This window comes from Bacillus sp. DX3.1, assembly GCF_030292155.1.
Lineage (GTDB): Bacteria > Bacillota > Bacilli > Bacillales > Bacillaceae_G > Bacillus_A.
In genome coordinates, this window is the sequence record NZ_CP128153.1 from 3,882,149 (window position 1) to 3,938,285 (window position 56,137).

71 protein-coding genes and 2 pseudogenes (1 of these 73 only partly in view) are annotated in these 56,137 nt (G+C 36.5%); 22 read left to right on the plus strand and 51 right to left on the minus strand.

The features are described 5' to 3' along the window. The 6 genes from bfmBAA to QRE67_RS19395 all read right to left on the minus strand — a co-directional run. On the minus strand, positions 1 to 336 hold the start of the coding sequence (bfmBAA, locus tag QRE67_RS19370) for a 3-methyl-2-oxobutanoate dehydrogenase subunit alpha (RefSeq protein WP_286121843.1). The gene continues 666 nt to the left of window position 1, outside the view; 336 of the gene's 1,002 nt are visible here — the first part of the coding sequence; the start codon lies at positions 334 to 336; its stop codon lies beyond the left edge, outside the window. A 25-nt stretch (positions 337 to 361) separates the two neighbouring features. Continuing rightward, positions 362 to 1,783, minus strand: coding sequence for a dihydrolipoyl dehydrogenase (lpdA, locus tag QRE67_RS19375; RefSeq protein WP_286121844.1), 1,422 nt, complete (start codon positions 1,781 to 1,783; stop codon positions 362 to 364). Between the two features lie 4 nt (positions 1,784 to 1,787). Then, positions 1,788 to 2,891: a butyrate kinase gene (buk, locus tag QRE67_RS19380; protein ID WP_286121845.1), complete on the minus strand. Its 1,104-nt coding sequence runs from the start codon at positions 2,889 to 2,891 to the stop codon at positions 1,788 to 1,790. A gap of 87 nt (positions 2,892 to 2,978) precedes the next feature. After that, positions 2,979 to 4,079 (minus strand): leucine dehydrogenase, encoded by a 1,101-nt coding sequence (locus tag QRE67_RS19385; protein ID WP_286121846.1) that lies wholly within the window; start codon positions 4,077 to 4,079, stop codon positions 2,979 to 2,981. A 35-nt stretch (positions 4,080 to 4,114) separates the two neighbouring features. After that, a complete protein-coding gene (gene yqiS / locus QRE67_RS19390) occupies positions 4,115 to 5,014 on the minus strand; it encodes a phosphate butyryltransferase (RefSeq protein ID WP_286121847.1) in 900 nt (299 codons plus the stop codon). 195 nt (positions 5,015 to 5,209) lie between these two features. Then, positions 5,210 to 7,282: a sigma 54-interacting transcriptional regulator gene (locus tag QRE67_RS19395; RefSeq protein WP_286121848.1), complete on the minus strand. Its 2,073-nt coding sequence runs from the start codon at positions 7,280 to 7,282 to the stop codon at positions 5,210 to 5,212. 136 nt (positions 7,283 to 7,418) lie between these two features. Between QRE67_RS19395 and QRE67_RS19400 the strand changes: the two genes are divergently transcribed. Beyond that, positions 7,419 to 7,652: a DUF2627 family protein gene (locus tag QRE67_RS19400; protein WP_286121849.1), complete on the plus strand. Its 234-nt coding sequence runs from the start codon at positions 7,419 to 7,421 to the stop codon at positions 7,650 to 7,652. A gap of 272 nt (positions 7,653 to 7,924) precedes the next feature. On the opposite strand, the gene QRE67_RS19405 is transcribed toward QRE67_RS19400, so the two are convergent. The 4 genes from QRE67_RS19405 to QRE67_RS19420 form a co-directional block, all read right to left on the minus strand. Continuing rightward, complete coding sequence (locus QRE67_RS19405) at positions 7,925 to 8,326, minus strand: VOC family protein (protein WP_286121850.1); 402 nt, start codon at positions 8,324 to 8,326, stop codon at positions 7,925 to 7,927. A 58-nt stretch (positions 8,327 to 8,384) separates the two neighbouring features. Further along, complete coding sequence (locus QRE67_RS19410) at positions 8,385 to 8,855, minus strand: DinB family protein (RefSeq protein ID WP_286121851.1); 471 nt, start codon at positions 8,853 to 8,855, stop codon at positions 8,385 to 8,387. Between the two features lie 567 nt (positions 8,856 to 9,422). Continuing rightward, on the minus strand, positions 9,423 to 9,902 hold the full coding sequence (locus QRE67_RS19415; RefSeq protein WP_286121852.1) for an SRPBCC family protein: 480 nt from the start codon (positions 9,900 to 9,902) through the stop codon (positions 9,423 to 9,425). A 211-nt stretch (positions 9,903 to 10,113) separates the two neighbouring features. Then, entirely contained in the window at positions 10,114 to 10,842 is a 729-nt protein-coding gene (locus QRE67_RS19420) for a glycerophosphodiester phosphodiesterase (protein ID WP_286121853.1), read from the minus strand. A 50-nt stretch (positions 10,843 to 10,892) separates the two neighbouring features. Between QRE67_RS19420 and QRE67_RS19425 the strand changes: the two genes are divergently transcribed. After that, the gene (locus tag QRE67_RS19425; protein WP_286121854.1) at positions 10,893 to 11,039 is read left to right on the plus strand and encodes a YycC family protein; all 147 of its coding nucleotides are present in this window, start codon (positions 10,893 to 10,895) and stop codon (positions 11,037 to 11,039) included. Positions 11,040 to 11,370: 331 nt separating this feature from the next. Here QRE67_RS19425 and QRE67_RS19430 read toward each other — a convergent pair whose 3' ends face one another. Further along, positions 11,371 to 12,012, minus strand: a complete 642-nt coding sequence (locus tag QRE67_RS19430; protein WP_286121855.1) for a DUF6241 domain-containing protein — start codon at positions 12,010 to 12,012, stop codon at positions 11,371 to 11,373. Between the two features lie 282 nt (positions 12,013 to 12,294). Then, positions 12,295 to 12,852, minus strand: coding sequence for a hypothetical protein (locus QRE67_RS19435; RefSeq protein WP_286121856.1), 558 nt, complete (start codon positions 12,850 to 12,852; stop codon positions 12,295 to 12,297). A gap of 278 nt (positions 12,853 to 13,130) precedes the next feature. On the opposite strand from QRE67_RS19435, the gene QRE67_RS19440 reads away from it, so the two are divergent. The 5 genes and pseudogenes from QRE67_RS19440 to QRE67_RS19460 all read left to right on the plus strand — a co-directional run bounded on the left by QRE67_RS19440 (position 13,131) and on the right by QRE67_RS19460 (position 15,561). Then, positions 13,131 to 14,243, plus strand: a complete 1,113-nt coding sequence (locus tag QRE67_RS19440; RefSeq protein ID WP_286121857.1) for a response regulator aspartate phosphatase — start codon at positions 13,131 to 13,133, stop codon at positions 14,241 to 14,243. Further along, positions 14,240 to 14,374, plus strand: coding sequence for a hypothetical protein (locus tag QRE67_RS19445; RefSeq protein WP_286121858.1), 135 nt, complete (start codon positions 14,240 to 14,242; stop codon positions 14,372 to 14,374). The genes QRE67_RS19440 and QRE67_RS19445 overlap by 4 nt, the downstream gene beginning before the upstream one ends. Positions 14,375 to 14,560: 186 nt before the next feature. Continuing rightward, a complete protein-coding gene (locus tag QRE67_RS19450) occupies positions 14,561 to 14,746 on the plus strand; it encodes a hypothetical protein (RefSeq protein ID WP_286121859.1) in 186 nt (61 codons plus the stop codon). Further along, positions 14,742 to 15,046 (plus strand): annotated as a pseudogene (locus QRE67_RS19455) (tyrosine-type recombinase/integrase); the annotation flags it as partial. The gene QRE67_RS19450 and the pseudogene QRE67_RS19455, both read left to right, overlap by 5 nt. Positions 15,047 to 15,360: 314 nt before the next feature. Further along, complete coding sequence (locus QRE67_RS19460; protein WP_286121860.1) at positions 15,361 to 15,561, plus strand: hypothetical protein; 201 nt, start codon at positions 15,361 to 15,363, stop codon at positions 15,559 to 15,561. 60 nt (positions 15,562 to 15,621) lie between these two features. On the opposite strand, the gene QRE67_RS19465 is transcribed toward QRE67_RS19460, so the two are convergent. From QRE67_RS19465 to accB, 15 genes are all read right to left on the minus strand, one after another. Then, entirely contained in the window at positions 15,622 to 15,759 is a 138-nt protein-coding gene (locus QRE67_RS19465) for a hypothetical protein (RefSeq protein ID WP_286121861.1), read from the minus strand. Between the two features lie 243 nt (positions 15,760 to 16,002). After that, positions 16,003 to 16,797, minus strand: coding sequence for a sporulation transcription factor Spo0A (gene spo0A, locus QRE67_RS19470; protein ID WP_286121862.1), 795 nt, complete (start codon positions 16,795 to 16,797; stop codon positions 16,003 to 16,005). Positions 16,798 to 17,083: 286 nt separating this feature from the next. Beyond that, positions 17,084 to 18,385, minus strand: a complete 1,302-nt coding sequence (gene spoIVB / locus QRE67_RS19475; protein ID WP_286121863.1) for a SpoIVB peptidase — start codon at positions 18,383 to 18,385, stop codon at positions 17,084 to 17,086. Between the two features lie 118 nt (positions 18,386 to 18,503). After that, positions 18,504 to 20,243 carry a DNA repair protein RecN gene (gene recN / locus QRE67_RS19480; protein WP_286121864.1) on the minus strand — a complete coding sequence of 580 codons (1,740 nt, stop codon included), beginning with the start codon at positions 20,241 to 20,243 and terminating at the stop codon, positions 18,504 to 18,506. 277 nt (positions 20,244 to 20,520) lie between these two features. Beyond that, a complete protein-coding gene (gene argR / locus QRE67_RS19485; RefSeq protein WP_286121865.1) occupies positions 20,521 to 20,970 on the minus strand; it encodes an arginine repressor ArgR in 450 nt (149 codons plus the stop codon). Between the two features lie 142 nt (positions 20,971 to 21,112). Further along, positions 21,113 to 21,952: a TlyA family RNA methyltransferase gene (locus QRE67_RS19490; protein WP_286121866.1), complete on the minus strand. Its 840-nt coding sequence runs from the start codon at positions 21,950 to 21,952 to the stop codon at positions 21,113 to 21,115. A gap of 3 nt (positions 21,953 to 21,955) precedes the next feature. Continuing rightward, a complete protein-coding gene (gene dxs, locus QRE67_RS19495; protein ID WP_286121867.1) occupies positions 21,956 to 23,848 on the minus strand; it encodes a 1-deoxy-D-xylulose-5-phosphate synthase in 1,893 nt (630 codons plus the stop codon). 386 nt (positions 23,849 to 24,234) lie between these two features. After that, positions 24,235 to 25,128 carry a polyprenyl synthetase family protein gene (locus QRE67_RS19500; RefSeq protein ID WP_286121868.1) on the minus strand — a complete coding sequence of 298 codons (894 nt, stop codon included), beginning with the start codon at positions 25,126 to 25,128 and terminating at the stop codon, positions 24,235 to 24,237. Continuing rightward, the gene (xseB, locus tag QRE67_RS19505; RefSeq protein ID WP_033672459.1) at positions 25,128 to 25,358 is read right to left on the minus strand and encodes an exodeoxyribonuclease VII small subunit; all 231 of its coding nucleotides are present in this window, start codon (positions 25,356 to 25,358) and stop codon (positions 25,128 to 25,130) included. The genes QRE67_RS19500 and xseB overlap by 1 nt, the downstream gene beginning before the upstream one ends. Further along, a complete protein-coding gene (gene xseA, locus QRE67_RS19510) occupies positions 25,348 to 26,706 on the minus strand; it encodes an exodeoxyribonuclease VII large subunit (protein ID WP_286121869.1) in 1,359 nt (452 codons plus the stop codon). The genes xseB and xseA overlap by 11 nt, the downstream gene beginning before the upstream one ends. Before the next feature lie 26 nt (positions 26,707 to 26,732). After that, positions 26,733 to 27,593, minus strand: a complete 861-nt coding sequence (gene folD / locus QRE67_RS19515; protein ID WP_286121870.1) for a bifunctional methylenetetrahydrofolate dehydrogenase/methenyltetrahydrofolate cyclohydrolase FolD — start codon at positions 27,591 to 27,593, stop codon at positions 26,733 to 26,735. Positions 27,594 to 27,616: 23 nt separating this feature from the next. Beyond that, positions 27,617 to 28,009, minus strand: coding sequence for a transcription antitermination factor NusB (gene nusB / locus QRE67_RS19520; RefSeq protein WP_286121871.1), 393 nt, complete (start codon positions 28,007 to 28,009; stop codon positions 27,617 to 27,619). Positions 28,010 to 28,353: 344 nt separating this feature from the next. Then, a complete protein-coding gene (locus QRE67_RS19525; protein WP_286121872.1) occupies positions 28,354 to 28,746 on the minus strand; it encodes an Asp23/Gls24 family envelope stress response protein in 393 nt (130 codons plus the stop codon). 23 nt (positions 28,747 to 28,769) lie between these two features. Further along, positions 28,770 to 30,122 (minus strand): acetyl-CoA carboxylase biotin carboxylase subunit, encoded by a 1,353-nt coding sequence (gene accC / locus QRE67_RS19530; RefSeq protein WP_286121873.1) that lies wholly within the window; start codon positions 30,120 to 30,122, stop codon positions 28,770 to 28,772. A gap of 16 nt (positions 30,123 to 30,138) precedes the next feature. Further along, entirely contained in the window at positions 30,139 to 30,627 is a 489-nt protein-coding gene (accB, locus tag QRE67_RS19535) for an acetyl-CoA carboxylase biotin carboxyl carrier protein (protein WP_286121874.1), read from the minus strand. Positions 30,628 to 31,104: 477 nt separating this feature from the next. On the opposite strand from accB, the gene QRE67_RS19540 reads away from it, so the two are divergent. Next, positions 31,105 to 31,302 (plus strand): DNA recombination protein RecO, encoded by a 198-nt coding sequence (locus tag QRE67_RS19540; RefSeq protein WP_286121875.1) that lies wholly within the window; start codon positions 31,105 to 31,107, stop codon positions 31,300 to 31,302. A 33-nt stretch (positions 31,303 to 31,335) separates the two neighbouring features. On the opposite strand, the gene QRE67_RS19545 is transcribed toward QRE67_RS19540, so the two are convergent. The 9 genes and pseudogenes from QRE67_RS19545 to QRE67_RS19585 all read right to left on the minus strand — a co-directional run bounded on the left by QRE67_RS19545 (position 31,336) and on the right by QRE67_RS19585 (position 36,817). After that, a complete protein-coding gene (locus tag QRE67_RS19545) occupies positions 31,336 to 31,947 on the minus strand; it encodes a SpoIIIAH-like family protein (protein WP_286121876.1) in 612 nt (203 codons plus the stop codon). A gap of 12 nt (positions 31,948 to 31,959) precedes the next feature. Further along, positions 31,960 to 32,631, minus strand: coding sequence for a stage III sporulation protein AG (spoIIIAG, locus tag QRE67_RS19550; protein ID WP_286121877.1), 672 nt, complete (start codon positions 32,629 to 32,631; stop codon positions 31,960 to 31,962). Further along, a pseudogene (gene spoIIIAF / locus QRE67_RS19555) lies at positions 32,621 to 33,252 on the minus strand (stage III sporulation protein AF). The gene spoIIIAG and the pseudogene spoIIIAF overlap by 11 nt, the downstream one beginning before the upstream one ends. A gap of 12 nt (positions 33,253 to 33,264) precedes the next feature. Next, on the minus strand, positions 33,265 to 34,437 hold the full coding sequence (gene spoIIIAE, locus QRE67_RS19560; protein ID WP_286121878.1) for a stage III sporulation protein AE: 1,173 nt from the start codon (positions 34,435 to 34,437) through the stop codon (positions 33,265 to 33,267). A gap of 10 nt (positions 34,438 to 34,447) precedes the next feature. Then, positions 34,448 to 34,834: a stage III sporulation protein AD gene (gene spoIIIAD, locus QRE67_RS19565; protein WP_286125330.1), complete on the minus strand. Its 387-nt coding sequence runs from the start codon at positions 34,832 to 34,834 to the stop codon at positions 34,448 to 34,450. A gap of 20 nt (positions 34,835 to 34,854) precedes the next feature. Continuing rightward, on the minus strand, positions 34,855 to 35,058 hold the full coding sequence (gene spoIIIAC, locus QRE67_RS19570; protein ID WP_000020914.1) for a stage III sporulation protein AC: 204 nt from the start codon (positions 35,056 to 35,058) through the stop codon (positions 34,855 to 34,857). A gap of 14 nt (positions 35,059 to 35,072) precedes the next feature. After that, positions 35,073 to 35,588, minus strand: coding sequence for a stage III sporulation protein SpoIIIAB (spoIIIAB, locus tag QRE67_RS19575; RefSeq protein ID WP_286121880.1), 516 nt, complete (start codon positions 35,586 to 35,588; stop codon positions 35,073 to 35,075). Further along, positions 35,585 to 36,508 (minus strand): stage III sporulation protein AA, encoded by a 924-nt coding sequence (gene spoIIIAA, locus QRE67_RS19580; protein ID WP_286121881.1) that lies wholly within the window; start codon positions 36,506 to 36,508, stop codon positions 35,585 to 35,587. Before spoIIIAA ends, spoIIIAB begins: the two co-directional genes overlap by 4 nt. 27 nt (positions 36,509 to 36,535) lie before the next feature. Continuing rightward, positions 36,536 to 36,817, minus strand: coding sequence for a YqhV family protein (locus QRE67_RS19585; RefSeq protein ID WP_286121882.1), 282 nt, complete (start codon positions 36,815 to 36,817; stop codon positions 36,536 to 36,538). Between the two features lie 172 nt (positions 36,818 to 36,989). Between QRE67_RS19585 and QRE67_RS19590 the strand changes: the two genes are divergently transcribed. Then, a complete protein-coding gene (locus QRE67_RS19590) occupies positions 36,990 to 37,553 on the plus strand; it encodes a GNAT family N-acetyltransferase (protein WP_286121883.1) in 564 nt (187 codons plus the stop codon). A 2-nt stretch (positions 37,554 to 37,555) separates the two neighbouring features. Then, positions 37,556 to 37,876 carry a hypothetical protein gene (locus QRE67_RS19595; protein ID WP_286121884.1) on the plus strand — a complete coding sequence of 107 codons (321 nt, stop codon included), beginning with the start codon at positions 37,556 to 37,558 and terminating at the stop codon, positions 37,874 to 37,876. Between the two features lie 36 nt (positions 37,877 to 37,912). On the opposite strand, the gene efp is transcribed toward QRE67_RS19595, so the two are convergent. The 4 genes from efp to QRE67_RS19615 are packed head-to-tail and all read right to left on the minus strand — an operon-like array spanning position 37,913 to position 40,535. Continuing rightward, on the minus strand, positions 37,913 to 38,470 hold the full coding sequence (gene efp / locus QRE67_RS19600; protein WP_286121885.1) for an elongation factor P: 558 nt from the start codon (positions 38,468 to 38,470) through the stop codon (positions 37,913 to 37,915). Between the two features lie 20 nt (positions 38,471 to 38,490). Continuing rightward, positions 38,491 to 39,552 (minus strand): Xaa-Pro dipeptidase, encoded by a 1,062-nt coding sequence (gene pepQ / locus QRE67_RS19605; protein WP_286121886.1) that lies wholly within the window; start codon positions 39,550 to 39,552, stop codon positions 38,491 to 38,493. Positions 39,553 to 39,555: 3 nt separating this feature from the next. Beyond that, the gene (aroQ, locus tag QRE67_RS19610) at positions 39,556 to 39,996 is read right to left on the minus strand and encodes a type II 3-dehydroquinate dehydratase (RefSeq protein WP_286121887.1); all 441 of its coding nucleotides are present in this window, start codon (positions 39,994 to 39,996) and stop codon (positions 39,556 to 39,558) included. A gap of 53 nt (positions 39,997 to 40,049) precedes the next feature. Continuing rightward, a complete protein-coding gene (locus tag QRE67_RS19615; RefSeq protein WP_286121888.1) occupies positions 40,050 to 40,535 on the minus strand; it encodes a YqhR family membrane protein in 486 nt (161 codons plus the stop codon). Between the two features lie 243 nt (positions 40,536 to 40,778). Here QRE67_RS19615 and QRE67_RS19620 point away from each other — a divergent pair, with 243 nt between their 5' ends. Together QRE67_RS19620 and QRE67_RS19625 are read left to right on the plus strand one after the other, a co-directional pair. Next, positions 40,779 to 41,702 (plus strand): DUF1385 domain-containing protein, encoded by a 924-nt coding sequence (locus QRE67_RS19620; RefSeq protein ID WP_286121889.1) that lies wholly within the window; start codon positions 40,779 to 40,781, stop codon positions 41,700 to 41,702. Between the two features lie 80 nt (positions 41,703 to 41,782). Next, complete coding sequence (locus tag QRE67_RS19625) at positions 41,783 to 42,184, plus strand: SA1362 family protein (RefSeq protein ID WP_286121890.1); 402 nt, start codon at positions 41,783 to 41,785, stop codon at positions 42,182 to 42,184. 21 nt (positions 42,185 to 42,205) lie between these two features. On the opposite strand, the gene QRE67_RS19630 is transcribed toward QRE67_RS19625, so the two are convergent. The 3 genes from QRE67_RS19630 to splB form a co-directional block, all read right to left on the minus strand. Further along, a complete protein-coding gene (locus QRE67_RS19630) occupies positions 42,206 to 42,859 on the minus strand; it encodes an HAD family hydrolase (protein ID WP_286121891.1) in 654 nt (217 codons plus the stop codon). Between the two features lie 101 nt (positions 42,860 to 42,960). Beyond that, on the minus strand, positions 42,961 to 43,389 hold the full coding sequence (gene mntR, locus QRE67_RS19635; protein WP_286121892.1) for a transcriptional regulator MntR: 429 nt from the start codon (positions 43,387 to 43,389) through the stop codon (positions 42,961 to 42,963). 144 nt (positions 43,390 to 43,533) lie between these two features. Next, entirely contained in the window at positions 43,534 to 44,559 is a 1,026-nt protein-coding gene (gene splB / locus QRE67_RS19640; RefSeq protein WP_286121893.1) for a spore photoproduct lyase, read from the minus strand. A 153-nt stretch (positions 44,560 to 44,712) separates the two neighbouring features. Here splB and QRE67_RS19645 point away from each other — a divergent pair, with 153 nt between their 5' ends. The 4 genes from QRE67_RS19645 (at position 44,713) to QRE67_RS19660 (ending at position 47,440) form a co-directional block, all read left to right on the plus strand. Further along, a complete protein-coding gene (locus QRE67_RS19645; RefSeq protein WP_286121894.1) occupies positions 44,713 to 45,030 on the plus strand; it encodes a PadR family transcriptional regulator in 318 nt (105 codons plus the stop codon). A gap of 5 nt (positions 45,031 to 45,035) precedes the next feature. Beyond that, entirely contained in the window at positions 45,036 to 45,707 is a 672-nt protein-coding gene (locus QRE67_RS19650) for a DUF1129 family protein (RefSeq protein WP_286125331.1), read from the plus strand. 20 nt (positions 45,708 to 45,727) lie between these two features. Continuing rightward, entirely contained in the window at positions 45,728 to 46,387 is a 660-nt protein-coding gene (locus tag QRE67_RS19655) for a DUF1048 domain-containing protein (RefSeq protein WP_286121895.1), read from the plus strand. Positions 46,388 to 46,588: 201 nt separating this feature from the next. Then, positions 46,589 to 47,440: a hypothetical protein gene (locus tag QRE67_RS19660; RefSeq protein WP_286121896.1), complete on the plus strand. Its 852-nt coding sequence runs from the start codon at positions 46,589 to 46,591 to the stop codon at positions 47,438 to 47,440. Between the two features lie 112 nt (positions 47,441 to 47,552). On the opposite strand, the gene lipM is transcribed toward QRE67_RS19660, so the two are convergent. After that, positions 47,553 to 48,389 (minus strand): octanoyltransferase LipM, encoded by an 837-nt coding sequence (lipM, locus tag QRE67_RS19665; protein WP_286121897.1) that lies wholly within the window; start codon positions 48,387 to 48,389, stop codon positions 47,553 to 47,555. Positions 48,390 to 48,559: 170 nt separating this feature from the next. Between lipM and QRE67_RS19670 the strand changes: the two genes are divergently transcribed. Continuing rightward, on the plus strand, positions 48,560 to 48,946 hold the full coding sequence (locus QRE67_RS19670) for a rhodanese-like domain-containing protein (protein ID WP_286121898.1): 387 nt from the start codon (positions 48,560 to 48,562) through the stop codon (positions 48,944 to 48,946). Between the two features lie 28 nt (positions 48,947 to 48,974). Here QRE67_RS19670 and QRE67_RS19675 read toward each other — a convergent pair whose 3' ends face one another. After that, positions 48,975 to 49,520 (minus strand): DNA polymerase III subunit delta, encoded by a 546-nt coding sequence (locus tag QRE67_RS19675; RefSeq protein ID WP_286125332.1) that lies wholly within the window; start codon positions 49,518 to 49,520, stop codon positions 48,975 to 48,977. 324 nt (positions 49,521 to 49,844) lie between these two features. On the opposite strand from QRE67_RS19675, the gene QRE67_RS19680 reads away from it, so the two are divergent. The 5 genes from QRE67_RS19680 to QRE67_RS19700 all read left to right on the plus strand — a co-directional run bounded on the left by QRE67_RS19680 (position 49,845) and on the right by QRE67_RS19700 (position 52,496). After that, positions 49,845 to 50,822, plus strand: a complete 978-nt coding sequence (locus tag QRE67_RS19680) for a LacI family DNA-binding transcriptional regulator (RefSeq protein WP_286121899.1) — start codon at positions 49,845 to 49,847, stop codon at positions 50,820 to 50,822. Between the two features lie 100 nt (positions 50,823 to 50,922). Next, positions 50,923 to 51,504 (plus strand): TetR/AcrR family transcriptional regulator, encoded by a 582-nt coding sequence (locus QRE67_RS19685; RefSeq protein WP_286121900.1) that lies wholly within the window; start codon positions 50,923 to 50,925, stop codon positions 51,502 to 51,504. Positions 51,505 to 51,576: 72 nt separating this feature from the next. Next, complete coding sequence (locus tag QRE67_RS19690) at positions 51,577 to 51,909, plus strand: DMT family transporter (RefSeq protein ID WP_286121901.1); 333 nt, start codon at positions 51,577 to 51,579, stop codon at positions 51,907 to 51,909. A 1-nt stretch (position 51,910) separates the two neighbouring features. Next, positions 51,911 to 52,225 carry a DMT family transporter gene (locus tag QRE67_RS19695; protein ID WP_286121902.1) on the plus strand — a complete coding sequence of 105 codons (315 nt, stop codon included), beginning with the start codon at positions 51,911 to 51,913 and terminating at the stop codon, positions 52,223 to 52,225. A gap of 13 nt (positions 52,226 to 52,238) precedes the next feature. Further along, positions 52,239 to 52,496 carry a DUF3975 family protein gene (locus QRE67_RS19700; RefSeq protein ID WP_286121903.1) on the plus strand — a complete coding sequence of 86 codons (258 nt, stop codon included), beginning with the start codon at positions 52,239 to 52,241 and terminating at the stop codon, positions 52,494 to 52,496. A gap of 16 nt (positions 52,497 to 52,512) precedes the next feature. Here the strand turns inward: QRE67_RS19700 and QRE67_RS19705 are convergent, their stop codons facing one another. The 6 genes from QRE67_RS19705 to QRE67_RS19730 form a co-directional block, all read right to left on the minus strand. Continuing rightward, entirely contained in the window at positions 52,513 to 52,722 is a 210-nt protein-coding gene (locus tag QRE67_RS19705; protein WP_286121904.1) for a hypothetical protein, read from the minus strand. A gap of 538 nt (positions 52,723 to 53,260) precedes the next feature. Further along, entirely contained in the window at positions 53,261 to 53,893 is a 633-nt protein-coding gene (locus QRE67_RS19710; RefSeq protein ID WP_286121905.1) for an ABC-2 transporter permease, read from the minus strand. A gap of 15 nt (positions 53,894 to 53,908) precedes the next feature. After that, entirely contained in the window at positions 53,909 to 54,577 is a 669-nt protein-coding gene (locus tag QRE67_RS19715) for an ABC-2 transporter permease (protein WP_286121906.1), read from the minus strand. Next, entirely contained in the window at positions 54,558 to 55,430 is an 873-nt protein-coding gene (locus QRE67_RS19720) for an ABC transporter ATP-binding protein (protein WP_286121907.1), read from the minus strand. Before QRE67_RS19720 ends, QRE67_RS19715 begins: the two co-directional genes overlap by 20 nt. A 5-nt stretch (positions 55,431 to 55,435) precedes the next feature. Then, positions 55,436 to 55,810 carry a GntR family transcriptional regulator gene (locus QRE67_RS19725; protein WP_286121908.1) on the minus strand — a complete coding sequence of 125 codons (375 nt, stop codon included), beginning with the start codon at positions 55,808 to 55,810 and terminating at the stop codon, positions 55,436 to 55,438. A 116-nt stretch (positions 55,811 to 55,926) separates the two neighbouring features. Continuing rightward, positions 55,927 to 56,118: a hypothetical protein gene (locus QRE67_RS19730; protein WP_286121909.1), complete on the minus strand. Its 192-nt coding sequence runs from the start codon at positions 56,116 to 56,118 to the stop codon at positions 55,927 to 55,929. Positions 56,119 to 56,137 lie beyond the last annotated feature (19 nt).

The following is a 56,137-nucleotide window of genomic DNA, read 5'->3' on the forward strand; positions in this document are numbered from 1 at the left end:
GCCAGGCATTTGACGACCACCAGAGTTTGGATCTCCTGCTTTTGCAAAGCCAGACAACATAAGCTCTTTTGCTGTCATACCAAACGCTAGTACAACACCCATATCACGGTAATATGGCAATGCATAATCTTTTTCACGATCAAGTGCAAATGCTGCGCCTACTTGCGCTGCTTCTTGCCCTTGACACGAAATTACGAATGGAATTTTCCCTGCACGGTTTAATAACCACATACGTTCGTCAATTTTACGTGCAAGCAACATCGTACGATACATTTCTAATACTCGCTCATCGCTTAAGCCAAGCTCTTCATGGCGCTTTTCTTTTACTTCTGCCATTTTAACACCCTCCTAAATCCACATTTTATGCATGTATTGCTTTTCCATCTACTGCTAATGCAGCCTCACCAATTGCTTCTGATAATGATGGATGCGGATGAATTGTATGTGCAACTTCCCAAGGTGTTGCATCAAGTACTCTTGCAAGACCTGCTTCAGAAATCATGTCCGTTACATGTGGACCGATCATATGAACACCAAGAATGTCATTTGTTTCTTCATCAACAACAAGTTTGACAAATCCATCTGATTCTCCATATACAAGTGCTTTCCCGATTGCACGGAATGAGAATTTACCTATTTTTAATTGATATCCTTTGTCTTTGGCTTCTTGTTCTGTCAAACCGACAGAAGCAACTTCTGGACTACTGTATACACATTTCGATACCATAGAATAATCAATTGGCGTTACTTCTTTACCAGCAATATGTTCTACAGCGACAATGCCTTCATGAGAAGCAACGTGCGCAAGCTGTAAGCCACCAATTACATCGCCAATGGCATAAATATGTGATTCTTTCGTTTGATAAAATTCATTTGTTTGAATGTATCCTTTTTCTACAACGATATCTGTATTTTCTAAGCCAATATTTTGTGTGTTTGCTTGTCTTCCTACAGATACAAGCATTTTTTCAGCTGAAAATTCTTTATTTTCACCATTCAACTCTGCTTGGATTCGTACACCATTATCTTTTACCAACGTTTCTGGCAATACTTTTGCACCAGTCACAACTTTAATTCCTTTTTTCTTCAGAAGACGTTGCATTTCTTTTGAAACATCTTGGTCTTCAAGTGGCAGGACATGTTTTGCATATTCTAATATGGTAACTTCTACGCCAAAATCAGCAAGCATAGATGCCCATTCAATACCAATTACGCCACCACCAACAATAATGATAGAATCAGGAAGCGCTTCCATTTTTAGGGCGTGATCAGATGACATTACATATTCACCATCAAGTTCTAAACCTGGTAAAGAATTTGGGCGTGATCCCGTTGCAACGAGAACATTTTTCGGAATCAACATTTCATTCTCTTCTCCGCTCGCTAATTCAACAGAAATTGTTCCCGGCATTGGAGAGAAAATAGAAGGTCCAAGGATTCGGCCAATACCTTCAAACACATCAATTTTACCTTGCTTCATTAAATGTTGAACACCTTTATGAAGCTGCGTTACAATTTTTTCTTTACGCTCTTGCACTTTCGCAAAGTTCAATTCTACATTGCTCGTTACAACGCCAAACTCTTCCCCTTTTTTTGCAGTCGCAAAAACTTCGGCACTGCGCAGTAACGCTTTACTAGGAATACACCCTTTGTGTAAGCAAGTACCACCTAGATTATCTTTTTCAACAAGTGCTGTTTTCAGTCCTAGTTGTGATGCACGAATAGCAGCAACATATCCACCAGTACCGCCGCCAACGATGACTAAATCATATTCTTTTGCCATATCCTCAACCCCTAGCTACCGTTTCTTTTTCTCGTACAACATACTCTTTTGGAGCTTCTTCTTCACGTAACACACGAAGTGCGCCCTCTGCTAATGCTTGTAGTTCGTCTTCTCCAGGATGTACAATTACATCTGCAATCCAATGAACACGGTCTTTTATTTCATCAACAAGAATCTTACTATATGCGAGTCCTCCCGTTAAAACGATTGCATCTACTTTTCCATGAAGAACGCTACTAGCCCCGCCAATTTCTTTTGCAACTTGGTATGCCATTGCCTTGTAAATCAGCGTCGCTTCCGGATCACCTTGCTCAACCATATTCTCGACTTTAATTGCATCGTTTGTACCGATTAGACTAACCAATCCACCTTGTCCAACAATCTTTTTCATCATTTCATCACGATAATACTCGCCAGAGAAACACATTTCTACTAATTGTCCAACTGGCACTGTACCCGCACGTTCTGGACTAAATGGACCTTCTCCGTTTAAACCATTATTTACATCGATTACTTTTCCATTTTTATGAGCACCCACTGTTATACCGCCGCCCATATGAGCAATTAACAGGTTCAAATCTTCATACTTACGGTCTAGCTCTTCCGCAATTTTACGCGCGACTGCTTTTTGATTCAGTGCATGAAAAATACTTTTGCGCTCCATACCAGCAATCCCGCTAATGCGAGCAATCGGGTTCATTTCATCAACAACTACCGGATCGACAATAAATGCTGGAATGTTTAATCCAGAAGCAATTTCATACGCTAAAATGCCCCCAAGGTTTGAAGCATGATGCCCACTATACCCATTCTTTAAATCTTCTAACATCGCTGTATTTACAGTATACGTACCGCCTTCGATCGGACGAAGTAATCCTCCGCGACCACAAACAGCATTCAATTTCGAAATATTAATGCCATGAGAATGCAGAACTTCTAAAATTGTTTCTTTTCGAAATTCATATTGATCAATAATACGTTTATATTTTCCAATTTTCTCTACATCATGACGAATTGTTTCTTCTAAAACGGGTCTCTCATTATCAAAAACACCTATTTTTGTGGATGTACTACCCGGATTAATAACAAGGATTCGATTTAAAGACAATGTTAATACCTCCACCTTTAAATTCAAAAGACAGTGGAAACCTCACGAGAGGTAACCACAGCTTTTGTATAAGTTGTACAGATAAGATTAGCGACGGCTAATAATATCATGACCGTTGCGTAAGTATGTGCTACGTGTATTTTTTAAGCTTGCAATACGTTCTTCAGCTAGACGATCTGCTGCCACATAAGTTGGCACACCGTCACGTTTAGAAATTTCAATTACTTTTGCAATTGTATCGTAAATAGATTCAACGCGTTTAAGTGCACGCTCTCTATTGTATCCATATAATTCATCCGCTACGTTAATTACACCACCTGCATTAATTACGTAGTCTGGTGCGTATACGATTCCCATTTCATGAATTGTATTGCCGTGACGATCTTCTTTTAATTGGTTATTTGCAGAACCTGCAATTACTTTTGCTTTTAATTGTGGAATTGTTTCGTCATTTACTGTTGCACCTAGTGCACATGGTGCGTAGATGTCACATTCTACACCGTAAATTTCATTTGGTTCAACAGAAGTCGCACCGAACTCTTCTACTGCACGTTGTACCGCTTCTTTATTAATATCTGTAACAACTAATTGCGCACCTTCAGCATGTAAATGTTTGCATAGGTGGTACGCTACGTTACCTACACCTTGAACAGCAATTACTTTACCTTCTAGGCTATCTGTACCAAATGCTTCTTTTGCAGCTGCTTTCATACCACGATAAACACCGTAAGCAGTTACTGGAGATGGGTTACCAGAAGAACCGAATGAAGGTGAAATACCTGTTACAAAATCAGTTTCTTCATGAATAATATCCATATCATCAACTGTTGTACCAACATCTTCTGCAGTAATGTAACGTCCGTTTAAACCTTGAATGTAACGTCCTAATGCACGGAACATTGCTTCACTTTTATCTTTACGTGGATCACCGATAATAACTGTTTTTGCACCACCTAGATTTAAACCAGCTGCTGCATTTTTATATGTCATCCCTTTTGCAAGACGCAATGCATCTTCAATCGCCGCTTCTTCAGAATCATATGTCCACATTCTTGTTCCACCAAGAGCTGGTCCAAGTGTTGTGTCATGAATTGCAATGATTGCTTTTAAGCCAGACTCTTTATCTTGACAAAATACTACTTGCTCATAATCATATTTTTCTAAGTATTCGAATATTTCTAAAGCCATTGTCATTTCCCCCTAATTGTTTTACTCTTTTTGGTTTATTTAGAAGCAGTCGCAACTGCCAATGCTAATGAGTATACTTTTGTTTCCGCTGAATCAGCACGAGATGTTAAAACAATCGGTGCCTTTGCGCCTGCAATCATCGCGCCTACATTTGCATTTGCAAAATAGACGAGTGATTTATATAGCACGTTTCCAGCTTCAATCGTTGGGACGAGTAAAATGTCTGCCTTACCTGCTACATCACTTACTATGCCTTTATGCTCTGCTGCAATTTGTGACACAGCATTATCTAAAGCAAGTGGTCCATCAACAACACAATCTTTAATTTGGCCACGGCGATTCATTTGTGTTAACATCGCTGCATCAATTGTTGCCTGCATTGCTGGATTAATAACTTCTACCGCTGCAATCGGAGCCACTTTCGGCAATTCAATTCCGATTGCCCGAGCAACTTCTACAGTATTTTGTATAATAGCAGCTTTTTGTTGTACATCAGGTGCAATGTTCATGGCTGCATCTGTAACAAAAATAAAGCGATCGTAATTCGGAACTTCAAACGCTGCAACATGTGAAAGCACACTGCCCTTACGAAGTCCCCACTCTTTATTTAATACTGCCTTCAAAATACTTGCTGTCGGGATGTTTCCCTTCATAAGTACATCTGCTTCGCCATTTCTTACAGCTTTTACAGAGAGTTCCGCAGCTTCAGCATTTGATGAAGCTGAAATCACTTCAATATGTTCTGAAGGCTGTAATCCATGGTCTTGTAACATACTTATAATTGTTTCTTGATTCCCATATAGACGAAATTGAGCTAACTGTAATTGTATTGCCTTAGCTACTGCTTCAATCACTTCATGATCTTCAGCTACTGCTACAGCAACCGTTTTTTTTGGCTGCTCAGCTGTTTGATCGATTAGGTTTTGTAACTTCATATTTTGTAATCAACCCTTTCCATCGTCCCTCGTCTATTTAATAAGCAAATACCGTGCCAACTTTTTATATTGGTCATACCAATTATGAAAACGCATACAAAACACAGTGAAATCAATACTTTGAAAATTTATACAATATTCTGTCTTTAATTGTCGTTTTATTTTAACCATGCAATAAATTGCACGGTACGCAATTTATTGCATGCTATTTTTTGCACGGTCATATTTTTCTAGCTTATAATATAAGTTTCGAACGGAAATTCCTAAAGCTTGTGCTGTTTTCGTTTTATTTCCGTCGAACCTCTCTAAATATTCACAAATTATATTCCCCTCAAATTCAGCCACTAAATCATCCAGAGGTTTTTCCTCTAGCATCGGAAGGAGGTTACTTCCTTTCGATTCTGCTTGATCTTCTTTGTGCAATGACGGCAAATGATGTACATCAATATACATTTCGTTATAATTCATAAAAATAATAGCTCGCCCTAAAATATTCTCCAGTTCACGTACATTTCCCGGCCAATCATACGATTGTAAATATTGAATTGCTGATTCTGTTAACCCTTCTACATTACGGCCGTAGTCTTGGTTAATTTTTTGAATCAACCTTTCCGAGATAATAGGAATATCTTCTTTCCGCTGCCGAAGAGACGGGATTTGAATTGGAATTTTATTCAAACGATAATATAAATCTTCTCGAAACCCACCTTCTATGATCGCTTTTTCCAAATTCACATGCGTTGCGGCAATGATCCGAACATTAATGGGAATTGCCTTCGTTCCTCCAACTTTTACAATTTCCTTTTCTTGCAAAACACGCAGTAGCTTCGCCTGTGTACTTGCAGACAATTCACCAATTTCATCTAAAAATATACTACCGTTATTTGCTTCTTCAAAAAAACCTCGTTTACCGCCTCGTCTCGCACCGGAAAATGCCCCTTCTTCATAACCAAATAATTCACTTTCTAATAAAGATTCCGAAATAGCCGCACAGTTCACGCGAACAAATTTATTATATTTCCGATTGCTCCCATTATGAATCGCATGTGCAAATAACTCTTTTCCAGTTCCTGACTCTCCACGCAGCAGCACAGTTGCCGGTGTATTTGCCCCGAGCTTCGCTTGTTCAATTGCAGCCATCGTCTCATCGGATGTTCCAACAATATCATCAAATGCATATTTTGCTTCTAAAGTCCGAATAATTTGTCTCGCTCGATTTAATTCGTGTGTTAACTTTTGAATTTCGGATACATCGCGAATCACACCGACGCTCCCCTTCAATATCCCATCAACAATAACTGGTGCAACATTCACAATTACATCGCGCTTTTTCTGTCCGATTTTCATATGTATACCTCGCACCGCTCTTCGCGTCCGAAGCACTTTCATATGCATACTTTCGCCCTCTACAATATCAGTAGTTGCTGGTTCCCCGATAATATCTTCCTCAGAAAGACCTGTTAACTTCGTATAAGCAGGGTTTATGACGAGCCCTCTTCCTTGTTCATCCACAACTGAAATTGCTTCCTCAGACGAATGAATAATCGCTTCTAACAATGTTTGAATTTCTTTTAAATCAGTGACTTCTTCTGCTAAATCAACAATTTCTGTAATATCTTTAAAAATAGCAAATGCCCCTTGTACTTCTCCATCTTCTTTTAAAATTGGGATGCGCGTTGAAATGATTTTCTTTCCATTATCTAGTGTTAACTCGTGATTCACTTCTGTTTGTTTCGTTCGCATAATACGAAGTAATTTACTTGTTGGAATCACTTCTAAAATATATTTCCCTATCACTTCTTCATTTTTATAACCTGTCATTCGTTCTGCACTTTTATTAAATAATCGCACATGCCCTCCTTGATCAATGACAATCATCCCGTCATGTGTAGAATTTAAAATCAAATTTTCTTGCTGCGTTTGTTCTTTCAGCTTTTCAATTAACTTTTCTTTCTCATGGGCCAACTTCGTAACAATTTTTGCGACATTTCCTGGTATAAGAAGCATATGCTCTTGTTTCTTTGCTAACAGAACCTTATATAAATGATAATCTCCACTCATATCAAAAATCACATCAATATCTTCTGTAAGAAACGCTCCCCAGTCGCTCCCAATTGCAATATTCTGCTGTTTAGCAAGCTGCAGTCCTCTCGCATCTGGATTTATATCAACAATTCCAACAACCTCAAATATATTTGAATTTTGCAGCAGGCCAAGAATCAAGCTGCCCCCTTCACCCGCTCCAATAATTAATACTTTTTGTTTCATATGATCCTTCCCCTCGAAGCATCTCTGCAAAATTTTTCACACCTTTATCTTACTCGTTCAGCAATCACTTGACAAATGCCCTTTACATATAACATCATTTGATATATACGAAATTATCTGAAAAGGAGAGTTTTCTATGCAGCGTTACCTCGCTCTTCTATTAGCACTCATTCCAATTTCACTAGCAGTGCTAGGTATTAAATTAATGCGGGATACTTTATTTGGCATTCTATTATCTCCAATCCCTGTATTATGGTTACAATTTTTAATTGGTGTTTTCTCTTTCTCAATTGGTTTCTTCTTCTTTGGAGGTTTTATTTTACATCGCGATCGGAAACGGAATAAAGTACAAGCGCGTTTTCGGAGGTAATGTAGAGCGTCAATTTAAAGAAAATAAAAAAATAAAACCCAAAATTTATCAAGACTTAAATTTTAAAAATCCTAATAAATAAAGATATTTACATTTTAGATATGATTAATATGTAAATACCTTTATTGTTTTTCTTTTTTCAATTAAAGCACCCGTTAGTTGAAGATCACGAGTTGCCACAGAATAAGCGTGGAATCAATAAGAACAGCAAAAGGGTGAACACAACCATTAGATGCTCACCCTTTTTAAAATTATTTTTTGGACTTTTGCAATTATTCAACTCCATTTTCTTTTTGTTCTTCAAATGTGATTATCATTCCGTTAATATCTTGAATGGTGTATAAACGAGTTCCCCAATCACTTGTAATTGGTTCATGAATAATTTTCTTACCATATCCAGCAGTCGCTTGTTCTTGAACAGTAGCCCAAGCTTGGTCGAAATTCTTTGGCCATACCCAGAACACAACCCCTTGCACGTTACCTTCAGATGCAGAAGGATACATTTTGTTGAATACATTTTCTTCTAAAACCATAAATTCATTTCCTTTTCCATTTGTAAGCCATGCCCAAATAGGATCTTGTTCAGGCATTGAACCTTTCACTTCAAATTTTGCAGTTTTTGCCCAATGCTCTATTAAATCTTTAATTGATTTTGTTCTAATTAGTGCAATCATCTTATTTTCACCTTTAACAAAGTATAGTATTTTCAATAGTTTATTAAATAGAAGGCAATTATTTAGTAGTAACAACTCGTGTTAGCCCATTAATTACACCTTGATGTAACCCTTCATGCCATATACAGAATACTAATGCTTCTCGTACTGTTTCGAGTTTATGCGCTCCAGAAACCTCAAATGGTTGCACCAACTTTTCATCAAGTGAATTTTGGAAAGTCTCAACAATTAATTTCCCTTGTTTTTCAAGCTCCGTAGCAATTTCCTCTAGCGAGGGAGCTTCAATCGTCCACTCACTTGGTCTGGTACCTTGACTAAACAATTCCATGAACTTCGGGTCGAGCTTACTTCCTTTTCCAGTAAGCTGAAATACTAATCCTTCATATGCAGTTAAAATATGGCCATAGTTCCAACGAAGCGTGTTGCTAAAACCTGTTGGTTGTACGTCAGCATGATTTTTTTCTAGCTTTTGTAAATTATTTAAAGTAAACCCACAAAAAAATTGAAGTTGTTCAAAGATTTTTTCCATTTTTATTCCTCCATTTATATATTGACTACTTTGATATATGCTGGACAGTCTATGCTACCAGGTTAAATGGTTTGAGCAGATTGATGTGCATTTGAAAGATTGATCCATTATTTGATGTTAAATGTTAATCATTATTAATTCTCCTTTCTTCATTAGCCCATTCTATTGTTAGTATTTCGGTTGTTCAATATTCAAGTATACAAACGCTTCAATAACATTTTCTTATTGTACTAACCTATCCCTTTAGCTGAATAAGAAAATGCGATCCTTATTACTAAAGAATCGCACCCGTTAGTTGAACAGACAGTATAAATGGAGATAAAACGAATTGAACTGAAAATTTAAGGAAAATAAAAAAACGTTAATGTGAATAAATCACTTTACTATTTAAAATTAGATTTAATTAACATTTTGAAGGATTTCTTAAGACTTACATTTCTCATTAATTTTTTATCCCGCATTAATGAGCAGTAATCCCCCACTGATTAAAGTTTCACTTTATATGTTAAAATTCATTTCATTCATCGTAATAAGAGTAACTTGTATCGGACCAAGTACATTACACTTTCATTTTATGTTATTTTCTGAATCATCCGCATATGGGTTTCCTTTCCCACTTACAAGTAGTTGTCTCAAACTTGATAGATATGAGGTCCAACCTCTTTCACAAACATGATAACATTCTAGTTCTTCTGACAACCCTATATGAGTAAAGTTTAATACAGAATCTTCTACTGAAACTTTTTCCATTTCAAATCGAATGATTGTCCCTTCCCAGTCTCTTAAATTGCTAAATCCACTTGCCTCTGGATGCATTGAATCAATCACATTCCATTCAACCACTTGATTAGATTGTAGAGTTTGAATCTCCGCCCTAACATAAAAGCCTGCCTTTGGAAAACCAAATTCGGCAATACTTCCGATTTTATTACCTACAGTAGCAAATTGTGTCCACCATTTGCGGACACCTTCCTGTGTTGAAACGGCTTCATAAATTTTTTCAACTGGCACAGGAAGGGATAACTTCATTTGAAAATCTTTTGTCACAAAACTCATCCTTTCATATTCATTAAGAGAAGCAGGAAACCGAAAGTTAATTCCTGCTTTTTAAATTTTTCACAAAAATCTACTATTAACATTATAGACTGTTTTTTCAATGTCTAATTATGTAGCCTAAAATATAAAGAAAAAGAGGACCTATACCCTCATATTGGACATAATATCCCCTTCTAATTATAGTATGTTTACTATTAGCGTCTCATTTTTTTGTCTGCAATAACGTTCTCGCTGTTTCTGGATAATCCGTAATAATCGCTGAAATATTCATATCAAAATATTTACGCATAACTGTTTCATCATTAATTGTATACGGCCTAACATCCACACCACTATCCATTGTCAGTTCCGCAATTCCATCAGGAAGATAACGATAATTAGGATGAATACCACTAGCCCCCATTTTTTGTGCATATGCCCATGGGCTATGTAAACCTTCTCGATATAAAATCGCTGTTTGGATATCTGGAGCCATCATATGACATTTTTTCATACTGTAATGATTAAAAGAAGAGAAAATCGTCCTCTCTTCTAACCCATGCTTTCGTACAAGTGTAATGACTTCTTCTTCTAAACCACGATATGGTATTTTATTATTTTTCAATTCAATATTCAGGCACAATTGATTTGATCCGAGCCACTCTAGCACTTCCTCTAATAAAGGAATGTGGCAAAAACCTACCTTCTCAAAAAACGTGTGACTTGCATCTAACTTCCGTAAATCTTCATATAAATAATTTCGAACAGCACCTTTTCCATTCGTTGTACGATTGACCGTTTCATCATGGATAACAACAACTTTCCCATCTTTCGTAAATTGTACGTCTAATTCAATACCATCTGCTCGAAACGATTCCGCTGCTTCAAATGAAATCATCGTATTCTCTGGATACGTTCCCGCAGCCCCGCGGTGTGCAAATATAAGAGTCATCCTCTCTCCCCCAATCTTATGCTATACTATACGAAAAAGGAGGTACTTCTATGAAACCATTACAAATTTCTCCAGATACGGCAGTTCGATTATCAAAAGCTCTTGGTGTTCCTCTTGAACAACTTATGCATATGCCTCAACATATTTTAATTCAAAAATTAGTTGAGTTAGAAAAACAATCGAAAGACGAAGAATAATATAGTCCTGTTTTACAGGGCTTTTTATTATGACACACTGTATTTTTCCTCATTTTATTATATCACGCGAGAATTCTTCAACAAAATATGAAAAATCACTCAAATACAAAAACTCCTTTACTCATCACGTACATTTTATATCGGGATAAAGCCCATTTAATAAAGTTTCACCAATCGGGCTTTTACGGGCAGTTTATCCCTTCTTTGCTCCCTATCGAACTTTGAGGTGGGGGTATTACTGCCCGTTAATGCAAGATAAACATAGTACATAAAAAAATCAAAAAAATAAGCCGCGAAAGGCTCATAGCTTACTACTATGACTCAACTCTAGTTAATCTTTTGTATTCCATTGCGTATCTTGAAGTTTTAAACCCTCATCACCGAAGAAATGTAAGATATATTCTTGTTCCTCGGTTTTATTTTTCTTAGTTATCTCATCACCAGTATACTTGCCATTAGAAAGAAAACTTAGAAGGACCTCAGCTTCTTTTGTTATATCTTTAAAGTTTCCTTCCATCCACCTGTTTAAAATGCTTTCATAGTCATAGCCATCAGTGTTATTATTAGAAATTCGAATGGAATCAAGGTTTTGCTTTAAATAATCTATATTCCCTTTAGTCATTTGAATACGATGCATGCTGCTAGATTGGATTCCTCTCGGAGTGAATTTTTCGTCCCCAAATTTAACTTTTTGAAGGGATATCTCTACCATTCTACTAATTAGAATCACTTCATCATTTACTACTCCAATTTCTTTGACAGCTTTGGCATGCTCTTCATTGCTAGCTACATATTTAGTTTGAGCATCTGATATTTTTGGACTTGCTACTTTTTCTGCTTTTGTTTCTGTTTTTGCTTTTGTTTCTGTTTTTGCTTTTGCCTCTGTTTTATCGCCGTTGTATGATAGAGTAGTGTAAATTCCTAATGCTACCATTGTTAATATAAGTACACCGTAAGTAATTTTCTTTTTCATAATAAATCCCCCTAGTTGAAGCTGAATAATTCATGCTGCACCTTAGTTGCTTTTTTTATGGATATATATAAATCCATTTTGATTTTTCGACATATAAGCCGCGGCTATAGATAACAAAAGGTGACCTGCACTCGTTTTCTCTCTTTGCTTATCTTTGTAATTAAATTACGCTCTGATTTTAATTTACTCTCAACTAAGACTTGCTTTTAATGCTTCTTTAAGCATTGTATTGAAGCCTCTTATACGTCCTCTACATCTTTCACAATTAACTCTATCCTAGTTTTAATCATATGGATTAAAATACGAGAACTCACTGTTTATATCGTTTTTTAACCCCTCAATCACAAAAAATATAAACTCCTCATCCCTTGTATAAATCCTTATTTCATCTCCATCGTAAGTTGATATGAATGCTGGAACAATATCTAATACTTGATTAATAAATTCTTCAAAAAAGACAAATTCCGTTTTTAATTTAGGTTGTAAATTTTTTTGCTGCATAGCTTTTAGTTCTTTCTGTATTTCCTGCGAAACAAGAAAAAAACCATCATAAAACTCTGCATATACATCAGTTAATTCATCAAAATATATTCTTACCTTCGCAGGAAGAAACCACTTACGAGTATGAAACACTACCTTATCCTCAACTGTACTCCAAAACCTTTTAAGTACAGAGGCTTCTTTACTCATCTTGTACATTTTATATCGAGATAAAATCCGTTCAGTAAACACTTCTTCTACGATGACAGGAATACCATTTACTTCATATTCTTTTGCTAAATTATTTTCAACGATAATTCTTATATACTCCCCTTTTCTTTGGACAATCACTTTAGGCATTGCATTCCCTCTACCTTTCCATTATTATCCTAACAACATTCACATATATTTTACTTTATCTACGACATTTTTTCTGAATATCCTTTTTCTTCAATTTTAAAAATTTTAGTATAAACAAAAACGATCGAAAGTATAGTGGTCATCCTAAATTGCACAGAAACAGATGAATATTCTGTCAATTGTAGAGAAAGTTCATTGATGGATTAGGCGAAGTGTTTAATATTGTAATTTTCTGTTATTATTAAAATAATATATAAAGGATGATGAGGAGGGGTTTCATGTTTACATCCACTAAAAGCGAGAAGATCACACAACTATTGAATGAGTGGTACATAGAAATCAGATCAAGGCGTATAGGTAATGCAAATCGTTTAAAAGAACAAATAGATGTTAAAATTAATAAATTGAGAGACGAAAGCGGAGAAACAGTACAGGATCAAAACCTGCTACTCTATTATTCTTTACTAAATTTCCGATATAACTATTTAATTGATAATCTAGGTGTATCTAAAGAGAGTTTTGATAAAATTGAATCATTCGAGATACCGACAGATAATTTTTTATCATACTATTATCATTTCTTTAAAGCGATCCATTCTGATACAATCGGAAACTACATTCTAGCAAAAGACCATTATTATAAAGCTGAATCTTTACTTCAATATATTCCTGATGAACTTGAAAAGGCTGAATTTCATTATAAGTTAGGGTATTCTTATTATGATAATCAGCAAGCACTTCAAGCTATCAAAGAAGTAACTAAAGCCAAAGATATGTTTTCTAAGCACTCAGGATATGAAGTGAATGTGGCTTTTTGTAATAATATTTTAGGATTAGCCTGTATAAACTTAAAAGAATGGGAACTAGCTGAAGAACATTTCACAGCTGCAATGGATCAGTTCCAGAAAATCAGGGAAGAGAAATTCATTTTAATGGTTCGACATAACTTAGGATGGATGTATTCCAATCAAAACCTTTCTCCATTGGCAATTCGTTATCTTTCTGAAGTTGTTGAGAAGTCCCCAAATCATTATAAAGCTATCTTTGCTAAGGCTTTAGAACACTACAAGTTAAAAGAAACTGACATTGCAGGTGAATTGATCGAAAGAGGGTTAAAGATTAGTAATGAACTAAAACAGGAAGAATTCCAACATCGCTACATGATTTTACGAGAAATGAACAACAATTCACCTGCTAAAACACTTGCAAAAGTAGTGTTAGCAGGAATTGAGTATTTTGAAAGAGAAGAACTATATGAGAATGTTCAGGAACATTATGAATCATTAGCGATTAAATTCTATGAAGAGGATCAACATTCTGAAGCAAGTAAATATTTTTATTTAGGTTTACAGGCAAAAAAGAAAGCAATTGATAAAGGGGGATTAAAATGAGAAAGGTACTTTTAAGTTTGATGGGGATCGTTACGGTTTTAGCATTAACGGTTGGTGTAACAAATTCAACAAAATCTCAGCAACCTAGCGGTATTATTCAAGGACTTTCAGTAGGTGACGGTGGAGGTTGATTTTTATACGCAAAAGCGTAAATAATGCTCTTGAATTACAAGATTAAAATGCAAAAGTCATACAATACCAATGTGTATGACTTTTTTTGTTTATTGAGGATGTAGTTCTGTTTCTTCAACCTCTGCAGATCATTTACACTTGATTTCAGCTAACTAGCGGAATAATGATAAGATACTCAAATAGCGATGGATTATGATGGTCCTAAATTCGAAGGTGATGACTTTTACGCATATTACATTGAGTTATGGTATTACTTTGGTGGGTACTTTAAAAGTGCAGGGACATTATATGATTTATCAAAAAGTAATTTAGAAACAGATATTAAGGAAGCGTTAAAAGAAAGATTACTATTCAAGAAGGAAAGACGATGAAGTACAAGAATACGCTAATACAGTAACTTCTGAATGGCTGTTACCTTCTCGTAAAGGGGATAAGCCTATTACAACGACACAAGCTTATAGACAGCTAAATAAGGCGGCTAAAATGGCTGATATTACAGAAGGTATTGGCACTCATACAATGCGTAAGACTTTCGGTTACTGGTTCTATAAACAAAGGACGTTGCAAAACTGCAAGCGATCTTAAACCATTCCCACCCCGAAATCACACTAAGATACATCGACATTACAGAAGAGGAAATTGAAGATAGTTTAAATCAATTCGTTTTATAAGGACGTAGGGCGGCGACAATGCCCCGCGTTCTTTTTTTTATACTTTCCCATCGGTCATTAATCACTATCCTTTACGATTGCTTACAAATCCAGTAAGGACACATATTCTTGCTTGTTTCCTACTCAAATATGAAAATGAAATCTGCTACACGTTTGGGCGATTCCTTTGGAATTGCACCGTCACTTTAAACGCCCATATCATCCTCATAACGACGCTAAATAATACTAATTAATGTGGAAGGTATAAGTTTACATAAAACAGAAATAATATCGGGGTGCGTAGTAATTATTTAATTAAACAGGAGAGATGTTGTATGACTACTAATAAATCCAATGATTCAGAAAAGAAATTACAGCCTCAAACAAATAACACAATTGATGAAAAAGATGTAATTGAAGGGATTAAAGTTGAAATACCTGCTTATGAAAATATGCAAGCGGGAGATACAATTGAAATTTATTGGGGCGATGAATGGAATATAGAAGAAGAAGAGAAGAAGAAAAATAAGGAATAAAATAATCTTGATTCTATAAAAAGAAAAGCAAGCACGAAGCTTGCTTTTTCTATGATTTCATTATTTTTGTTCTGCATATTGTTGAGATTCGAAATCTAATTCCCCGTAATAATCCGCACGAACATTCTCAACGGTAATGTGAAGCCCTTTATAATAGTTTTGCGCTGAGTTGTAATCCACCAAACGACGGCTACGCATATCAATTGGTTTCATGCCTAAACGCGATTCAACGTCAATGAAGTAAAAAATTTTCAACATTCATCTGAAAGTTATTCATACAACAAAAAAACCTCCTAGCTATTGGAATAAAAATTTCAATCCAATAAATAGAAGGTTTTAAAATTAACCGCCAATTACCTATGTACTTTATTGCTTACATATGTAATTTGTTGGCTATTAAATTTTGTTACGAAACACTTAAAAAACTTATGATATCAATGCTTATGAAGCCTTATGTTCCAGTCTCAACTTATCAGCAACCATCGCAATGAATTCTGAATTCGTAGGTTTCGCTTTTGACATGGATACTGTATAACCAAATAAGGACGAAATGGAGTCAATATTCCCGCGACTCCAAGCTACTTCAATTGCATGGCGGATCGCGCGTTCAACACGGCTTGCTGTTGTATTGTACTTTTTCGCGATATCTGGATATAGGACTTTCGTAATAGATCCAAGTAGTTCGATGTCGTTATATACCATAGAAATTGCCTCTCGCAGATACATGTATCCTTTAATATGAGCCGGCACACCAATTTCGTGAATAATGCTCGTAATACTTGCATCTAAGTTCTTCGGTTTTCCATCTATTGTTGTTGCAGATCGGAAAGATGGCAGTGGGCGTTTAATTGTAGTACTCGTTTTACCACTTACTTGACGAATATGACTCGTTAAATTCTCCATATCAAATGGCTTTAATATGAAATAAGAAGCACCTAAATCAACTGCTTTTTTCGTTACATCTTCTTGCCCAAACGCCGTTAGCATAATGACATTGGGTTGTTTCAGTCGTTCAATGTTTCGCATTTTTTCCAATACCGCTAGGCCATCTAAATGTGGCATAATAATATCTAAAACAAGCACATCTGGTTGTTTTTCTTTTAGTAAGTTTAAACACTCTTGACCATTATAGGCAATTCCGACTACTTCCATATCATCTTGAGCAGCAACATAACTTTCTAACATTGATACAAGTTCTTTATTATCATCCACAAGACATACTTTGATTTTTTCCACTGCTTTTCCTCCCTTACCGAATTGATTCTCCCGACATGTGTAAGCTTCTAGGCTACATGAATTGTTCGACAATTGTGTGAAAATTCCCTTTAAAGTTTCTTAACTTCCAATAAAATCACAAAAAAATATGTTTATCGCTCATTTATTTTCTTTCTTTACACATTCCTTCATAGGATTACAATAAAATGTTTATTCTTTCCTTTCATTTTACAACAAAAAACAGCTCTTGCGGAGCTTTTACAACATTTCAACGAATTTCTCAAGAAAAAAGCAAGCTGATGTTTTATCAGCTTGCTTTTTTCTCTTGTTCATAAATATTAATTCCCGCTTCATGTAACATCCATTCGATATGAACACCATACCCTGAAGTTGGGTCATTTACAAATACATGTGTTACTGCACCGATTACTTTCCCACCTTGAACAATAGGACTACCACTCATCCCTTGGACAATCCCACCTGTTTTTTCTAATAAGCGTTTATCTGTAATTTTAACAACCATTCCTTTTGTAGCCGGAAACTTTTGTGGTACAGTACTTATAATTTCAATATCAAATGCCTCTACCTTATCTTGATCAATGACTGTTAACATTTTTGCCGGCCCTTCTTTTACTTGGTTAGACAAAGCAATCGGCATCGCATTATCCATGACACCATTTCTCACTCCAGTATTTAATTTCCCAAAAATACCGAACGGGCTATTCGTTGTAATGTTACCTATTATTTCACGATCTGGTGAAAATCTTGCTAATTTTTCTCCTGGATTCCCATTGCTACCACGCTCAATAGCAGTAACTGTCGAACGAACAATTTGTCCATCTTCTACTTGAATTGGTTTCTTCGTATCATTATCAGAAATCACATGGCCAAGTGCGCCATATTTCATGGAATCCGGATGAACAAAAGTCATTGTCCCGATACCAGCTGCTGAATCACGAATATATAAACCAATTCGATAAGATGCCTCACCATTATCTTTTTCTGGCGTCAATTTCGTTCGAATATATTTACCATCCCGTAATAAGACAAGGTTAAGTGGTTCGCCTGTTTTCCCGCTATCATGAATAAAAGGTGCTACATCACTCATTCGCTCAATTGTCTTCCCATTAATTTCTGTAATCATATCCCCTACTTGTACACCTGCTAACTCTCCAGGAGATACTTTCCCTCTTTCTGTTTGAATTAAATGATGTCCAACCACAAGTACACCTTTTGTATTTAACTTTACTCCAATCGATTGTCCACCTGGAATAACTTTAAAGTCTTTTAACACTTTTACATTTACTTTTTTTACAGGAAAACCAGCAAGTTGAAAGACCATATCCGCCTCACCGTTTTGATGCGAATTTAGTGTGAGCCCTTCATGCCGTTCCGTATTAGAACTTACTGTAAAAATGCTTTGATTTGTCGATGAAGCTTGAAAGACAGGCAATGATGATACTTCCGATTGTTGTCCTTCAAAGATAACCAGTTGTTTTGGAAATGTGATAAACGTACGTAACGGTTTAAAACATCCGATAAAAATTAGCGAAACAAGGAGACAAAGACCTATTATTTTTCGGAATTGCTCTGACTTCAATCTATTCACTCTCCTCGCTCCTACCTCACATTCAGCCTAATGGCTTCATCTTTTAATTTCTCCTTGCAACGCTTTGTTTATAACCGGAAGAATTAAGAAATCATATTTTGAGCAAAAAAGCTATCCATTATTGGATAGCCTCTGCTGTCTGTTTAAAACGATGCGCTTGCGTGAGCAACTCTCTTGCATGTTCCGTCGTTAAATCCGTGATCTCTACACCGGAAATCATACGAGCAATTTCTGTTACTTTTTCATCTGTACTTAACACAGTAACTGATGTAATCGTACGATCGTTCGCAACTTGTTTGCGAATAAATAAATGTGAATCTGCCATCGACGCTACTTGAGGTAAGTGCGTAATACAAAGCACTTGTGAATTTACGGATACGCGATAAATCTTTTCAGCAATCGCTTGTGCAACTCGTCCACTCACACCTGTATCTACCTCATCAAAAATGACAGATGCAACGCCTTGGTGCTTAGAAAAAATACTTTTCAACGCCAAAATAATACGAGATAACTCACCGCCAGAAGCAACTTTTGAAAGTTGTTTTAACGGTTCACCTGGATTCGTTGAAATATAGAATTCTACATGATCATATCCAGCTGATGTAAGTTTCACTGGAATACCCTCTACAAGAGGATCCTCGACAACGCCTTCTCTTTTTGCGATTCTCACTTCAAATTTTGTTTTTTCCATATATAGTTCTTTTAATTCTTGATGAATAGCAATGGTTAGGCGCTCTGCAAGTTCATGACGCATATCACTTAATACTGTTGCTTCCTTTAAAATAACTTCTTCTAATTCTTTTAATTTCTTTTTCGTCGTTTCAATATGCACATCTTTATTTTCAATTGTAAAAATTTCTTGCTCAATTTTATCTGCATACACTAATATCTCTTCTACAGTATTTCCATACTTTCTCTTTAACATACGAATTTCGTTTAAACGTGTTTCAATTTCATCCAAACGATTCGGATCATATTCCATCATATCCAGCTTTTCTCGAAGCTGATATGCAGCTTCTTCCAATACATAATAGCTGTTTGCAATCGTATCATAATTCTCTTGATATGCCTCATCTAAATGCGTAATACTTTCCATTTGCCCCATTGCATTTCGCACATGATCAAGACCACATCCATCCTCATTTAGTGAACGGTATGCATCACCAAGTGCTTTGTAGATTCTTTCGAAGTTAGAGATTTTAAGACGTTCTTCAACCAATTCATTTTCTTCATCCACTGTCAGATTTGCGTTTCGAATTTCTTCTAATTGGAATTGAATTAAATCTAGACGATGTGCCATTTGCTGTTCATTTTCCGTCAAAGATCGCAATTGCTTCTTTAATTGCTCATATTCACCATATACATCTTGATATTTTCCTAACTGATTGACAATACGATTTCCATCGAAATGATCGAGCATAAACAAATGACGTTCCTCATTCATTAAATCCTGTGTTTCATGTTGTCCATGAATATCTACAAGCGTTTTACCAATTTCCTTTAATATACTTAATGTAACAAGCTTTCCATTTACACGGCATACACTTTTTCCGTTAACGGAAATGTCACGCTTTAAAATGATCATTCCATCTTCAATCTCAATATCCAGCTCTTCAGCTTTCTTAATACATGGATGCTTTTCATCCTCCACGTAAAATAGCCCTTCAATTTCAGCTTTATCTGTACCGTACCGTACAAATTCAGCTGAACCACGACCTCCAACAAGCAAGCTAATCGCATCGATAATAATCGACTTTCCTGCGCCTGTTTCACCACTTAAAACTGTTAAACCTTTTTGAAAAGAAATATTTAATGACTCAATAATAGCAAAGTTTCTAATCGATAATTCCGATAACAATGCTCCATTCACCTCGTTATAAACTAATCCCCTAAAAAGGGCTTTCGCTGAGCAAATATCACTCAATGTTTATCTTATATATGTTGTATATAAAACCGGCTCTTCTAGCCCGCTCCATTGTACCAAACATTCGTTTTACCGGTCAATGTACTCATTTCCGTAAAGCAGCCTGGAAAAACCATACATCCTACTTAGATTTCATCCATTTTTTCCATAACAAAAATATCTTGCCTACTTTCCGCTGTCTTTAGCAAAAAAGTAGACAAGATTCTTTTTGTTACAGCATATTTAAGAAGCGATCAGATACAACACCTGTGTCTCCAGGCGTACGGCAAATAATCAGGCAAGTATCATCACCACAAATAGTTCCAACAATCTCATCCCATTCTAGATGATCAATAAGTGCCCCGAGCGCGTGCGCATTACCAGGTAATGTTTTTAGCACAAGCATATGTCCTGCCGTGTCTAATTTCACAAACGAATCAACAAGATTGCGTTTTAATTTTTGTAACGGATTAAACCGTTGATCTGCTGGTAAACTATACTTATAGCGACCATCGTGTAATGGCACCTTTACTAAGTGCAATTCTTTAATATCGCGTGATACTGTTGCTTGCGTTACGTTAAAGCCTTCATTACGTAAAATATCAACTAATTCATCTTGTGTTTCAATTTCTTTATTCGCAATAATTTCTCTGATTTTAATATGGCGCTGACCTTTATTCATACATTTGCACCTCACACTATCTCTTACCTTAGTTTAAGTATTCGTATACTTCACTTATTTATGTTAACGTATAATCGTTTACTTGTACATAATTGTTTTTACAATCATTATACAATTCCAACAAAAAGAGGAATAACAACTGTTATTCCTCTTTTCCTTTTTGTTTTAAGGCCGTATGAGCTTCTGTTACAATTTGCTCTACAGACATCGGAGAGTGATTCTCACCGTTCTCGCGTTCTCCGTGCCATTTTAAATGAATTAAAAACTCAATATTGCCATCTCCACCTGTAATCGGAGAGAATGTTAAGTTTTCAACATCATATCCTTCTTGCACTGCAAATCGGGCAATCATCTCTACGACCGCTTCGTGTACTTTACGATCGCGGACAATTCCCTTCTTCCCAACCTGTTCTCGTCCTGCTTCAAACTGCGGCTTAATTAATGCTGCAACATCACCATTTGGAGTAAGGATTGTTTTTAAAACAGGAAGAATTAATTTTAATGATATGAATGAAACATCAATGCTAGCAAACTGCGGCAATCCTCGCTCTAAATCAGCCGGTGTTACATAGCGGAAATTCGTTCGTTCCATAACAACGACACGCTCATCTTGCCGAAGCTTCCATGCAAGTTGATTGTATCCTACATCTAAAGCATAGGACAGCTTTGCTCCATTTTGCAAAGCACAATCGGTAAAGCCACCAGTTGATGAACCAATATCTAACATGATTTTATCTTGGAGATCAAGATGGAATGTCTCTAATGCCTTTTCTAGTTTATAACCGCCTCTGCTCACATACGGCATCACTTGTCCTTTTACCGTAATTGGCGTATCTTGCGGAATTTTTTCCCCTGGCTTATCGAGTCTCATTTCATTTGCATATACAAGCCCTGCCATAACAGCACGCTTTGCCTTTTCACGCGTTTCTATAAGCCCTCGTTCTACTAATAGTACGTCTACTCTTTCTTTTTTTACACTCATTTGTTACGCCCTTTTTTGTTTTGATGGAATCATTGTATGAATACGGTCCACAACAGCCTCTGTCGTTAAACCAATTTCTTCTAATAGTTTGGAAACACTACCATGTTCAATAAAATGATCTGGAATACCCATTCGTTCAATTAAAGCTTGATGATAACCATGCTCTGAAGCAAATTCTACTACACCTGTTCCAAATCCACCGATTAAGCAGGCTTCTTCAATTGTTAAAATTGGCATATTTTTGCCAAGTAGCTCATGTAAATACGTTTCATCCATCGGTTTAATAAAACGTGCATTCACTACTTTCACAGAAACTCCAGCTTTTTCAAGACGCTCTGCCGCTTCCATTGCCATCGGAATTGTTGTACCAAATGTTAAAATTGCCGCTTGTGTACCTTCTTTGAGCGTCTCCCATGTCCCAATTGGAATAGCCTTTAGCTCTTCATCCATCGGGACTCCAAGACCATTCCCACGCGGATAGCGTAGTGCAATTGGACCATCCTCATATTGCAACGCTGTATACACTAGGTGTTGACCTTCATTTTCGTCTTTCGGCATCATGAGTACCATATTCGGCAAATGACGTAAAAACGCAATATCAAATACGCCTTGATGCGTTTCACCATCCGCTCCAACTAATCCAGCACGATCAATTCCAATAAAGACATTTAAATTTTGTCGACATATATCATGTACAACTTGATCGTATGCTCTTTGTAAAAACGTTGAATAAATTGCTAAGAAAGGCTTCATTCCTTGTGTTGCCATTCCAGCAGCCATTGTTGTTGCATGCTGCTCAGCAATTCCTACATCAATCATACGATTTGGAAATTCTTGATGAAATTTTTCAAGCTTAGAGCCTACTGGCATTGCCGGTGTAATCGCAACAATACGCTCATCAGTTCTTGCAAGCTTACGGACAGTTTCACTTACAACAGAACTCCAAGCTGGTGCAACTTCTTTCGGTTTTACAAAATCACCAGATTCTATTTTGTATGCTCCTGTTCCATGCCAAGTTCCGATAACATCACTTTCGGCCGGTTTATACCCTTTTCCTTTTTTCGTAATAACATGGACAAGTACTGGACCTTTTGTTTTCTTTGCATATTGAAGTGTTTCAAATAAATTTTCGTAATTATGACCATCAACAGGACCTAAATACGTAAATCCTAACTCTTCAAAAAAGACGCCTGATACAAGTAAATATTTCAAACTATCTTTTACTCTCTCAGCAGTTGCTGCAACTTTTCCACCCACTGCTGGGATTTTCTTCAGTAAATACTCAAGTTCATCTTTTACCCACTGGTATTTGCCAGCAGTACGTAAGCGTCCAAGAACATTATGAAGGGCACCAACATTCGGAGCAATCGACATTTCATTGTCATTTAAGATAACCGTCATATCTGTTTTTTCGTGTCCAATATGGTTGAGTGCTTCTAAGGCCATTCCACCTGTTAATGCACCATCTCCAATAACTGGTACAACATACTCTTTCGATTTCTTCAAATCACGTGCTAGTGCCATTCCCATTGCAGCAGATAATGAAGTCGAACTATGACCGGTTTCCCATACGTCATGTTCACTCTCGCAACGTTTTGGAAAACCACACAGACCTTTATATTGTCTTAATGTGCCAAACTCCTTTGCACGCCCTGTTAAAATTTTATGCACATAGGATTGATGTCCTACATCCCATAAAAATTTGTCTTTCGGACTATCAAATACTTTATGCAAAGCAATTGTGAGTTCTACTACACCTAAGTTAGGAGCAATATGTCCACCTGTTTGAGAGAGCTCTTCAATTAAAAACTTACGAATATCCTCACTCAATGCCTCTAGTTCACTGATAGACATATCTTTCAAAAAACTAGGGTCTTGAATTTGCGTTAGATCCACATGGATCACTCACTTTCGTTTCATAATCTGTCAACATGTCAAATATTATAAAAAATATTTACACAACACAAGAAATACTTCGCTATCTTTCAAATTCTACTTTATTTTATCCTGCTCTAGCAGACAGTAAGCAATTCTTCTCCATGTTCAGAGAAAGTGAAAAATCACTTTCCATAAGAAGCTGATTAGTTCAACTTATCATCGATAGAAATGGAAGGTTCTATTGATAGTAATTCCTCTATACGATGAAAAAAGAGCCGCTAACACAAAGTGATAACGGCAACGTGATCTAGGTTTATTTTTGCCAATAACAAGAAAAGAAAAACCTTTTCCTACATTTATACCATAAAATGATGAATGACTCAACAAATGAAAACGTTCTTATACTAGTTATTGCGCTTTGCAATTAAATCACAAATAGATAGTAAATATTCGTCTTGTAATTGTAAAGATGCAATTGCATCTTTTGCTTTGGCAATCGTTTCTTCTAAAATGCGTTTTGCCTCATCTACAGTAAATAACGTTGTATATGTACTTTTTTCATTTGAGACATCACTACCAATTGGCTTTCCAATCTCTTCTTCTGTTCCTTCTACATCTAAAATATCATCTCGAATTTGAAAGGCAAGTCCAATGTATTTTGCAAATGTAAGCAAATTTTTTTCTTGTTCTACTGTAGCTCCTGCAAGCAACGCTCCTGCCAATACAGCAAATTCTAATAACCGCCCCGTTTTATGCTTATGAACATATTCTAATTCTTCAAGCGTAAGCTGTTTTCTTTCCGCTTCCATATCTGCCACTTGCCCTGCAACCATCCCTTCCGGTCCTGCTGCTTTTGCAAGCTCCAGTGCAAGCCTTAGCTTTGTTTGGGCAGAGATTTCTGGGTGGTCATACTCTGTCACAATTTGAAAGGCATATGTTAGTAATCCATCACCAGCTAAAACAGCCATCGCTTCACCAAATATTTTATGGTTTGTCGGCTTTCCTCGTCTTAAATCATCATCATCCATGCATGGCAAATCGTCATGAATTAATGAATACGTATGAATCATTTCAAGAGCACAAGCCGCTCCAATTCCAAGTTCTCTTTCTTTCCCAAACGCTTGCAACGTTGCAAATAAAAGTAACGGACGGAGACGCTTCCCGCCCGCTTCCAATGAATATGCCATCGCTTCGCGAAGCACATTTGGACATTGTAATTGATTTGCATAGCGTACAAGCTGTTCTTCTACGAAAGTCTTACTCTCTTTCACAAAAGCATCAAAAGCTACATATGCCACTATGCTTCATCTCCTAAAGCAGTAAATGGTCGGAGTTCTCCATCCTCTCCAAGTATAACTGCCATTTGTTCTTGTACATCTTTCAACTTCTCATCACATAGCTTAGACAATTCCATACCTTCTTTAAAGTAGGAAATCGCTTCTTCTAAAGGAACATCGCCTTGTTCAAGCTTAGAAACGAGATGTTCAAGCTGCGAGATCGCTTCTTCAAAGCTTAATTTATTTTCCATTGTTCAAATCACGCTCCTCTATACTCCGTACGTTACAATCTAGTACCCCATCTTGTAATTGTACTGAAATAGCATCACCAACACCGACATCGTTCACACTTTTTAAAACTTGCTTTTTCTCACTATATACAAGCCCATACCCTCTCATCATCACTTTAAGTGGACTTAACGCTTCTAGTTTTTGCGCTGCTCTCACAAACGTAAACTCTTTCGTTTGCAGCACTGTTTGCATTTCACGTTGCAATTGCTTTTGCAGTGCTTCAATCGCCGTCTTTGTTTGCGCAATCTTTTGAGAAGGATGATGTTTTTCTAAATAAAATGAGAATTGCTGCAATTGATTTACCTTTTTCTCTACATAACGTTCTTTTGCTAATATAAGCTGCTCAAGCGTTCGATCTAGCTGCTGTTCCTTTTGCTCATACAGCTGCCTTGGATAGCGAAACGCATACGATTTTTGCAGTACTTGTAGTCGTTCTTGTTTTTTATGTAACGTCTCTCTTGTTGCTCTTTGTAAACGAAGTGTACGTTGCAGCACTTTCTCCTCTAATTCAAGTACATTCGGGACTGCAAGTTCTGCTGCTGCTGTTGGGGTTGGTGCACGTAAATCCGCAACAAAATCAGCAATTGTAAAATCAGTTTCATGTCCAACCGCTGAAATAATTGGGATTTTGCTTGCAAAAATCGCTCGTGCAACCATTTCTTCATTAAAAGCCCACAGCTCTTCAATAGAACCACCGCCACGTCCAACAATGAGTACATCTATATCATTCATCACATTTGCTTTTCGAATCGCTTGTACAATCGAGGGAGCCGCAGACTCCCCTTGTACAAGTACCGGAAATACAATGACATTTCCAATCGGATAACGGCGTGTAATCGTCGTTATAATATCTCGAATTGCTGCTCCTGTTGGTGATGTAATGACACCAATTGTTTTTGCATACGCTGGCATCGGCTGTTTATAAACGCGGGAAAACAAACCTTCTTCCTCCAGGCGAACCTTTAATTGCTCATAAGCTAGGTGAAGATTACCAACACCATCAGGCTGCATGTCCTGAACATAAATTTGGTATGAACCACTTGCTTCATAGACAGAAATTTTCCCTTTTACAAGTACCTTCATTCCATCTTCTGGTCTAAACTTGATATTGCGATTATGACCCGCAAACATAACCACCGCAATTCTTGCATTTTCATCCTTTAATGTGAAATACATATGACCACGGCTATGAAATTTAAAATTTGAAATTTCTCCTTTTAACCAAACAGACTGCAGATGCGGGTCGTACTCTATTTTTGTTTTCATATAGCGTGTTAATGCTGTAACGGTTAAATATTGCTTTTCCATCTTTCTCTCCTCATAGCCGATTCAAATTATTTACAAACAACACCTGCGCGTTTTGCAGATTCTACTGTATTATGAAGCAACATTGTAATCGTCATTGGACCGACTCCTTTTGGAACAGGTGTAATATAACCTGCTACATCCAGGACATTCTCAAAGTCAACATCGCCACATAATTTCCCTGTATCCAAACGGTTGACACCAACGTCAATTACGACTGCGCCTTCTTTTATATAATCAGCCGTTACCATCTTCGCTCTTCCAACTGCCACAATTAAAATGTCAGCTAGCTTTGATAATTCTTTTATATTTTTTGTTTTAGAATGGCAATATGTTACAGTCGCATTTTCATTTAAAAATAGCTGACCAACTGGTTTCCCTACAATATTACTTCTTCCAATTACAACAACGTGTTTTCCTGAAATATCAAGATTTGTCTCTTTTACTAACTCCACAATACCATGTGGTGTACATGGTAGAAACGTATCTTGCCCTGTCATCATACGACCAACGCTAATTGGATGGAAACCATCTACATCCTTCTCAGGCGAAATTCTTTCAATGATAGCTTTCTCTTCAATATGTTTCGGTAAAGGTAATTGCACTAATATACCATTAATACGGTCATCTTCATTTAAGCGATCAATCTCAGCTAGCAAACGCTCCTCTGTAATTGTATCTGGAAACTCAATTAGCTCTGAATAAATTCCAACTTGTTCACAACCCTTTTCTTTCCCTTTTACATAGGAATGAGAAGCTGGATCTTCTCCAACTAAAATAACTGCTAGTCCTGGTACAATTCCTTGTTCTTTCAACTTCACAACTTCTTCTTTTAGTTGTACTCGCTTTTTCTCCGCAACTTCATTTCCTTTGATGATTACTGCTACCATTTTAAGATTCCCCCTTAAAGAAATTACAGTGTATCTTTTATATTAGATAAAACGCCGTTAATAAAACGACGAGATTCCTCATCCCCATATGTTTTTGCCACTTCAATCGCTTCGTTAATTGTTACATTGTGTGGAATCTCTTCCATGTACTTCATTTCATACACAGCTAGACGTAAAATACTGCGATCCACAATACTAATACGTTCTAATTTCCACTTTTTTAAATTTTGACGAATAGATTCATCAATTGTCTCTTTTTGTTCTACGCAACCAAAGACAAGTGATTCTAAAAACTCATTTGTTTCTTCGCCTTCTTCTAGCGTGTTTTCCACCGCTACTTTCGGATCTAATTCTCCGGTAATATCCATTTGATATAATGCTTGCATGGCTCTTTCTCTAGCCGTCCTACGTTTCATTGTAACTCTCCTTTATACTTCAAGTCTTTCATTATGTTTTGTTATATTGTTATAATTTATAAGCCGTCAATTTACTTACTCTTACAGTTTTCATTGATTTTTCAACCTTATAATACAATGATAATACCACAATTTATCGTTTGATACACGAGTTACAAGGCTGAAAAATAATAAAAAGGTTAACTTCAGGTTCCATATCATATCACAATGTACGTTTTTTGAAAAATGAGTATCTTTCTGCGTATATTCTTATTTTTTGAAATAATATAATAATTAGAAGGTTTAGTTGTGAAGAAAATGAAACGATAAAAAAGGTGCCTATTTGACGAGGCACCTTTTCAGTGTTACATTGGCTCGATTTCTGTTTTTTGCGTTTCGAATGTTACGCCAACGATGTGAACGTTCACTTCTTTTGGCTCAAGACCTGTCATTGTAAAGAGCGCTTGGCGAATGTTATCTTGAATTTTTTGTGCAACAACTGGAATTGCTACACCAAAATACATGAGAACATAAACATCAACGATAATGTCGTCGTTTACTAATTCAACCTTCACGCCTTTACCATGATTTTTCTTTCCTAACTTCTCAACAACATCTGTAGCAAAGTTGCCACGCATTGCCGCTACACCATCTACTTCAACAGCAGCGATGCCTGCAATTACTTCAATTACTTCTGGTGCAATTTCTACTTTTCCAAGAGTTGTATCTTGACCCATATCTAACATATGTTCAGTCATGAAAAAAACCTCCTTTAAATGTATCACTGCGTCACAAGTTCATGCTCTTCCAAAAATTTCGTATTAAATTCCCCTTTTATAAAATCAGGATGATCTAGCAATTGCAAATGGAACGGGATTGTCGTATGTACGCCTTCTATGACAAATTCACTAAGTGCTCGCTTCATTTTTGCAATTGCTTCTTCACGTGTTTTCCCGTGAACAATTAATTTCGCAATCATTGAATCATAATAAGGTGGAATGGAATAACCAGGATAAACAGCTGAATCGACGCGAATACCAAATCCTCCTGGTGGTAAATACATTTCTACCTTACCTGGAGATGGCATAAAGTTTTTGGCAGGGTTTTCCGCATTAATTCGACATTCAATTGCCCAGCCGTTAAATTGTACTTCTTCTTGCTGTAACGATAGCTTTTCTCCGGAAGCGACGCGAATTTGTTCTTTAATTAAATCTACTCCAGTTACTAGCTCTGTAACGGGATGTTCTACTTGAATTCGTGTGTTCATTTCCATAAAGTAAAAGCTTTTCGTTTTATATTCATAAATAAACTCAACCGTACCAGCACCTGTATAATCAACCGCTGCCGCTGCTTTCACTGCCGCTTCACCCATTTGCTGACGAATACCAGCATCAAGAGCTGGAGAAGGACTTTCTTCTAATAGTTTTTGCAAACGGCGCTGAATTGTACAATCACGCTCTCCTAAATGAATGACATTGCCATGTGTATCTGCCATTACTTGAATCTCAACATGGCGGAAATCTTCTACATACTTTTCTAAGTATACACCAGGGTTTCCAAAAGCGGTACTAGCTTCTTGCTGTGTAATTTGAATCCCTTTTACAAGCTCTTCTTCACTGCGTGCAACACGAATTCCTTTTCCACCGCCGCCTGCAGTCGCTTTAATAATAACAGGATATTCAATCTTATTTGCAAGTTCTATCGCTTCTTCTGTGTTTTTTATAATCCCTTGTGATCCCGGAACAATTGGAACCCCTGCTTCTTTCATTGTATCACGGGCAACGTCTTTTGTACCCATTTTTGAAATTGCTTCTGGACTTGGTCCGATAAAAATCAAGTTACACTCACGACATAGTTCTGCAAAATCAGCATTTTCTGCTAAAAATCCATAACCAGGATGAATCGCATCACAGCCTGTTAGTTTTGCAACGCTAATAATATTCGTTAAATTTAAATAACTTTCTTTTGACATCGTTGGTCCAACGCAATATGCCTCATCTGCGATCTGCACATGAAGCGATTCTTTATCTGCTTCTGAATAAATTGCAACTGTTTCGATATCCATCTCTTTACAAGCTCGAATAATTCGTACAGCAATTTCCCCACGATTCGCTATCAATACTTTTTTTATCATCACAAAGACTCCCTTATTACGCCTTTACAAGAAATAGCGGTTGTCCATACTCAACAAGTTGTCCATTATTAACAAGAATTTCAACGATTTCCCCTTCAATATCTGCATCAATCTCATTAAACAACTTCATTGCTTCAATAATACACACAATAGATTCTTTCGATACACGATCACCAACACTTACATATGCAGATGTATCAGGCGAAGAAGAAGCATAGAATGTTCCAACCATTGGGGACGTAATTTTATGTAAATTTTCAGCTTGAACTACTTGTTTTTCCTCCTGTTTCGGTGTTTCCACCTGTGCAGGAGCTACTGCCGTCTCCAATTCTACCGTTTGTGTTTGTATAGGCTGTTTCGTTACTGAAGCTGTCTGCACTGAAACAACTTCATTACCGCGTTTTTTCATTTTAATTGTAGTGCCATCTTTTTCGTATTCAAATTCATCAATATTAGAACTATCAATTAACTTAATCAATTCACAAACTTCTTGAATTTTAAACATATAAAATCCACTCCCATGCACTTGTTTGTCACACTTTTACAGAACCTTATTAAAATAACTATACGCATTGTCTGTAAAAATACGATCGATTCTATTAGGGAAATCATTCCTATAAAACTCACTAATAGAAATTTTGTTACTCTTATCTTACGATAAATATTTTTAACATTCCAACTTTATATTTCTTTACGATAAATCGAAATTCCTGTAAAAATAGTATTTCGCTAAAAATTATCACCTAGTAATAATACCAAGTTTCACTCAAAATTGGCAAGACCACTTCAAAAAAAACATGTTTTTTCTTTATGACAAATTATGCTACAAACTGTTCACACTTGTTGTTCTCCCTCACCTCCATCCATCAATGGCTATATATTTTTTACCAGTTGTTATTTTTTTATTTACAGGCCGTTCATATTTCCTTCATATAAGAATAGTATGTTCAAAGTACAGTAATATATAGTGAGGTGCAAAAATATGTTATGGCTTATCCTCTTCATACCAGCTGTTATTGTTTGGATTATTGTTCTTTTCATTCAGTTAAAATATGGAAAAAGCAACCATCATTGTCACGAGCCTTTGATCTTTTACTCTCAACGAATCTCTCCTTTTCCTACTGAAAAAACAGAAAAACAACAAGCATATGACATAAAAAAAAGCTATCGAAAACGATAGCCTTTTTATTTCACCACTGATTGATATATACCTTTACTTTGCTACGTCAAATTTAACGCCTACATCTTTTAACCCTTCTTCACTCCGAACAAGTTGAATAATTTTATTTGCTTCTTTCTGTGAATGTTTTGCTGCTTTTACCGTTACTTTAATATCACTTCCATCCGCTCTTACAAGCGCATCTTTATAACCGCCTTGTGATTTAATTACTGTTTCGAGTAATGTTTCTTTTGCCGCTACATCATTTAAAGCATTAAACTCTTCTTTCGCCTTACTAATTTGCTCAGCAGAAGATTTTGTTGAATTCATGACCTCTTGCAGCTTTTCTTTCGCTTCACTACGTTGATCATCCATTTTCAAACGCATTGCTGTAAAGTTATCATCGCTTGACTGCACTGTTACATTGCTTTCTTTTTTGCTTGTTTCTTTTTTACCATTTTCCTTTTTATCCGTTTCTTTATTCGGAGTTTCTGTTGTTGTTTCTTTTGTCACTTCTTTTTCAACACCTTGTTTTTCTTGCCCAAGCTTATCACTCGCTGTTGGTGTAACTTGATTCAATTTCTCAGGTGCTGTTACATAATAGACAGACAGTACAACTACTAAACTCAGCATCGTTAATAACCAAACCGTTTGTTTTTTTAACACTTTATTTCCTCCCTAACTCTTTTTTGGTAATACTGCTACGCGATGACTCGGAACATCGAGCATACGCGTTACCGCTTCTCTCACCATTCCTTTTACTTGTAGATTATCCACTCCTTTCGCTACGACAAGAACACCTCGTACTTTCGGTTTCTCTGTTCGTAATATAATTGGAGTTTCTTTATCCCCTTCACGAATAATTACTGTCTTTTCATCAAGCGATTCATCTTCCACTTGCCGCTTGCCTCCTGCTTTATCGGTTTCACCAGTGGTTTGTGATCGCTTCACAATATTTTTTTCAAGTATCTTTTCTTCAGATGAATCCAAATTAATTTCAATGGACACATCTTTTACTCCCGTAACATTTTCTAGCGCTGTTTTCAGTTCTTGTTCATACGCTTTTTCATATTTTTCTACGATAGACATGTTATCACTACTCTTTTGTCCAAAGGTTGGTACATCTTTCTGTGACTCTTGTCCTGTTTTCTCTTTGAACACAGGGACTTCTTCTTTTTTCGCTTGAAAGAGATTGCTAGAAAACATAAGTAGCATTCCTAGTATGAGTAGGACAAGCAAAAATTTCGGCGTCACCTTTTTCCCTTTCTCTTTTTCATCCTTGTCATCTTTTTCGTTTCCTTTAAAAAAGTTGCGAAGAAATGAGAACTTATCATTATTATTATTGTTCATTTACTCTACCTGTCCCCCTTCCATTTGAACTTGAATTTGTTTATCTTCTAGCTGCCATTGATTTGAAAAGAACTGCTTCATTTCTGCGTTAGTTTCTTCCGTCCTTTCCTTCGGTTCCTTCGTATTAATTTCAATTTGTTTTACTGTTTCAATTGCCCCTTGTCTACTAGATTCAGCTGGTTGTAGCGTCACAATAACAGACTGGATATCTTTCGGTGACTTTATTTCTGTCTTATTTTCTGACACAATTACTTTTACATCTGACACTGTCATGCCATACTTTTGCTCTAGTTCTTTTCCGATTTGTTTTTTCATTTGGACAGCCATCAGTTCTAAATTATATGCACGTTGTGAGGCTTGTATTTCTTTTTTCTTTGCATCAACTGAATTTTCTGTTGTTCCACCTGCTACATATTTCTCTTGGTTAAAGTTCGCAATGACTTCATTCACATCTGTTTGTAATAACTTAAAGAGGGGCGTTAAAATCAATACGACTAACAATAAACTCACAACAAACTTGACATACTTCTGTAAATTCGAATTAGGAAGAATGAGATGCAGTATTGTAGCTAGCAGTAAAAACACAATAATATTTCGAATCCACTCTGTAATAAATTGCATGTCCCCCGCCTCCTATCGCATCATGAGCGTAATATTCCCTGCCGCAATAATGATGGTAATACTTAGAAAGAACATAAAGGATACGATAGCTAAACAAGCAAATACGTAAATAATACTCCGCCCAATAATATCTAAACATTGAATAATAGGGGCTCCGCCAACTGGTTGTAGTACCGCTGCAGCAAATTTATAAATAAACGCAATACAAAAGATTTGAATTGCAGGAAAAGCAACAATTAAACATAAAATAATGAGCCCGATAATTCCAACCGTATTCTTCAACAACCCGGAAGCACTAATAACCGTATCTGCCGCTTCCGTAAACATCCTTCCAACCACAGGGATAAAGTTACCGGTTACAAATTTTGCTGTTTTCACGGCAATTCCATCTGCAACAGCCGTTGCAGTTCCTTGTACGGATAAAACACCGAGAAAAACCGTTAAAAAGATGCCGATACTTCCAACACTTACATTTTGCAAAAGCTTGGACAATTTTGTTACTTTATATTGATCGCTCATTGTACTTACAATACTTAATATTGTCGCAAGCAATAAAAGCGGGAGTACAATATAATTCATGAGTAACCCACTTGTGTTCATTAAAAAAATAATAATCGGATGAAAAAAAGATACAGATACCACACCGCCTCCAGTTGCTGTAAGAGCCAACAAGATTGGTAGCAAGGCTAAAATAAAATCCACCATCGTCTGAATCGTTTCACGTGCATACGTCATCACAACATAAAAGCTATTTAAAGCAAAAATAACCAACACCATATATACAACTGCATCCGCAATTTTACTAACGCTGCTCTTTGCAAAAGCAGATTGCAAAGATTGTAAAAGCGCACTAAAAATTGTGAGCATAATGAGCGTCCCAAGCAGCTTTCCATTTGCAACGAGCTCGTGAAATAAATATTTTAATAAACCAAGCATCCATTCTTTTATAGAAAACTCCTTTTCTCCTTTTACAAATTCCATAAAACTTCCCTTTTGACTCTCCGGTAAATAGCCGCCATACTTTGTGACAATCTCATCCCAATACCGCTTCACATCTTCGATTCCAAGCTTATCCAACTGCTGATTTACAACGTTTTTTTCTATAGGAGAAGCTTGTACGACAATTGGTAAAGAAAAGAAAAGGAAGCAAGCAAACAGCAGCTTTGTTCCAAGCTTTCGCAACATTCACTCCCCCTTATCCTGTAGGTAAAAAACCGAGAATTGTTTCTATTACAACCGTTAAAATTGGAATTGCCATGACAAGAATTAAAATTTTTCCAGCTAGTTCAATTTTTGAGGCAATTGCACCTTGTCCGGCATCTTTTGTAATTTGCGCTCCGAATTCAGCAATATAGGCAATTCCAATGATTTTTAGTAACGTTTCGACATATACATTGCTTACTTTTGCTTCACTTGCAACTCTCTCAATCATCTTTAAAATGGAATGAATTTGATCGATTAGTAGAAGAAACATAACACTACCAACGAATACAATAAATAATGAGGTCATACTAGATTTATGTTGATTTAACACAGCCGCTAAAAATGTCGCGACGAGGCCTAATCCGACAATTTGTAAAATCTCGATTCGAACCGCCTCCTTTACTGAAAGAGAAAGACGCTTTTAATCTTGTCAAACAAAGTATTAATCAAAAATGCAACGTGGAATAAAATAACAACGAAACCGACAAGAATGACCCAATTTGCAATATCTTCTCGCTTTAATTCTTTGAGTACTGTATGAATGAATGCTAAAACAATGCCAATTCCGGCGATTTGAAATATCAATCCAACATCGATAGACATCGTCTTTCTCCCCCCTATAGCAGTAAAATTACGATGAGCAGTCCTATTAATACACCTAAACTTTTAATCATCTTTTCATATTGAAGCTGCATCGCTTTCGCTTCGCCCTCTTCTCTTTCTAAATGGGTAATGCATAAACGAATATGCTTTTGCTGTGATTCACGATCATGCTGCCCTAACGTTTCACCAAATTGCTGTAAAATCTCATACTCTGTTTGTTTAAATGCGGTTAGTTTCCAATTTTCTTGTAAGCTTTCAATCCAAGCTTCTCTAACGGTTTGCTCACCGCGCTCTAGCCGTTTAGAAAAGCTACGAAAGATCCAATTTAAAGGTTTCGGCATTTGTCTCACAAGGCGTTCAGCTGCTTCTGATAAAGGTGTATGTCCATACATAATTTCAGCTTCTAACGATTGTAGCGCTGCTTTTAATAACCGAAGTTGGCGCGGTCGTTCACTATACCGCTTTGCATAAGAAAAACCAAACAAGGTGGTAACTGCTACAATTAAGACAGCACCAAAAATTTTCATCATACGCTCGGCACCTTTCCTTGCTTTAGAACAGGTTTCCCACGTATATCTTTCACTTGCACAACTGTTCCAGGGCCTCGCGCTTTTGATAATTCCACAAAGCGATCGAACACACCTAACCCCATAACCGCTTTTAAAGACGGCCGCTTTATGACATCTTCATATGAAAAGCCGTGTGCACTTATAAAAAGCTGGACACCCGCATGCACCGCTTCCATAATCGCTTCGCTATCTTCCCTGCGTCCAATCTCATCAACAATTAGTACATCTGGGCTCATGGAACGAATCATCATCATCATTCCCTCCGCTTTCGGACATGCATCAAGCACATCAACACGCGGTCCAAACTCGTATTGCGGAATCCCCTTCACACATCCAGCAATTTCAGATCGCTCATCAATAATTCCTACTTTGCAAGAAGGGATTTTATGAGAAGCAACTCCTTGACTCATACAACGGGCGACATCACGTAAGAGTGTTGTTTTTCCTGTTTGTGGCGGTCCAATTACCATCGTATTCAGCCAACGTGAGTGGTATAAGTACGGCAAGAGCGGTTCAGCAATTCCGATTTTTTGTCGTGCGATTCGAATATTAAATGACGAAACATCACGAATCATTTTCACCTTACTTTTTTCCGTAATCACTTTTCCGGCTAAACCAATCCGGTGTCCACCGCGCAGCGTAACATACCCTCTCTTTAACTCCTCTTCCATCGTATAAATCGAATACTGACTGAGCTTATTTAGTAAATAAATTGCATCTTCTGCTGTAACGATATAGTCATAAAAATACACTTCTCCATGCGCTATACACTCAAGCGGTCTCCCAATACGAACACGAATTTCTTCTAATGTGCTATATTGCTTACAGTTTTCAATAAACTGTTTCATATGCTTTGGCAAAACCTCTAACACTTCTTTCATAGGATTCTCCCCACCATACTTGACTTGCTATTTCAACACGGCAATAAAAATACAACCGATTCCAAGAGTCAGAAAAAAGAGCTTTAAAAAGGAAATTTCACTGGCAACGCTCGCAATGCCGATTGACATCGTTATGATTAATACAGTCGGTCCAACAAACGCCAACATACCGTTTATAAATAATGCTTTTTTTGCATCATTAACATAAAGCATAAGCAAAGCGGCGAATACCTCCACGCTACCTGAAAACAGCCTGAGAAGCCCCATCACAAGTACAGATGTTTCGATTGCCGCTAGCCACTGTTTCATCCTCTCACCTTCTCTCCTAACAGGTACTTTGCAAAAAAGAATATATTTGTACAACCATATGCATAGGTTGTCTATTTCAGAAGTAAAAACATAATTTTTCTGATTAGTTATTATCCAAATCTGAATATTCTTATTTATATGTTATGTTTAATATAAAGAAAGGGGAATGCTCATGCGGTATGTACGATTAGTACCACTCGATTTACAATATGCAGAAATCATTTTTACATTATCAACTGATCCACATGTAAAAGACGCTCTAGGGCTAAAAGTAGAAACTATAGAGGATACAAAGGAATTTATTCGCTTTGCAATTGAAGAAGAAAAACAGAAGAGATCCCTTTCAAGAGTAATTTTAAACGCAAGTCGAGACGTAGTTGGTATCACCTCTCTCAAACATATCGATCACGAACAAAAACAATCTCATATCGGTAGTTGGCTAGGTTATCCATATTGGGGACAAGGATACAACGAGGCTGCGAAAAAAGAAATTTTCAAAATTGCATTTGAAGAGCTTCACCTTACATATGTATTTGCTGGTGCAAAAACAACAAATATTCGTTCCCAAAAAGTGCAGGAGAAATTGCCTTATACTTCTCTACATGTAGAAAAGCAATTTCCAGAGGAGCATGCAGCATTAGAAAAGGAAACAAAATCTCCTTGTGTATTGCATGCTATATCTCGGGAAAACTTTTTAAATTGGATGAAACTAGAGCAAAAAACTAGGGAGGTCTGAGAGTGAAAGCGATTAAATTTCTTATTACAATCGCAGGAGAAATTGTTGGTATCTATCTTTTTTCAAAAATGGTAAGTTGGTCATTCATGGAAACATTCTTTCTCGGAAGTTTAGCAATCTTCGCGGTTATATGGTTAATTATTATGAACATATCTCGCAACACCAATATGGATCACGCTATAAACAAGGGATTAACAGGTGTTAAAACCGGAGAAATACAACCATTTCAAGTCACTCTAAATCCATACATAACTGGTGCACTTTCTCTCGTTATCATCAGCCTAATTACAACCGTCATTTATTATCTACCTTATTTCATATAAAAAAGCACTCGTGATGATCACGAGTGCTTTTTTCAACTATGCACGAGAAACGTATTTACCTTCGCCAGTGTTGATGATAAGCATTTCACCTTCGTTAATGAAGATTGGTACTTGTACAACAAGACCAGTTTCTAATGTAGCTGGTTTTGTTACGTTAGAAGCTGTATCACCTTTAATACCTGGTTCTGTTTCTACAACTTTTAACTCAACAGTATTTGGAAGTTCAACGCCAAGTACTTCGCCTTGGTATGTCATGATCGATACTTCCATGTTTTCTTTTAGGAATTTTAATTCGCGTTCGATTTGAGCTTCCCCAAGTTCGATTTGCTCATAAGTTCCGTTATCCATGAATACGTGAGCATCTCCACTCGCGTATAAGTATTGCATACGACGGTTTTCGATATGTGCTTTTTCTACTTTTTCACCAGCACGGAATGTTTTTTCTTGAACAGAACCTGTGCGAAGGTTACGTAATTTAGAACGAACGAACGCTGCACCTTTACCTGGCTTTACGTGTTGGAAATCGATAACCTGCCAAAGGCTGTTGTCCACCGCAATTGTTAAACCTGTACGAAAATCATTTACTGAAATCATGCGAAAAATCCTCCTGTGTATTACAAAATAATAAGTTCTTTTGGAGATTTCGTTATTACTTCATTACCTTCACTTGTTACGATAATATCGTCTTCAATACGTACACCGCCAACACCTGGAATATAAATGCCCGGTTCTACTGTCACAGCCATTCCTGGCTCAAGTACCGTTTCAGAGCGGAATGCTAAGCCCGGTGCTTCATGAATCTCAAGACCTACGCCATGACCTGTAGAATGTCCGAAATATTCACCGTATCCTTTTTCCGTTATGTAGTCACGTGTTAATGCGTCAGCTTCACGACCAGTTAAACCAGCTTTAATGCCATTCACACCGCGCAGCTGTGCTTCTAAAACGACATTATAAATTTCTTTTAATTTATCAGATGGTTCGCCGACTGCAATCGTACGAGTAATGTCAGAGCAATATCCTTTATAATAAGCACCGAAGTCTAATGTAACAAAATCTCCTTTTTCTATCAATTTTTCAGATGCCACACCGTGCGGCAATGCTGAACGAAGTCCCGAAGCAACGATAATATCAAACGAAGAAGATGTTGCTCCTTGTTTTCTCATGAAAAATTCAAGTTCATTTGACACTTCAATTTCAGATACTCCTGGGCGAATGAATGATAGAATATGTTCAAAGGCAGCATCTGCAATCTGTGCAGCTTCCTTTAATATCTTAATCTCTGAATCCGTCTTAATCAAGCGTAACTTTTCTACAAGGCCAGAAGTTGGAATAAATTCCGCTTCAACTTCGTCTTTATGTGCTGTATAAGAGCTATATGTAAGAGTATCTTGCTCAAAACCAAGCTTTTGAATTCCTAATTCCTTCACGCGTTTTGCAACTTCCTCAAGGATTGGACCTGTATGTTGTACAATCTCATAGCCAACCGCTTGTTTCCCAGCTTGTTCTACATAACGAAAATCTGTAATAAATAGCGCGCGTTCACTTGAAATTAATACAACGCCGGCTGTTCCTGTAAAATTCGTCATGTATCTGCGACTATATTCGTTCGTTAATAAAATACCGTCAATACCAGCTTCCCCAAATGCACTTCTTAATTTTGTAATTTTCTCCATTGGTTATGCCTCCCTGAGTTTTTCCATTAATGCAAATAACGCCAACTTATAGCCATAGAAACCAAATCCAACAATTTGTCCCACGGTAACCGGTGCTGTCACAGATTCGTGACGAAACGATTCGCGCTGATGAATGTTAGAAATGTGCACTTCAATGACCGGAATCGAGACGCTCGCAATCGCATCTCGAATCGCGTAACTATAATGCGTAAATGCTCCTGGGTTTAGAATGATTCCTTCATATATATCATCGGCCTCGTGAATGATGTCTATAAGAGCACCTTCATGATTCGATTGAAAACATTCTAACTCCACTCCCAATTTTTCTGCTTCTTGCTTCATCTCTGTTTCTAGCGATGCTAACGTTCCTTTTCCATATACATTCACTTCTCGAACACCGAGACGATTTAAGTTAGGACCGTTAACGAGGAGCAACTTTTTCATATACCTTAACCCCTTAATATAAAGAATGTCTATACAACATTCTAACACACCCATTACTTATTTGAATAGTTTGTCTTCTCCGTCCCTTCCCCTTGATTCACATTGTTCGCCTCAAATGCAACGGAGTAAGAGATAAATACGCCATATAAAATAAAGATACATATTGTGGTCACAATTGTTTCTTTCGATAACTGGAGTGCGCTTTTAATGACAGGAGCGATGGAACCGATCCCTAAAAATAAAATGGCCCACCAAAAGAAACCGTATAATATCCCTGGCAATACGCCTTCAAATTTTTTAAAAGTAGCTTTATAGAGAAATGCCACAATAATGGAGAGAATCCCTATAAAAACAATAGCAAGTACATTCCCCCAAACTCCCTCTTTCCAAGTTCCAAAGGCAAAAGGTAAGAGTAAATAGTTCGGCCCAGCTTCGGTAAATGAAAAAATATGAAGGAAATACCATACGCCTCCCCAGAATAATCCACCAAATAATCCAATCTGCACAATCTTCTTTGTTATTGACTGTTCTTGCGTCACATCGACACCTCCGCTTACTAGTATGTCCGAAACTATTTTGAAGCATGTTTAAATAATGCGAAATTTGTCTATAAAAAGAATAAGAAAAGTCTACCTTCCGTAACAATTCCCCTTGTCAGCAGCTTGTATTTGTCGATAAAATAAAGGAAACTCGGTGATTGTCAAATCTCACAATGACAGAACCAAGTGTGACAATTGCCTCTTTTCTACATAAGAGAGAAACAAATACAGGTTGGTGTTAACATGGCAGAAGAGACAAAACAAATATACGGCGGGCAAGCGGTCATAGAAGGAGTTATGTTTGGCGGTAGAGAATATACTGTTACGGCGATTCGACGTAAAGATAAATCAATCGAATTTTATCGATTACCACGCGCTCGTAATAAAATATCATCTATGTTAAGAAAGGTTCCCTTTCTACGCGGCATCGCTGCCATTATTGATGCAAGTGCCAATGGAGCAAAGCATTTAAACTTTGCTTCTGAACGATTTGATGTCCATCCTGAAGAAGATGAACAGCTTGCGCAGAAAAAAGAAGAACAGTCAAAATTAACGATGATACTAGGAGTAGCGGCAGTCGGAGTCCTATCATTCCTCTTCGGCAAAGTCATTTTTACGGCTGCACCCGCCCTTTTGGCAGAATTGACAAGACCCATTTTTCCATCGCACACTGGGCAAATTATTGTCGAAAGTATCATTAAGCTTCTCTTATTGCTTAGTTATATTTACATTGTGTCACTAACTCCGCTTATTAAGCGTGTATTTCAATATCACGGTGCGGAACATAAAGTCATCAATGCTTACGAACATAATCTTCCGCTAACAGTAGAAAATGTGCAAAAACAAACCCGCCTGCATTATCGATGCGGTAGCAGCTTTATTGTATTTACAGTCATCATTGGAATGTTTGTCTACTTTCTCGTTCCAACTGATCCACTTTGGGTCCGTGTTGTAAACCGTATTTTACTCATTCCAGTTGTTCTTGGGATTTCGTTTGAAGTATTGCAGTTTACGAACCGTTTACGAGATATTCCAGTCCTGCGCGTATTAGGATACCCAGGATTATGGCTACAATTATTAACAACGAAAGAACCAGCAGATGATCAAGTTGAAGTTGCAATTGCATCATTTGAAGAATTATTGCGTTTAGAAAACAAACAACAATAATTTTTTCTAAATGTTATTCAACTCCTTCCCTTGTCGCTAATAAACTAATTTTAATATATGTTTTTTAGGAGGTGTTCCTTATGAACGGTCGTTCGTTTATGTTCGCTTTATTTTTAGTTATCATTGGGTTAGCAATATTTGGTCTTGTCATATCGGCGATTACAGATCCATATGGAGTGGTAAGAAACATTGTCACAATGCTAATTGTTGTTGGTGTCTTTTACTTATTATATAAAATGTTTACAAACTCCAGCGGTTCAGCCAATTCACAAAACTCCTATAAGCGTGCTGCGAAACAGTCGAAGCAAAAATATGGAAAACAAAATGTAGCACCTCTAAGCAATTCTTTATTAAAACGAAACGCGCCTGATGACAAAGGTAAAAAAGGAAATCAACCCTTGCTAAAGCGGAAGCGAAAACAATCTCATTTAACAGTAATTGAAGGTAAGAAAAATAAAAAGAAAGACCGCGCTTCCTTTTAGGAAATGCGGTCTTTTTTTAGCTTATAATGCCATAATATGTTGAAGTACTTCTTTTAAACTTTTTTCTTTCATACTTTCTAAACGAAGATGATGATTTTCAAACACCAATGCTTTCGTCACATCATTTGGAACAATAACACATTTTAAGCCTGCTGCAATCGCCGCCTTCGCTCCATTTACAGAATCCTCAAACACGACAGCTTCCGAAGATTCTATGCCTAATTCTAGGATAGCCGCTTTATATAACGCTGGGTCCGGTTTTACCTTCTCAACATCTTCTTTTGTCTTAATCACTTCAAAATACTCTCGGATGCCTAAGTCTTGCAAAAATCCGACAACCCATTCTCTCGAAGAACTAGAAGCTAAACCAATTTTCAAATTTAAACTTTTCGCTTCTTCCAAATATTCTTTCACACCATCACGTGCTACTGGCATTTTCATTTTTTCTCGATGCATAATAGAAACTTTTTCTTCTAGCACTTCTTTATGAAAATTCTCTTTCAATTGTTGTTCGATATATGTATAAAGCACCTCATCTGTTGTTCCAATACATTTTGCAAACTCTTCAAGTGGAAGATCCCCACCATATTCGCGGACAACCTCTTGAAAAGCTTGGAACCAAATGGTTTCTGTATCTACGATTAATCCATCAAAATCAAAGATAATTGCCTTCATTATTATTCCGCCTTTTACGAGTATATTTCACACTACTATACATTCAACACCAAAAAGCAATTTCCTTTTACAAACAAAAAAGGAAACATCTCTTGTTCCCTTTACTTTCCCTGTTCTTCATTTACCTTTTGAACACCACGAAGCTTTTCGATTCGAAGCTCATCTTGCTCGAAATATTGTACTAGATCACCAATGCGATCGATCGCTTCCCAACTTAAATGATGCTCAATTCCTTCTACATCATTATAAATTTTACTCTCATCTACACCAATAATACGCATAAATTGTTCTAGTAATTCATGACGATATACAAGACGCTCCCCAATCTTTTTCCCTTTTGCTGTTAATGCAAGCCCTCTATATTTTTCATAGATGAGATACTCATCTTTATCTAATTTTTGTACCATTTTCGTTACAGAGGATGGATGTACACTAAGCGCTTCAGCAATATCAGAGACGCGGGCATATCCCTTTTCATCAATTAACAAATAAATTTGTTCAATATAATCTTCCATACTAGGGGTAGGCATCGGTTTCCTCCATCCAATTCATTTTATATTTTCCGCACTAAGCAATCAATAAAATGATACACCAGAAAAGATATCATGACAAGAGTGGAAACAAGTTCCAAAACATGAAATATAAAAAGAATTTGCGTATATATACAGATTCTTCTATGTAAAATATTGAATTTTAGCATTCGGAAAATATTCGTGAATATACCCTCGCATTGTTTCCTCTAACCTTACTGCATCATCTTTCTGATATACATATTTTCCAATGCCATATCGTCCCCATTTATATTTTCGTTTCTCCTCATCCATTTCGAGTTTCGTATTCGGATAAAGTTGTTTTATTACCTTTTTCGCTGGCTTAGTAAAGCGATGTTGAATCAATTCGAATGATAAATTTGGCAGGGTTAAATCTTTTAACGCATCAGAAAGGCGTTCAAATAATTCACGATACCCCTCTTCCCAACTTTCATGCATATAAATCGGGGTAACAATAAAACCAAGTGGATAATTCGCTCCCGCTACTTTAGGTGCAGCTGCAATTCGATCCTCAAATGATGAGGTACCCGGTTCAAAGCTTTTTATGACATAACGAGAATTAACACTGAAGCGAAAACGCGTTTTCCCATTATGCTTTGCATCTAATAAATGGTCAACATGGGAGTATTTAGTCACGAAACGCAGACGACCATATTCATTCTTTCCAATAAATTCAATCGTTTTCTTTAGAGCATGCGTTAAATGATCAATTCCGACGATATCCGATGTACACGCCGCTTCAAATCGAGTTATGTCAGGTGCTCGTTCCTCTATATACTGCTCCGCTTTCTGAAAAATCTCATCCAAATTAACATATACACGAACATACGGTTTACTACCTAGTGTTGTTTGTAAATAACAATAATGGCAGTGTCCCATACAGCCCGTTGCAAGTGAGATTGCATATTCTGCCGATGGCTTCGATGTATCAAATTTCAACGTCCTTCTCACACCGACAACGAGTGTTTCTTTTGCATTACGGTATTTCTGCAAATCATTCTCTCCAGGTAAATCACGAATTTGATTATGTGATGTTGTTTCACGAATTTCTAAGCCCATCGTTGTAAACTTCTCATATAACTCTTTTCCAAGTGGGTATTGGAGTGTCCCTGGTTCAAAATAAACAAGCTTTGGCATAAATGGCTTCATACAAGTCCCCTCCCTCCTTCTAGTATGAGCAACCAAACAATAACAACGTCATTTAAAGTTTTCCATTCCGGTAACTTGCATAGCAAGTTACCCAATGTTATAATTTGGTTAACAGCTACCTTGCACAACAAGTTACTTAAGTGGGGTGAAGCAATGCATAGTCAAATGTTAAAAGGTGTGCTCGAAGGATGTATTTTATACATCATTTCCCAAGAAGAAGTTTACGGATACGAACTGAGCACGAAATTAAACCAATATGGTTTTACATTCGTAAGCGAAGGTAGCATCTATCCCCTTTTGCTACGAATGCAAAAAGAAAAACTCATTGCTGGCACATTAAAAGCCTCTAGCCTTGGACCAAAGCGAAAATATTACCATGTAACGGATAAAGGCTTTGAACAATTAGAAGAGTTCAAAAGGAGCTGGGGAATGGTTTCAACGACGGTAAATAATTTATTGCAGGGAGAGTGAGAATGGTGAAAGCGAAAGATTTAATTGAGCTGAATAATAAAAAACGTAAATTATTGACGGAAGAAAATGAGGCTGCTTATGGGGATATGCTCGTATACATCCGATTAGCTAATATTCCAGAACAGCAAGTAGAAGAACTGCTGCTAGAGATTTTAGATCACTTGCTTGATGCACAAGAAGAAAATAAAAATGCTTATGATATTTTTGGAAATGACTTACAAGCTTACTGCGATGAAATTATCGATGCTCTTCCAAAACAAAATAGATGGCAGCGTATAGCCACGCCAACATTTATGAGTAGTTACTTACTCGCTATATTTTTCGCTATCAATTCTCTCGCTGCTTTTATTTTGCCCTTTTTCTCTGACAACGAACGATTTCAATCTGTACATGTAAATTTTATATTTGTGTTTGTAATAATTATTGCAATACACCTTCTTATTCGTTTCGTATTTGATTTTATCAAAGGAGACCTATTCAACAACCATATGAGTAATTGGAATCGTGTAAAAAGATTCATTTTTCAACAAAGCCCATGGCTTATACTTATTGTCATTTCTTTATTCTTTATAGATCATCCATTTTTGAATTATCAAGTTTCTCCTTGGATTGGAGCATTACTTGCCATTGCTTTTTATCTTTTTTATAAGTGTTTTTATAGACGTGTAAATTTTTAATTATACAGGGAGTGAGAGAAATGAACGCAAAAGACATGGTTGAACTTAACAATAAAAAACGCAAACTTCTAACCTCCGAAAACGAAAATATTTATGGCGATATGCTCATATATTTACGTTTTACCAGTATTCCGCAAGAGCAAATGGAGGAACTATTATTAGAAATATTAGATCACCTTTTAGAAGCTCAAAAAGATGGAAAGAATCCTTACGATATTTTTGGAGAGGATTTAAAAGCATATTGTGATGAATTAATTAAATCCTCTGAACACCAGACTACTTTCGAAAAGGGTGCAGTTATTGGCTTCGCAGTTAGTTTATTACTAGCTATCCAATTCGGGTATGATACATTTACGCATGTGCTTTTTAGTCATGCAAATAAATCAGGAATTCCATTTAGTATCCCTGGAACAATATTGTCAGCTATTATTTTAACCGCTGGTGCTTTTTTAACCTTTTTCTTATTAAGACGCTATTCTTTTACAATATTAGCATCTTGGAAGCAAAAAATTATGCTTATATTATCAGTTTTCATACCTTTTGGATTATCAGTATTTGCAAACATTTATTTTAAAACAAAACCTTATTTATCCTACAACTTAACAGTTTGGCAAGGTGCTCTTATTGCAATTTCCTTTTACATTTTATACAAAGTTCTATATAAAACCTCTCGATTTTAACAGCCTCCAAAAAGGCTGTTTTTCTTCTGTCTAATTTTACAAATTGAAAAATTTCATAAAGAAAATAAGAAAAATGCAAAATAATTAAAGTTAATTGTTGACGTGATGCTTTTATTATCGGTATCATATTTCTTCGTGAGCAATTATTTTTCGTTATACGATTTTTATTATTATTATTGAATTTTTGAGAGGGGAAATTAGATGTCACTTAAGAAGAAAACCCAAGTACGCACCGGCAAAATGGTACGTGAACTGATGTTAGCAGATGAAGATGTAAATGCTTCGCTAATTATGGTATATAGTGAAAACGGTGTAAACGCAGAAATTAAAATCGAGGGCTTAACGCCAAAATGTAACGAAGAATTATTTTTGAGCGGAAACGTAGATTGGAATAAAAGCGTTATTTATAAAATTGTTGATTTCACCGGCAACGCTGAAGTTGGTAAAGTTACTTTAACAGCAATGAATAAAAATAATGTTTCACTACAAATTGAACGCGTAATGTGGAGTAAAGAAAATAAAGAAGCTGCCGAACAAGAACATGAAGTAGCACCTGAAGCAGTAGAAACTGCTCCTAAAAAAGAAGCAATTGTGGAGGCTCCTAAAGTGGTTACACCGGTTTCTAAACCTGTTACACGTGTAGAAAAACCCGTTGTAACATCTAGCCCGGTCACTCCGGTTCCTACACCAAAGCCAGTCCGTGCAGAACCCGTTGTAAAAACGCCTACTCCAGCGCCTATCAAAAAAGAATCACCTGCGCCGGTCGTAAAAAAAGAAACAATTGCACCAACTAAAGCACAACCAACAGCTTCAACTGAAACAAATTCAAAATTACAAGAAAACTATGTAAAACTTGTGAAAAAGACGATAGAAGTATGCCAAGATTATGAACTTGGTATCGATATAGATGATTCCATCGAAAGCTTAAAAGAAGAATTACAAAACCAAGGTATTAGCGTCACTTTCGATAAAGAAATTATGGACGTTGTGAGTCGCCTACGTTCTTTACAGGAAAAAGGAATCAAAGTAGAAAAAGTAATGAATTTACTATAAAATGAAACTTCTCCCAGTGGGTTTTTTCTTCCCCCGTACTGAGGGTTAATTTTCACCAATCAAACTTCCCATTAAAGCGGAATAAAAAAAGAGATGGCTATATGCCATCTCCTTATTTTTTATAATTCCATTCATCGCTTTCATACTTTTCTTTCGCTAATGTTTGCACTTCTTGCAGTTGCTCTTCTGTTAGCTCATATGGCACAAGCTCTACATCTAACCCTTTTTCAAATCCAACTTGGAAAGCTTCAATCAACTGCTCAATCGTAAATGTACGATCTGTTAATTCATTGATTGCAACAGCCTTCGAGGAAAACATACTCTTCATACGCTCTTTTACTCGTTCATTTGGGAATAAAAATAAATCATACAGCTCGTCCAAGTCAATTTCGAGTGGGATTGAACCGTGCTGCAAAATGACACCTTTTTGACGTGTTTGCGCACTTCCAGCAATTTTCCGTCCTTCTACAACAATCTCATACCAAGATGGCGCATCAAAGCACACACCTGAACGTGGGTTTTTCAACTTTTCACGATCAGCTTCTGTTTTGGGAACAGCATAGTATGCCTCAAGTCCTAACGCTTTAAAACCTTCCAGTAAACCTTGTGAAATAACACGGTACGCTTCCGTAACCGTTTTTGGCATGTCTGGATGATCTTCTGATACGATAACACTGTACGTCAATTCTTTATCATGTAACACACCTCTACCGCCTGTTTGACGGCGTACAAATCCATATTCTTTTTTATTTACTTCATCCATATTTATATCTTTTTCAACACGTTGGAAATAGCCAACTGTTAATGTTGGCACTTCCCATTCATAAAAACGAATTGTCGGTGGCATTTTCTTTTCACTTTGCCAATTTAACAAACATTCATCTAACGCCATATTAAATGCCGGCGAACATTGACCAGAGTTAATATAACACCATTTTTCTTTTCCCATCATGCACCTCATATAACCAATTATTTTTCACAATTTATAGTCTATCAAATTCGACAAACTTTGTGAAAGAATACGAAATTTCTTCTTATTACCGCATGAACTTGTTGCATAAATACATATGGGCATTATAATATTGAAAGTAGGATAAGAAAAAAGGGAGCGATAGAATCGTGTCAACAAATATTATTATTATACTAGCCGTAATCTTAGCATTCATCGGCTACTCTGTATGGATGTTTTTCTATCAGAAAAAATTAATTAAAACACTTTCAGAGGAAGAATTCCGCTCTGGCTATCGTAAAGCACAGCTTATCGATATTCGTGAAGCAGATGAATTCAACGCTGGTCATATTTTAGGGGCTCGTAACATTCCATTATCACAAATACGCCTTCGTTACAAAGAACTTCGTCAAGACCAACCTGTTTATTTATATTGTCAAAGCGGTTTTCGTACAGGTCGTGCAGCACAATTTCTAAAAAAACAAGGTTACAAAGATTTCTACCAGCTGCAAGGTGGCTTTAAATCTTGGACAGGCAAAATTAAAAAGAAAAATTAATAAAAAAAGAACTAGCTTGATTCGTCAGCTAGTTCTTTTCTTCCATGTTATTTGCAATATACAGTAAATTTTGTTTTACTATTTCTCCATCCTGTGGCTCTATGTTACGGTACAAAAGTTGGTATTCTAATCCTTTGTCCTTCCATATAAGCGTTGCAAATTCTTCTCCACTCTCTATTTCATCCCGGTTTTTAAAATAGGCTGCTGAACCATTTTCTAATTTCATTTGCTCATGAAACCGATTTTGTTCCACAATATAAGGAAAACTATACGAAAAGTTTGCAACTGTTAATTCTACATAATCTTTCCTACCTTTTTCCTGTTGCTTATATTTAATTGTTAAAACAGCGTTCTTCTTCCCTATCGTTCTCACTGTTGCATTCACATCATGTGTGATTTCATATGGTAAAAAATTTGGGACTTTAAATGGGGTTGGAAAATATTTATTCGCATCTTTTAACAAAACAGGATCAGATATACGATCTGCAGCTGCATCCGTATTTTCCACAATTCTTTTTTCTTCTGTCACCGTCTGTTGAAAAGAACATGAGCTAAGCATAATACTAGAAAACACGAAACAAATGAGTCTTTTTTTCAATTTGTTTCCGCCCTTTCCTATCGCTCCTCTAACGAACAAAGCGTTTGTATGTTATGTTCATATTCGCTTTATCTGTCCGTTCTCCCTTTGAAAATTTCCCTCGTTTATCTCGCACATTTTGACATGAAGAGTAACTAGACAAAAAATACTTCCCACTATTCTCACGCCCCATAAACAAGGTTACGCGAATAACGGAAAGCTTTGTTTACAACATAAATTATGAAAAGCTTTTCAGGTCAAGGAATTTCCCCTCACTCTTTTTGCATATTTCCTTTTATAATACAATAAGGGGTGAAATATATGGCAAACATGAAGCAAATTGCAAAAACAGCAGGAGTTTCTATAACGACTGTTTCACGCGTCTTAAATGATCATCCATATGTTAGCGATGAAAAACGAAAGCGCGTATTAGATGCTGTTGAAGAATTACATTACGCGAAAAATATCAATGCGATTCATCTAATTAAAGGTAAGACATTTACAATTGGTGTCATGCTTCCATTCGTAAACTTACCCTACTTCAGCACAATCATTGAGGGTATTGGTAATGAAGCATTAGCTGCTGGCTACCATATTAACCTTTGCCAAACGAATTACGATAGCATTGAAGAAATTCGTGTTCTTGAAATGATGAAGATGAAACAATTTGATGGCATGATTATTTGTTCGCGTACAAGTTCTTGGGATGCTATTGAACCGTACGCAAAATTTGCTCCGCTTATTTCATGTGAAAAGATGCAACATCCTCTCATCTCATCTGTTTATGTTGATCACTATGAAGGATTCCGCATTGGTACAGAATACTTACTCCAAAAAGGCCATGAGCGTATTGGCATTTGCTTAGCACGTGAAAACAGCGTCAATACAAAGCAGCGAGAACAAGCCTTTTTTGATACACTTCATGAGGCAGGAAAAAGAGCACAACCGAACTGGATGTTTTACCAATGCTACAATATACATGACGGAGCACAAGTAATTCAACGTATTTTAAAAATGAAAGAGCGCCCAACGGCAATTTTTGCAGCAAATGATCAAGTTGCTGCAGGTTTATTGACAGAAGCAAAAAAACAAGGACTACGTGTACCAGAGGATTTAGCCATTCTCGGTTTTGATAATCATGAAATTTCAGAAGCATTAGAAATTTCGACCATCGAACATCCTGGTTTAACAATGGGAGCTCGTGCTTTTTCCTTGTTTCACAAACAAATACAAAGAGAACAAATTACAGGAGATTCAGAAGAACTTCCTTTCCAGTTAATTGAACGACATACCGTATGAGGAGTATCTTATTCATTGTTACTCCTTGTACAAAGAATGATTCGTGTTGACTTTATTTTTTCTATCTTTTATACTGAAACTAACGAACGGTAGGTAGGGGATGAAAATGACAGCAAACCGCATTAAAGCTGTAGCACTTTCTCATTTCGCACGCTACGGCTATGAAGGTACTTCATTGGCAAACATTGCACAGGATGTTGGGATTAAAAAACCATCGATTTACGCACACTTTAAAGGGAAAGAAGAGTTGTATTTTATCTGCTTAGAAGCAGCCCTGCAAAAGGATTTACAATGCTTTAAAGACGATATAGAACAATTTTCAGAATCATCTACTGAAGCATTACTCGTAAATCTTTTAAAAGGTTACGCAAAACGATTTGGTGAAAGTGAAGAATCAATGTTTTGGTTACGCACTTCTTATTTTCCACCTGATGCATTTCGCGAACAAATTATTGAAAAAGCAAATGCTCACATTGAAAACGTTGGAAAACTTTTATTTCCTGTATTCAAACGAGCAAATGAACAAGGTGAACTGCATAACATTGAAATAAAAGACGCTTTAGAGGCTTATCTATGCTTACTGGACGGTCTTATGGTTGAACTATTATACGCAGGTTTAAATCGCTTTGAGACCCGCTTAAACGCCTCTTGGAAAGTATTTTGGCGCGGCCTTTCAAAATGACGGATTGCTTACTTAGCAATGCGTCGTTTTTCAGCCCTTTACCTAACGACTGGTAGGAAGGAGAAATGCTATATGGCATGGTTTTATGTAATCTTAGCTGGTATTATTGAAATTTTTTGGGTGATTGGATTGAAGCACGCAACAACACCGCTTGAATGGATTGGTGTTGCTCTTATAATTGCAATTAGTTTCGTCCTATTGTTTAGAGCTTATAAAGATTTACCTGTTGGAACTGTGTACGCTGTGTTTACAGGAATCGGAGCGGGCGGAATCGTTCTTACAGAGATTTTCATTTTCGGTGAACCTTTTTCCATTGTGAAAATTTTATTTATCGGTTTAATCTTCTTCGGCGTAATTGGGTTAAAACGAGTAACGGGTGAACAAGAAGAGAAGGGGGCTGCATAAAATGGCATGGGTATTTTTAATTATTGCTGGTATTTGTGAAATCGTTGGTGTACTGTTTATGAAAGTAGCCACTGAAAAGAAAGGCTGGACACCAAAGCTTATCTTAATCGCCAACTTTGGCGTAAGTTTCTTCTTCTTATCCCTTGCAATGAATTCATTACCAATGGGAACAGCTTACGCAATTTGGACTGGAATTGGAACTGCTGGAAGTGCGCTTCTAGGCATTCTTATCTTCCGCGAATCCGCTGATTGGCGTCGCCTTGCTTTCTTAAGCTGTATTTTATGCGGTGCGGTTGGCTTAAAGCTACTAGCCTAACAGGATGAATATCATGTGGAAGGAAAAAGGAAAACAGATTGTAACAGGAGCTACGATTGCACTAGTCCTTCTATTACAAATCAGCTTTCATATAATTGAGTGGCTTTTTCATAAAGTAATTTCTGTTCTTTCGCTTCTTTCAAACATAACGCTAGCATTCGCATCCGTTGCTTGGTCAATCTTCGCTTCCATTGCAATTATTATCATTTGGAGTATCGCCAAGCTATGGAACAAAGTTTTCTCAAAAGACAGTTCTTCTAAAAAGAAGTAACTGTCTTTTTTCATGTCTAATGATTAGCATTGTTAGACTTTCTAAAGAAATTCGATGCAATAATACATAGTATTCCAACAATAAAAACCCCAGCACCCACACTCTTATTTACATTCTCAAACAAAACAAGATCTGAGTAAAAATTAAGCATCATAAGACCTATAGAAAATAAAACTAGTCCAACCCCCATTACTATTCTTCCCTTTAGCGTCTGTTTTCTCATCATACATCCCTCCTTTAAAATTTTTAAAATCCAACTATATCCTCTCTCTTTTGGGACATACTACATGAAAAGGAGCTGATTATATGCAAAATTCTATACATAAACATATCCTATTGTTGTTTTTCTTATTTATCTTCTTTGTTGTATTTTTCAGCTTGGCATTACATACTTCAAAAGATATACCGAGCACAGTGTCTGTTTACAAATTGCTTATGTATTATTTTCTTTATTGAAAAAGGTGTCTTGTGATGAGACACCTTTTATAACGTATGTTTTTCTTTTTTTCTAATTATGCTTCCTGACGTTACGAAAACAGTTCCAAAAAGAAGACATGTAGATACTGAAATGTATGATGGAACCAAGTGCAATGTCATTCCAATTCCTGTGTCAACAATGAGTAGAAATCCAACTACTATGAAAAGGCTACCTATGATTTTCATCATTACACCTCCCAATGTTACTTCATAATTTCCTTATGTATCAGATAATTGCGTTCAAAATATAATTATTATTTACGTTATAATTTGTTAAACCGGCTGCGTTACAGTTCCTTATTTCCGAATATTCCTATAGATAAAAACATAGAAATAAAATAAGCTATACATGCTCCTATACTCAAAATACTTATGATAAATTCCAGATTTGAAGAGTGAAAAAACATTATCATGAGCCTTTTTTCAGCAAAGACATTACACATAAATCCTAACAAACCTATTAAAGGAAAAAGTACAAGTATGCTAAAAATAGTAACAGCTTGCTTGTTTCCGCCATATTTTACGGGAAGGACCATCATTGCATAAAGAATAGAGAGAAAAATAGCTATAAAAACCGCATACCATGGAATATTTGTATTTTCATTTAATAGAAATTTAGGTAGTATTACAAAAGCAAAAGTGACTGTCCAACCACATCCAATAAAAAGTATTGTTGATATATATTTTGCAATAACAATATCTTTCCTAACAAAAGGTAAACTTACTAGTATCTTCTCCGTTTTATTTTTATCTTCAATTGATAAGGAGCTTGCTATCATTAAGAGACAAGTAATGAAGCAAACAATTGCTATCTGAAACGGTTCAGTAAACTGTTTTATAGCGCAATAAATAGGCAATATCAGATAGAGAATAAAAACTTTTCGTTGTAAGAAAAATTCCTTCCAAATTAGATGTCTCATGATTCTTCTCCCCCTTTATATATCTCTTTTTTCATATAACTTAATTGCCATAAACATAGAAATTATATATATAGCTGCTAATCCCATTGCCCCTACTATACATATTCCTACATTTGACATATTCATAATCCAATTACTAAATGAATTTTCTACACCATATTGATCGCCATCTATAAACAAACTAATAATAGTGGAAGGCACTACTATTACTATCGCTAATATGCCACGTAACACTTTGGAATCTGTACCATAATATACAGGTAAGAAAAATGCGACATATAAAAATGGAGCCACTATACCTCTTAGCACTGTATCCCATGGAAGTTCAATGTAGATGTAAGGATGATATAAGCCGATATCTGCAATTAAAGTTAGTCCCCTCATCATCCAAACAACTGCTAATGCCGATAAAACAGCTATAATCACTACGATTGAGATAGATATATATTTAGCTGCAACTATATTTCTTCTTTCTAGGGGTAAACTATTAAGAAATTTTTCACTATCATTTTTTTCATCTGTTGCCATAGACAATATAAGAGATGCTATTGCTGATACTAGGCAACTTGCAACAAAAACCGATGAATTAAATGAATTAGACATAAAAAGGAGTGCAGAAAATCCCAAATAGAATATCCACATAGCACGCAAAAAATATAAATCCTTAAACACCAACTGACGCATAAGCCATTCTCCCCTTCGCCGTATACACAACAATGTCATCTAAAGTCGGTTTTTCCAGCACAACTTCGTTTCCAAACCAATCTTCAATCGCTTGTTTATCCTTCGCCAATCCTTCAAAACCAAATTTGTTTTTGCGTAGTCCGATAAATAGTTCTGTTCCTTCAGAATCTAATAAGTCGTTGCTTCCTTTTACAATCACGTGGTTCTCTAATAGTTCGTCTTTCTCTCCCGTAAAGACGATTTCCCCTTCGTTTATGAACGTAATGTAATCGGCAATACGCTCTAAGTCTGTTGTGATGTGCGTCGAGAATAATACCGATATTTCTTCTTCCATCACAATTTCTTGCAACATATCAAGCAGTTCACTACGCACAACAGGATCTAACCCTGATGTTGGTTCATCCATAATGATGAGTTCTGCATGATGCGATAGAGCCATCGCAATCGCAAATTTCATTTTCATCCCTTTTGATAATTGCTTAATCTTTTTGTTTTTTGGAACTTGTAATCGGTCCATATACGATTGATATTTTTCTTCATCCCATTTTTTATATAGCGGTGCGATAATTCGCTTCATTTGCTCACATGTTAACTCTTCATAGTAATGGTTTTCATCGTATACAAATCCGATATTTTGCTTGATTTCTTTTTCAGCCTTTTTATTGTCCTTACCAAAGATCGTAATATCCCCACTATTTCGTCTTACTAAATTCATAATCATTTTAATGGTCGTACTTTTCCCGGCACCGTTCGGCCCGACAAATCCCATAATATATCCACGTGGCAGTGTAAAACTTACATTTTGAACAGTAAAATCTTGATAGTTTTTACAAACGTTTTTTAGCTCTAGCATATGACTTATTCTCCCTTATATAGAAACGAAATCATCTGTTGCAGCTCTTCAGGTGAAAGCTGCAACAGCTTACTTTCATTTACCAATTCTTCCGCTTTGCTTTCTAACAATCGCAATCTTTGTTCTCGTAAGAGCTCGTTATTTTGCGCTGATACATACGTTCCTTTCCCAGCAACCGTTTCAATATACCCTTCTTTTTCAAGCTCCTCATACGCACGTTTCGTCGTAATCACACTAATCTGCAGTTCTTTCGCTAAGCTACGGATAGACGGCAATTGATCCCCACCCTTTAGACCACCATTTAATATAAGCTGCCGAAGCTGCTTACTAATTTGTTCGTAAATAGGATCTGGTGAAGAATTTGAAATAATAATATTCATGTTTTCCTCCACTGTGCATATACTGTATATACTCTATATACACAGTATATACACATCATCCTATTTTTGGCAAGAAAAAAAGACCAACAATTTCCTGTTGGTCTTTTGTATATGTATCACTTCTCAAAGCGATTTAACATTTCATCTCTCATCCCAAAACTCACAACAGCAATTCCTACATACATGAAAATAAGAAATGCTGGATGCACTGTATTGTACCAGCTGCTATCAATGATTAAATATACCGTTAATGCTACAACGAGTACAAATGCTAAAACGAACATATAAAAATGTCTTGTACTACCCATAATAAACTCCTCTCTTCTC

Excerpts from the sequence above, each read along its gene's own strand:
- yqiS (WP_286121847.1), bottom strand. The coding sequence starts at position 5,014 with ATGAAGTTACAAAACCTAATCGATCAAACAGCTGAGCAGCCAAAAAAA.
- splB (WP_286121893.1), bottom strand. The coding sequence starts at position 44,559 with ATGAAGCCATTTATGCCAAAGCTTGTTTATTTTGAACCAGGGACACTC.
- QRE67_RS19700 (WP_286121903.1), top strand. The coding sequence starts at position 52,239 with ATGTGGAAGGAAAAAGGAAAACAGATTGTAACAGGAGCTACGATTGCA.
- xseA (WP_286121869.1), bottom strand. The coding sequence starts at position 26,706 with ATGGAAAAGCAATATTTAACCGTTACAGCATTAACACGCTATATGAAA.
- QRE67_RS19405 (WP_286121850.1), bottom strand. The coding sequence starts at position 8,326 with ATGATTGCACTAATTAGAACAAAATCAATTAAAGATTTAATAGAGCAT.
- QRE67_RS19680 (WP_286121899.1), top strand. The coding sequence starts at position 49,845 with ATGGCAAACATGAAGCAAATTGCAAAAACAGCAGGAGTTTCTATAACG.
- nusB (WP_286121871.1), bottom strand. The coding sequence starts at position 28,009 with ATGAAACGTAGGACGGCTAGAGAAAGAGCCATGCAAGCATTATATCAA.
- QRE67_RS19460 (WP_286121860.1), top strand. The coding sequence starts at position 15,361 with ATGACTACTAATAAATCCAATGATTCAGAAAAGAAATTACAGCCTCAA.
- efp (WP_286121885.1), bottom strand. The coding sequence starts at position 38,470 with ATGATTTCAGTAAATGATTTTCGTACAGGTTTAACAATTGCGGTGGAC.
- QRE67_RS19630 (WP_286121891.1), bottom strand. The coding sequence starts at position 42,859 with ATGAAGGCAATTATCTTTGATTTTGATGGATTAATCGTAGATACAGAA.
- argR (WP_286121865.1), bottom strand. The coding sequence starts at position 20,970 with ATGAATAAAGGTCAGCGCCATATTAAAATCAGAGAAATTATTGCGAAT.
- spoIIIAB (WP_286121880.1), bottom strand. The coding sequence starts at position 35,588 with ATGATGAAAATTTTTGGTGCTGTCTTAATTGTAGCAGTTACCACCTTG.
- aroQ (WP_286121887.1), bottom strand. The coding sequence starts at position 39,996 with ATGAAAAAGTTGCTCCTCGTTAACGGTCCTAACTTAAATCGTCTCGGT.
- QRE67_RS19450 (WP_286121859.1), top strand. The coding sequence starts at position 14,561 with ATGGATTATGATGGTCCTAAATTCGAAGGTGATGACTTTTACGCATAT.
- QRE67_RS19715 (WP_286121906.1), bottom strand. The coding sequence starts at position 54,577 with ATGCGTCAGTTGGTGTTTAAGGATTTATATTTTTTGCGTGCTATGTGG.
- folD (WP_286121870.1), bottom strand. The coding sequence starts at position 27,593 with ATGGTAGCAGTAATCATCAAAGGAAATGAAGTTGCGGAGAAAAAGCGA.
- accB (WP_286121874.1), bottom strand. The coding sequence starts at position 30,627 with ATGTTTAAAATTCAAGAAGTTTGTGAATTGATTAAGTTAATTGATAGT.
- QRE67_RS19660 (WP_286121896.1), top strand. The coding sequence starts at position 46,589 with ATGTCACTTAAGAAGAAAACCCAAGTACGCACCGGCAAAATGGTACGT.
- QRE67_RS19465 (WP_286121861.1), bottom strand. The coding sequence starts at position 15,759 with ATGCGTAGCCGTCGTTTGGTGGATTACAACTCAGCGCAAAACTATTAT.
- QRE67_RS19435 (WP_286121856.1), bottom strand. The coding sequence starts at position 12,852 with ATGCCTAAAGTGATTGTCCAAAGAAAAGGGGAGTATATAAGAATTATC.
- QRE67_RS19710 (WP_286121905.1), bottom strand. The coding sequence starts at position 53,893 with ATGAGACATCTAATTTGGAAGGAATTTTTCTTACAACGAAAAGTTTTT.
- QRE67_RS19645 (WP_286121894.1), top strand. The coding sequence starts at position 44,713 with ATGCATAGTCAAATGTTAAAAGGTGTGCTCGAAGGATGTATTTTATAC.
- QRE67_RS19445 (WP_286121858.1), top strand. The coding sequence starts at position 14,240 with ATGAGAAAGGTACTTTTAAGTTTGATGGGGATCGTTACGGTTTTAGCA.
- QRE67_RS19395 (WP_286121848.1), bottom strand. The coding sequence starts at position 7,282 with ATGAAACAAAAAGTATTAATTATTGGAGCGGGTGAAGGGGGCAGCTTG.
- mntR (WP_286121892.1), bottom strand. The coding sequence starts at position 43,389 with ATGCCTACCCCTAGTATGGAAGATTATATTGAACAAATTTATTTGTTA.
- lpdA (WP_286121844.1), bottom strand. The coding sequence starts at position 1,783 with ATGGCAAAAGAATATGATTTAGTCATCGTTGGCGGCGGTACTGGTGGA.
- QRE67_RS19385 (WP_286121846.1), bottom strand. The coding sequence starts at position 4,079 with ATGGCTTTAGAAATATTCGAATACTTAGAAAAATATGATTATGAGCAA.
- QRE67_RS19400 (WP_286121849.1), top strand. The coding sequence starts at position 7,419 with ATGCAGCGTTACCTCGCTCTTCTATTAGCACTCATTCCAATTTCACTA.
- QRE67_RS19430 (WP_286121855.1), bottom strand. The coding sequence starts at position 12,012 with ATGAAAAAGAAAATTACTTACGGTGTACTTATATTAACAATGGTAGCA.
- QRE67_RS19720 (WP_286121907.1), bottom strand. The coding sequence starts at position 55,430 with ATGCTAGAGCTAAAAAACGTTTGTAAAAACTATCAAGATTTTACTGTT.
- QRE67_RS19590 (WP_286121883.1), top strand. The coding sequence starts at position 36,990 with ATGCGGTATGTACGATTAGTACCACTCGATTTACAATATGCAGAAATC.
- QRE67_RS19625 (WP_286121890.1), top strand. The coding sequence starts at position 41,783 with ATGAACGGTCGTTCGTTTATGTTCGCTTTATTTTTAGTTATCATTGGG.
- accC (WP_286121873.1), bottom strand. The coding sequence starts at position 30,122 with ATGATAAAAAAAGTATTGATAGCGAATCGTGGGGAAATTGCTGTACGA.
- xseB (WP_033672459.1), bottom strand. The coding sequence starts at position 25,358 with ATGGAAAATAAATTAAGCTTTGAAGAAGCGATCTCGCAGCTTGAACAT.
- QRE67_RS19540 (WP_286121875.1), top strand. The coding sequence starts at position 31,105 with ATGTTATGGCTTATCCTCTTCATACCAGCTGTTATTGTTTGGATTATT.
- spoIIIAE (WP_286121878.1), bottom strand. The coding sequence starts at position 34,437 with ATGTTGCGAAAGCTTGGAACAAAGCTGCTGTTTGCTTGCTTCCTTTTC.
- QRE67_RS19730 (WP_286121909.1), bottom strand. The coding sequence starts at position 56,118 with ATGGGTAGTACAAGACATTTTTATATGTTCGTTTTAGCATTTGTACTC.
- QRE67_RS19585 (WP_286121882.1), bottom strand. The coding sequence starts at position 36,817 with ATGAAACAGTGGCTAGCGGCAATCGAAACATCTGTACTTGTGATGGGG.
- QRE67_RS19440 (WP_286121857.1), top strand. The coding sequence starts at position 13,131 with ATGTTTACATCCACTAAAAGCGAGAAGATCACACAACTATTGAATGAG.
- QRE67_RS19685 (WP_286121900.1), top strand. The coding sequence starts at position 50,923 with ATGAAAATGACAGCAAACCGCATTAAAGCTGTAGCACTTTCTCATTTC.
- spoIIIAG (WP_286121877.1), bottom strand. The coding sequence starts at position 32,631 with ATGAACAATAATAATAATGATAAGTTCTCATTTCTTCGCAACTTTTTT.
- QRE67_RS19705 (WP_286121904.1), bottom strand. The coding sequence starts at position 52,722 with ATGATGAGAAAACAGACGCTAAAGGGAAGAATAGTAATGGGGGTTGGA.
- QRE67_RS19620 (WP_286121889.1), top strand. The coding sequence starts at position 40,779 with ATGGCAGAAGAGACAAAACAAATATACGGCGGGCAAGCGGTCATAGAA.
- QRE67_RS19425 (WP_286121854.1), top strand. The coding sequence starts at position 10,893 with ATGAAACCATTACAAATTTCTCCAGATACGGCAGTTCGATTATCAAAA.
- QRE67_RS19410 (WP_286121851.1), bottom strand. The coding sequence starts at position 8,855 with ATGGAAAAAATCTTTGAACAACTTCAATTTTTTTGTGGGTTTACTTTA.
- QRE67_RS19695 (WP_286121902.1), top strand. The coding sequence starts at position 51,911 with ATGGCATGGGTATTTTTAATTATTGCTGGTATTTGTGAAATCGTTGGT.
- QRE67_RS19655 (WP_286121895.1), top strand. The coding sequence starts at position 45,728 with ATGAACGCAAAAGACATGGTTGAACTTAACAATAAAAAACGCAAACTT.
- QRE67_RS19490 (WP_286121866.1), bottom strand. The coding sequence starts at position 21,952 with ATGAGTGTAAAAAAAGAAAGAGTAGACGTACTATTAGTAGAACGAGGG.
- QRE67_RS19420 (WP_286121853.1), bottom strand. The coding sequence starts at position 10,842 with ATGACTCTTATATTTGCACACCGCGGGGCTGCGGGAACGTATCCAGAG.
- spoIIIAC (WP_000020914.1), bottom strand. The coding sequence starts at position 35,058 with ATGTCTATCGATGTTGGATTGATATTTCAAATCGCCGGAATTGGCATT.
- lipM (WP_286121897.1), bottom strand. The coding sequence starts at position 48,389 with ATGGGAAAAGAAAAATGGTGTTATATTAACTCTGGTCAATGTTCGCCG.
- pepQ (WP_286121886.1), bottom strand. The coding sequence starts at position 39,552 with ATGGAGAAAATTACAAAATTAAGAAGTGCATTTGGGGAAGCTGGTATT.
- QRE67_RS19725 (WP_286121908.1), bottom strand. The coding sequence starts at position 55,810 with ATGAATATTATTATTTCAAATTCTTCACCAGATCCTATTTACGAACAA.
- spoIIIAA (WP_286121881.1), bottom strand. The coding sequence starts at position 36,508 with ATGAAAGAAGTGTTAGAGGTTTTGCCAAAGCATATGAAACAGTTTATT.
- QRE67_RS19690 (WP_286121901.1), top strand. The coding sequence starts at position 51,577 with ATGGCATGGTTTTATGTAATCTTAGCTGGTATTATTGAAATTTTTTGG.
- QRE67_RS19525 (WP_286121872.1), bottom strand. The coding sequence starts at position 28,746 with ATGACTGAACATATGTTAGATATGGGTCAAGATACAACTCTTGGAAAA.